This window comes from Achromobacter sp. Marseille-Q4954, assembly GCF_943737025.1.
GTDB lineage: Bacteria > Pseudomonadota > Gammaproteobacteria > Burkholderiales > Burkholderiaceae_B > Achromobacter > Achromobacter bronchisepticus_A.
Map to the genome: position 1 here is coordinate 3780530 of NZ_CALSFQ010000001.1, position 54937 is coordinate 3835466.

A 54937-nucleotide genomic window follows, 5' to 3' on the forward strand; every position below is an offset into this window, starting at 1 on the left:
CCTGCCGCGCCTGCGCCATGTCCAGCCGGCTGCGGGCCTGTTCATAGGCCTGCTGGGTGCCCGCGCCCTCGCTGGCCAGCCTGCGGTGGCGCTGGGCCTCGCTTTCGGCATAGCGGATATCCGCCAGGTCGGCGCGCGTGACGGCGACGGCCTGCTCGATCACGGCTTGCTGGCGTTCCAGGGTTGCGGCCGCGTCCGACAGGCGCGCGCTGGCGACTGCGAGTTCGGCGCTTGCGGCCGCCAGCGCGGCCTGATGGTCGCGGTCATCGATGCGGGCGAGCAGCTGGCCTTGCTTGACGGCCTGGTTGTCTTCGACCAGCACGGCGTCGATGAAGCCGGACACTTGCGGGGCGACGATGGTGTGGTCGGCGACGACAGTGGCGTCATCGGTGGATTCGGCGGCGCCGGTGGCGGACCATGACCAGCCTGCATAGGCCAGCAGGACCAGGGCGCCCAAGGCGCCGGCGCGGGGAAGGGGAGAGGTCAAGAGAGAGAAAGGCATGTTATGGACTCGATTTCAGGTCGCGGCGCGCGGTGGATAGATGCGGGTCGCGACGAAGGGGATGAGCAGGATGAGGAGCACGGCCACGCCGGCCATGCACAGATAGAGGTCGGCTGAGGTCAGCACGGCGGCCTGTTCCTGGATGCGGCGGGACAGCGCGGCCGCGTTCTCGCCGGCCGTGCTCAGCGGAAAGTTGCCCAGCTGGTCGGCCAGCATGCTGGAGTGGTAATTGCGGCGCGAGGTGGTCAGCGCGTCCAGCAGGCCGGTGGCGGCTACCGCGGCAAAGCCCTTGATGGTGTTGAACCACGATGACGCCCAGGGGCCGTCCTGCGGCGCCAGGCCGCCGGTGGCCAGCATCAGCAGCGGGATCACAGCCATGGGCTGGGCGAAGATCTGTACGGCTTCGAGCAGGTAGAACTGCTCGCGCGACCAGACGGACGTCAGTTGCGACCCCAGCAGGCAGGACAGGGCCAGCAGGCCGAGGCCCGAGGCCAGCACCCAGCGGCAATCCACCTGGCGCAGGTTGCACAGCGCCGCGACCAGAGGCAGCGCGATCAGTTGCGGCAGGCCCATGGTGAGCAGCACCGGCGCTGTTTCCAGCGGCCGGTAGCCGCGCAATTGCGCCAGGAATGACGAGGGAATCAGGATCACGCCCAACAGCACGATCAGCACGCCGCCCAGTGTCAGCAAGGCATGGCTGAGGTTGCGGTTGCGCAAGAGCTGGATCTTGAAGAACGGCAGGGGATGCGACCATTCGTTGATCATGAACAGCACCATCAGCACGCCGCCTCCGCCCAGCAGGACGGAGATCAGCGGCGAGTTAAGCCAGTCCAGCCGGTCGCCCTGCAACAGGCCGATGACCAGCATGGACAGCGCCGGGGCGCCCAGCAACAGGCCGCGCCAGTCGAACAGGCGCAGCCGTTCGAGCTTGAGCGGATCCTGGGGCAGCCCGCGCCAGACGGCCCAGGCCGCGAGCGCCGCGGGAGCGACGATCAGCCAGAAGGTCCAGCGCCAGCCCAGCACCTCGGTGCAGAAGGCCGCCAGCGGTATGCCCAGGCTGGGCGCGAAGGTGGCGGTGAGGGCGTAGCCGCCCAGGCCATAGAGCTTGATGCCCGGCGGCAGGAAGCGCAGCGCCACCGTCATGAGCATGGGCGGCAGCGCGCCGCCCGCGAGGCCTTGCAGCGTGCGCAGGAACAGCAGCACGGGCAGGTTGGGCGCAAATGGGCAGAGCGCGCCGAACAGCGCAAAGGCGGCCAGCGCCGTGACCGTGAAGCGGCGCAATGAAAACGTGACCGAGCACCAGGGCGCGAACGCCATGGCGCATACCGACGCCGCGGCGTAGACGGCCACGAACCAGGTGCCCTGGTCGTAGCTGATGCCCAGCGCGCCGCGGATGTCGGGCAGCGCCATCTTGGTCACGTTTTCGTTGAGCCCGGCGAGGATCACCGCCAGCAGCACGCCGAGCAATCCGGTCAGGATGCGCCAGCCGAAGGCCGCCGCGGCGGGCGGGGCGGGGGGAGCGGCGGCCGTCATGATCGTGGGCCGCCCCTGCCCGGGGATGAGGAAGACAACATGGAATAGCGTCCTTGGATAACAGGAGCTATTCAGTCTAGGTAGATGCGGGGGCCGGAAAAACCATTCCTGGATCAACCCACCCTTGCGCCCGGCGCAAGGGTGCGCGGGCCGCAGCGGGGGCGTGCAGCGAGGCTTGCACGGCGGGCAACCTTCGATTGCGCCACGCGGGATTTATCCCGGCGGGCATGCGAACGAATAATGCGGCACTCGTTAACCGCAGAGGATTTCATGAATACATACCGACTCTCCATCCTGGCGCTGAGCATGGCGCTGGTTGGCGCCGCAGCGCATGCCGAAGGCAAGACCCGCGAACAGGTGCGCGCGGAACTGATGGAAGCCAAGGCCGCCGGCCTGGTGACCTACGGCGAACAGCAATATCCCGTGGATCTGCCTCATGTCAGCACCAAGACCCGCCAGCAGGTGCGCGAAGAACTCGACGCCGCGCGCGCGGCCGGCCTGGTCACGTACGGCGAACAGGACTATCCGCCTGCGCTACCGTCGCAATCGCGCCAGACCCGGGACCAGACGGTCGCGGAACTGCGCGAGGCGCGCCTGCGCGGCCAGATGAAATCGGGCGAACTGGACTACCCGCCCGCCGTCAATTGATACCGTCGGCCTTGTTCGCGAAGTAGCGGGCAGGCGTCTTGCCCAGCGCCTTGCGGAACATGGTGATGAAGGCGCTGACGGATTCGTAGCCCAGGTCTTCGGCAGTGCGCTGCACCGAGACGCCGGCGGCCAGGCGCTGCAGGGCCTGGATGATGTGCATCTGCTGGCGCCAGCGGCCAAAGCTCATGCCGAGCTCTTGCTGCACCAGCCGCGCCAGCGTGCGTTCGCTCATGGCGACGCGCCTGCCCCATTGCGCCACCGTGCTGCGGTCGGCGGGGTCGGCGTGCAGGGCATCGGCGATTTCGCGCAGGCGCGGGTGGTCCGAAATGGGCAGGTGCAGTTGTTCGGTCGGCATGCGCGCCAACTGCTCGACCAGCACTTCGGCCAGCTTCCGGTTGGCAGGCGTGGCCGTGTCCTGCGGAGCCAGGTCCGCCAGATAGGCGACCAATTCGCGCACCAGCGGCGAGATCGCCAGCGTGCAGCACTGTCCAGGCAGGCCCGTGGCGTGGGGCGGCACGAACAGGAAACACACCCGGCCGTTCTGCGTGACGCGATTGCTGTGCGGCACGCCGCCAGGAATCCAGACGCCATATTGCGGCGGCACCATCCACAGGCCCTGCGGCACGGAGCAGGTCACGCCGCCCTGCAAGGACAGCACCAGCTGGCCCATTGCGTGCCGGTGTGGCGGAGACTCCTGGTCGTTCTCGTCCGCATGCACGCGCATGGCATAGGCCTGTTGCGTGTCGATATCGGGATTGAAGAACGGGGCCGGGTCGTCCAGACGGTGCATTGAATTTCACCTTGACCGAATTTAGGGATAATTTGTCATTATGGCGAAATTCGGCGAAGGCGGCGATGCTTAAGCTGGCGGCATGAATTCGCATATCCCTACTTCCAAACGTCCCGCCGGCCATCCCGTGTTGCTGATCGCCGGCATTCTTTGCATGTCCATGGTGCTGCGCGCGCCGATTACCGGCGTGCCGCCGCTGACCGGCATGATCCGCGAGCAGTTGGGGCTGAGCGCCACCGCCGCGGGCATGCTGATCACCTTGCCCTTGCTGGCCTTTGCCGTGGTGTCGCTGTTTGCCGCGGGCCTGGCTCGCCGCCACGGACTGGAGCGCAGCTTGTTTGCCGCCATGCTGCTGATCGCGGCTGGCATCGTCGTGCGCACGCTGGGGCCGGCCTGGAGCCTGTTCCTGGGCACGGTTGTCATCGGCGCCGGCATCGCCATCGGCAATGTGTTGTTGCCCAGCCTTCTGAAGCGCGATTTTCCGCAGCAGCTCGCGGGCCTGACTTCGGCCTATGTGCTGACCATGAGCCTGGCCGCGGGGCTGGCGTCCGCCATTGCCATCCCGCTGGCGGGTCTGTCCGACGCGGCCTGGCGCTTTTCCTCGGGCTGCCTGTTGGTGCTACCCGTGCTCAGCGCTTTGCTATGGCTGCCGCAGCTGGCCAATCACACCGCGCCCGCGGCATCCACGGCGCATGCGCCGCACGGTCCCAGGCTGTGGCGCTCCGCGCTGGCGTGGCAGGTGACGCTGTTCCTGGGCATCAATTCCTTCGTGTTCTATGTGGGCGTGAGCTGGCTGCCGGCCATCCTGCGCGATGCTGGCTATACGGCCGAACGCGCCGGCACGTTGCATGGCTTGCTGCAGCTCATGTCGGCCGTCCCGGCCCTGTTCCTGGCTCCCCTGGTGCGGCGCCTGAAGGACCAGCGCGGCGCGGCGTTCTGCGCGGCCGTGGCTTCGTTCGTCGCGTTTGCCGGCTTGATCGTCGCGCCTGGCTGGGCGACGCTGTGGATCGTCCTGATGGGCCTGGGCACGGGCGGCGGCATCATTCTGGGCCTTGCATTCGTGGGCTTGCGCGCCAGTCATGCGCAGCAGGCGGCGGCGCTGTCGGGCATGGCGCAGTGCGTGGGCTATCTGTTCGCGGCCAGCGGCCCTGCGCTAGCGGGCACGCTGCACGACACGCAGGGAGACTGGACCCTGGCGCTGGCCCTGTGCGCGGTCTTGTGCCTGGCGATGGCGGCCACCGGTCTTTACGCGGGCCGCGCCATCCAGATCGGGCAATACCGGGATGCCGCGCTCAAGTCTGTCCGGCCCGGCTTTTCCACAAGCGCACCAGTGGCTCGGGCGCGTCGGTCTCCGGCACGTCGAAGCTGATGTCCGCGACGTCGTCGCCCTTGTACACGACTTCGACGTGGAAATAGCGCTGATCGCCGCCTGCCGGCGCGCAGCGCGGAACGGCCACCGGCGCGGCGCGTTGCAGGGCGTCGCAAACCTCCTGCCGCAGGTCCGGCGGGCAGGTGGCGAGGTCGATGCTGCGCGGCTGCGCCAATGCCGGCATATAGGCCAGCCCGCCTTCGCGGGTCAGGCGCACCAGCATGGCAAGGTCCAGGGATGGCAGCTCGATCATGTCTGGACTCCCACGCCGGCCCAGGCGCGGGCGACGGCATCGCGCACGGCGGCGCCATGGCGTTCCGCCGCGACGGCCAGCGTCAGTTTCGCGAACTGCACGAAGTCGGCATCGTGGCGCAGGCGCTTGTCGCACAACGCGTCGTACCAGACGCGGCCCGCGCTGGCCCATGCGGGGCCTTCCATCGAAGTGGCCGCCAGATAAAAGGCGCGGTTGGGGATGCCGGAGTTGATGTGCACGCCGCCATTGTCGTTCGGCGTGTCCACGTAGTCGCGCATGTGCGCGGGCTGCGGATCCTTGCCCAGCAGAGGGTCGTCATAGGCGCTGCCGGGTTCCGCCATGGAGCGCAGCGCGCGGGCGCGGATCTTGGGCTTGAACAGCCCGGCGCCCACCAGCCAATCGGCCTGGCGCGCGTCCTGGCCCAGCGTGTGCTGCTTGACCAGCGCGCCGAACACATCGCACAGGGATTCGTTCAGGGCGCCGGACTGGCCCTGGTAGAGCAAGGCGGCCTCGGCGTCGATCACGCCGTGCGTGAGTTCGTGGCCGATGATGTCGACGGCCACCGTGAAACGGTTGAACACTTCGCCGTCGCCATCGCCGAACACCATCTGTGCGCCGTTCCAGAAGGCGTTGTCGTAGTCTTCGCCGTAATGCACGGTGCCGACCAGTGGCAGGCCCTGGCCGTCGATGGAGTGGCGCTGGTAGACGTCCCAGAACAGCTTGTAGGTCGAGCCCAGATGCTCATAGGCTTCGTCCACCGCCACGTCGCCGCTGGCGGAGGCGCCTTCGGCGCGCACCAGCTTGCCGGGCAGGGTGGTGGTGTTGGCGGCGTCGTGCACGGCGCGCTGCGGCGTGCCGGCGGGCGCTGCCTTCTTGGGCCGGGCGGGCTTGGCGCGCGGCGGCTGCGCCGCCATTTCGCGCAGGCTGCGCTGCTGCTGGTCGATGATCAGCGTCTTGACCGCGGGCATGCTGACCCGCGCATCGGCGTGCTGCGCCAGCCGATCCAGCATGTAGGGGGGGATCACGCCGATCAGCGGCGCGGACTCGGAAGGACGTGGCATGCGCGGTCTCCGTCGTGGGCGCCGGGCCAGGGCCGCGGCGCGAGGCGATTCAACGGTAGCAGATAGATCCGCGGCAGGGACGTAACAGTGTGCGGCCTGATGCTAGGAACTATGGACGCCGCGTGGCGGCGTCCATGGCGCGCGGCGCCTAGTTGAACACGCCCGTGAGGACGTCCGCGACGACGGCGGTGGCGATGGCGACGAGGATCAGGTCGCTGCCCGCGACGCGCCATTCGTAGCCCGGATGCACGGGCAGGCGCGCCAGCATGGGGCCGGGCACCATCTTCTTGGCGATGCCCGGAGGCAGGGGCTTGCCGCGCGCCAGGTTCTTGCGTATGCCCGGCGGCAGCGAGCCGTAGCCCGTCGCCCCGGCCTGCACGGCATAGCTGCGCGCGGTGGACACGGTGATGCCCGCGGTGCTGAGCGTGACGCTGACGCCGCTGTCCTGGCTCTGCTGGCCCTTGTTCTTGCCATTGCCGTTACCGCCGCCATTGCCATTGCCTTGGCCCGCGTGGTCTGGCTTGCCTTTGCCCTCGGGCGGCGCGGCCTGTGCCGGTGCGCCAAGCACGGCGGCACAGGCAAGGGTGGCGACGATCATTGACGGTGTGCGGCGCATGGTTGTGGCTCCTGCAGTGTAGAGAGTTGCCTAGCGTAGCGCTGTCGTTGGGTTCGTGCCACTGTCCTTCGCCGATGCCGTCGCAACAATCGCCACAATTCGCCTGACGTTCCAGTCGCGATAGAATCCCCTGCTTATTTTCCGGGGGGGAACGCACGATGAGGTATTTCCTGATCTTGGTTGGGGCGGCCGTGGTCGCCTATTTGCTGGCGCGCGGCATCGCCGCCGTGCTCTCGGACCGTAAACGTTCAAAATCAGAAAGGGATTCGAAGTGAAGCCGACAGATATCCAGATGGTCAAGACGATTGGTGCCGTAAAGCCGCGTAGTTTCAAGATCGCGGTGATCACGGCGGTGTTGTTTTTGCTGATTCTGTTCCTGGCCTTCGATTCCTGGTTCCAGGTCGACCAGGGCGAGCGCGGCGTGGTGCTGCGCAACGGCAAGCTGGTGCGCGTGTCGGAACCGGGCCTGGACTTCAAGACCCCGTTCATCGACAACGTGATGACGGTGTCGGTGCGCGACCACACGTTCGTGTTTGAAAAGCTGGAAGCCTACAGCTATGACCAGCAACCGGCCACGCTGCGCGTGTCGGTGACCTACCGCGTGCCGTCCGAGCACGTGGCCGAGCTGTACTCGGAATACGGCACCATCAGCAATCTGCAGATGCGCGTGCTGGAGCGCAAGACCCCGGATTCGGTGAAGAACGTGTTCGGCCAATACACGGCGGTGCGCGCCATCCAGGAACGCCAGAAGCTGGGCCAGGACGTGAATGCTGCCGTGCTCAAGACGATGGAAGGCGCACCGGTGCAGGTGGTGGGCGTGCAGATCGAGGAAGTCGGTTTTTCGCAGGCCTATGAGCACTCGATCGAACAGCGCATGTTGGCGCAGGTGCAGATCGAGACGACCCGCCAACAGAAGGAAACGGCGATGATCACGGCCGAGATCCAGGTGGTCAAGGCCAAGGCGGAAGCCGACGCGCGCCGCCAGCAGTTCACGGCCGAGGCCGACGGCATCCGCATGCGCGGCGACGCCGAAGCGGCTGCGATCCGCGCCAAGGCTGAGGCCTTGGCCGCCAACACCAATCTGGTGAGCCTGAACGCGGTGGAGAAGTGGGACGGCGTGCTGCCGACCACGCAGGTGCCGAACGCGGCCCTGCCGTTCATCGGCATCAAGTAGGCGCCGCGGGCGCAGGCTGTGCCCGCAGCGGCGGCGCAGCCTGACGCCGGCGCGCGTAGTCCATGAGGCTGTCGCCCGACAAGGCCTTGCTGTAGTACCACCCCTGCACGATGATCTCGGCGGGGGATTCCAGCGCCATCAGCTGCTGGTCCGTTTCCACGCCTTCCACCACGATCTGCAGGTTCAGCGCTTCGCAAAAGCGCAGCAAGCCGTTCAGGACCAGCGCGCCTCGGGGACTGTCTTGCGCCACGACGAAGCTGCGGTCGATCTTGACCGCATCGATTTCGAACTGGTGCAGATAGCTGAGGGCGGAATAGCCGGTGCCGAAATCATCGATGTAGATGCGGGCGCCTATCGCATGCAGACGGTCGAAGGCGGTGTGCAGCGCCTGGGTGTCCTCCACCAGCGCGTCTTCGGTCAACTCGACCGAGATCTGTCCGCCGGCCTGCGCCAGCACCTTGATCAGTTTTTCGAGGTAGTCGCCGGACGTCAGCGTGCCGGCCGTGACGTTGATGGTCATCGGCAAGCGGAAGTCGCGCTTGCGCCATTGCAGACATTGCTGCACGGCCTGTCTGGCCACCCACAGGTCCACCTCCCGCATCAGGTCGGCCTGCGCCAGCCAGCGCAGGAATTCCACCGGCGTTTGCCGCGCGCCGTCGGGTCCGGTGGCGCGCAGCAGCGCTTCGCAGCCGGTGCACAGGCCGCTGCGCAATGACACCTGCGGCTGGAATTCCAGATGGAAGTCGTACTGGCTGATGGCGCGGATGCGCGTGTTTTCGGCGTTGCGGCGTGCACGGTCGGCATAGGTCTGCACCACCGGATCGTGCGCGTACAGCAGCGATTCCTCTTGCAGCCGCGTGAAGGTCGTGTCCAGCGATTTGAAGTAGACGGTGGCGCTTTCCTGGCGCTGCCGCTCCAGTGCGACGACAAAGGGCGCGTACAGACACGCGCCCAGCGCCACCAGCACGAGCTGCAGCGCCACGCCGCCCAGGCTGCCGCCGGCGGCAATGTAGGCGTTGAACAGTACCGGCGAGGTCAGCGGCAAGGTCGTCGCCGCGGAAGGCAGCCAGCCCAGTTGCACGACGGCCAGCGCGAGGATGGCGTTGGTCACCGGCGCCAGGATGAACGGCGCCAGCAGGCGCGGATTCAGGATCAGCGGCAGCCCGAACAGCAGGATTTCATTCACGTTCAGGAGCGCCACCGGCAGGCTGGCCAGCGCCAGCAGCCGCAGCGATTCGGTGCGCGCAAACACCAGCATGGCCACGGCCAACGACAGCGTCGCGCCCGATCCGCCGATGAAGACGAAAGCGCCCAGGAGGGTGCTGTTCAAGGCATACATGCCTTCGTAGCCGGCGGACTGGGTGGCGGAATTCAGCATGGCCGCCTGGTCCATGACGCTCATCAGGGGGGCCAGGGCGTGGTAGCCGTGTATGCCGAAGAACCACAGCAGCGAATTCAGGCCGGCGATCAGCGCGCCCGAGGTGAAGGGGCTGTCCAGCGAGGCCAGACTCAAGGGTATGTTGAACTGTGCCACGGCGGGGATCTGGAGCGCGGCGGAGAGCGTCAGCACGACCAGGCCGGCCGTCAGCAGGCCGGGCACGACCATGTTCAGCGTGTCGCGGACGTTATCGCTGATAACGCCGTCGGGCGCCAACTGGGTCCAGCGGCGACGGTGCAGCCACGCCATCAACGGCACGGTCAGCAAGGGCGAAACGATGGCGATGAACAGTACCAGGGTGGCGGCGGCCTGGGGGTAGGGCGCCATCAGGCCGTCGGCGATCATCACGTAGGACAGGCACAGGAACGCGGTGGGCAGATGCGGCACCCGATGGCGGAACGACAGCATGTAGCCGATGGACGTGCCGGCCAGGATAGGCATTAGGTTCGTCAGCTTGTCGTGGACGGCGGTCAACAGTTCCACGACGGTGGCTGGCAGGCCCAGTTGCCGGGCGATGACGGTCAGCACCAGGAACAACGCCGTGACCAGCAGGCACGGCAAGGTCCAGAGCAGGCCCTCGCGTATGGCGCGCAGGGCGCTTGCGCCCGCCAGCGCGGCCAGCCGATCCTTTGGATAACGCATCAACGCCAGTTTCGACATGGCGGTTCGCTCAAGAGTCCGTGCAAGCGAAGATCCCCGCTCCCGTGTTTGTAAGAATATTTTGCTACATCCTAGCCCCGCTTTTCCAGGTTAAGCAATCGACGCCTATCAGAATGTCAGGGATTCCCCTCTATCAAGAATTGCAAAGCGGGCGCAAGGTGGCAGCACAGGCGCACGGGGCCGCTATACGATCAAGCGTCGTTCGCCCGGTGGCGGGACTACAAGCTTCAGAAAGAGGAGACGTGGATGTCTCAGTTGGATTGGACGTCCGGCGATACCAAGCCGGACCGGCAGGGATACTACGAAACGCGGTACGACACAGGATGCACGGCCATCACGCTTTACAGCGTGCTGGGTTGGATGCCGGTGAAAACGCCCGGCAACATGGTGAGCTGGCGCCCGTTGCCGCCCGCCGTCGAAAGACAGGAAGCCGAGCGCCACATCCAGGAACTGCGAGAAGCGCAAAGCCACGTTCCCATGGATTACTGAGGCGGCGCGCGGGAGGGGCCGCAAGGACAGTGGCAGGCAGTTGCGATAATGAGAATTATTTGTAAAATTCGCGGCGTCGCCATCTCCGTTGTCCGATCGGTCCATGTCCCGTTCCCCTCCGCCCCGTTCCGGCTGGCTCGCCTACTACGACGAGCTGGTAGGGGTATGGAGCCGTAGAGTCGGCAACCGGCATGATGCTGAGGACGCGGCGCACGATGCCATCGAACGCCTGCTGAAGGCCGACGCCAGCGTCGCGTTGAAGGCGCGCAGCTACCTGTTCCAGGCCGCCGGACATCGCTTGATCGACCGCTGGCGCCGGCAGGAACGGACCGAGCATGTGCCGCTGGACCTGCTGGACGAGGCTGACCAGCCCGCCTGGACCGATCCCGAGTCGCCGGTGCGCGCGTCGCGTCTGGCGGACGATCTTGCGCAAGTCCTGGCAGAATTGCCGCCCAAGTGCCGCGAGGCCTTTGTCCTGAATCGCATCGAAGGCTGGACGCAGGCCGAGGTGGCGCAGCATATGGGCCTGTCCAAGAACATGATCGAACGCTACGTCATGCGGGCAATCGAATTCGTCCGCGACCGCATGCGTGAACACAATCCATGACGATGCCTTCCACCAACGACCGCGATGAGCAGGGCGCGCCCGATACGGCGGCGCAGTGGTTCGCGCGTTGGCATTCGGGCGACCTGACGCGCCGCCAGCGACGCGAGTTTGCCCGCTGGCGGCGCGATCATCCCGAGGCCGCGCGCGAGTTCGACCGCATGCAGCAACTGGGCAAGGCCGCCGCCGGAATGTCCCGCGATCAAGTCCGGACCTTGCTGGGCGGAGAGATTCCGGCCCGGCCCCGGCCGCAACGGCAGCGCCGCCTGGCGCTGCGCATGGCCGCGGGCTGTGCGGCATTGGCTGCGGCGGCCATGGTGGCGTGGTGGAACCTGCCGGCGGAGATTCCGGGATACTCCGCGACGCTGGTCGCGGAGCGCGGCGAACGCCGGCAAGTGACCTTGCCCGATGGTTCCGTGCTGGCACTCAATGGCGCGACGCGCGCCGACGTGCGTTTGTACGCCGGGCGCCGGGAAGTGGCGCTGGACGGCGGCGAGATCCTGTTCACCGTCAGCGCCGATGCGGCGCGGCCATTCATCGTGCGCGCAGGCAGCGGCGTGGTGCGCGTGACCGGCACCGTCTTCGATGTGCGGCGCGACGAGGATCAGGTCGCGGTGCTGGTGGCGTCCGGCACCGTGGAGGTGTCGGGCGGCCGCTGGTGGAACATGGGTCATGCCGTGCTGCGCGGGGGGGACGGCATCCGCGTGCCAGCCAGCGGCGCGATCGGCGTGCCAGCGCCCGCCGACGTCCAGAGCGCGATCGCGTGGCGCGAAGGGCGGGTGGTGTTCAAGAACGCGCCGCTGGCCGAGGTGGTGCGGGATATGAACCGCTATTTGCCCACGCCGTTGCGGCTGGCGGACGACAGGGCGGGGCGCTTGCGGGTATCGGCGTCATTCAGCCTGGATCGGCCCGAAGCCCTGGTCGACGCCTTGCCGGCGGTGGCGCCGGTGCGCCTGACGCCGCGCCCGGACGGCGCCATCGACATCAGCGCAAAGTAGCTTCATCGAGGCGCGGTTACAAAATAAATGAGAATGGGATTCAGGTTTATCTTGGGCTGATTCGTTCTACGAAGGAAGGCGGCAGCCGCCGCGTTTCCATCTCGGGAAACGTTCCCCGTATCGTCGAACAGAACAGCAGGTACTTGTGACTATTCCAGCAGCCCGGCATTTCCCCGCCGTTGCGCGCCTTGCGTGCGCGTCTCCCCGGTTCATGTTTTCTTCCCTGCTGTTGGCAGTGGCCTTGGCGACGGCGGGCACGCCGGCGATTGCTCAGCCGCAAGCGTCCGCCGTGCCTATCGACATCGCGGCGCAGCCCTTGGGCGATGCCGTGATGCAATGGGCGGCGCAGGTCAAGGTGCGCGTGTTCTACGCGCCTGAAGTGGTGGCCGGTGTAAGCAGCAACGGCCTGCGCGGCCGGCTATCGCCCGAGGAGGCCTTGCGCAGCCTGTTGCAAGGCACGGGCGTGACGTACCGTTGGCAGGGCGACAGCATCATCTTGTCGCGCGATGGCGGCGTGGCCAGCCTTGCGCCAGTGACGGTGCTGGGCAGTATGAATCCGGCGGTGACCGAAGGCACCGGCTCCTACACGACTCCGGCATCGGCCGCCGCCACGGGCCTGACCTTGTCGCTGCGCGAAACGCCGCAGTCCGTCAGCGTGGTGACACGCCAGCGCATCGACGACCAGAACCTGCGGTCGCTGGACGAAGTGATGGGCAGCGTGGTGGGCGTGCAGGTGGTCAGCGAGGATACCGATCGCACGGACTTCTGGTCGCGCGGCTTCTACATCGACAGCCTGCAGTACGACGGCGTTCCCACCACCATCGGCCTGTCGATGTATGGCGAATCCGACAACGATTCATTCATCTACGACCGCATCGAAGTCGTGCGCGGCGCGACCGGCCTGATGACGGGCGCGGGCAATCCGGGCGCTTCGATCAACCTGGTGCGCAAGCATGCCAATAGCCGAGAATTCACCGGAACGGTGAGCGCCGGCGCGGGGTCGTGGAATCAATATCGCGGCGCGGTGGACATGTCCACGCCATTGAACCAGGAAGGCACCGTGCGTGCGCGCATGGTGGCGATGTACCAGGGGCGCGATTCCTACATCGATCTGTACCATGCCAACAAGCAGGTGTTCTATGGCGTCATCGATGCGGACCTGACGCCATCGACCCGGTTGAGCCTGGGCGCGGACTACCAGGACAAGCGTCCGCGCGGATCCACCTGGGGCAGCCTGCCGGTGGTGTTCAGCGACGGCACGCCGACCGACTGGCGGCGTTCCAAGACCACCGCGGCGGACTGGACCTACTGGCATACGACCAACCAGACCGTATTCGCCACGCTGGAACATCGCTTCGCCAACGATTGGGCGGTCAAGGCCGATTGGTCGCAACGCAAGAGCAAGTACGACGCCAAGCTTTTGTACCTGTACGGCGACCTGGACCGTGCAACCGGAACCGGCTTGGCGGCGCTGCCGGGATACTGGAATTCCTACGCGCAGCAGACCTCGCTGGACTTGCAGGCCACGGGGCCGTTCAACCTGCTCGGCCGCAAGCACGAGCTGGTGGTGGGCGCCATGCGCAGCCGCTACGGCGAGGACTTCTACCGCTACGGCTTCGACCGCGCCACGTTGGCGGATACCGGCAACTTCTACCAGTGGGACGGCTCGTACGCGCAGCCGACCTGGACCGAGGCCAGCTTGCGGGACACGGTGACGCACCAACGCGGCGTCTATGCCGCGGCGCGGTGGTCGCTGGCCGACAATCTGACCGTCATCACGGGCGGCCGTTACGCGAGTTGGGAATCGAAATCGCCCACGCGCGACCAGAAGGATTCCCAGTTCATTCCGTACGCCGGCGTGGTGGTCGACCTGAACGACACCTACTCCGCCTACGTCAGCTATACCGACATCTTCCAGCCCCAGGACAATCGGGACAGCAGCGGCAATTACCTGGATCCGGTGCAGGGCCAGAACTATGAAGTGGGCCTGAAGGGCGAGTACCTGGACGGCAGGTTGAATACTTCCGTCGCGCTGTTCAAGGTCAGGCAAAGCAAGGTCGCGGTGCTGGACGGAGACAAACTGGTGCCCGGCACGCCCGACCAGGCCTACAAGACCGCCGACGGCGTCACCACCAAGGGCATCGAGCTGGAAGTGAGCGGGCTGTTGTCGGAGGGCTGGAACGCCTATGCCGGAGGCACGTACTACACCAGCCGCGATGCGCAGGGCGTGTCGGTCAATCCCGAGCGTCCGCGCGCGGTGGCCAAGCTGTTCACCACCTATCGGCTGCCGGGTTCATGGAACCGCCTGACGGTGGGCGGCGGCGTCAATTGGCAGCTGTCGAGCTACTCCGAAGTCAGCGCCGGCGACGCCACGGTCACGGTCAAGCAGAAGGCCTACGCGATCTACAACCTGATGGCGCGCTACGACTTCAATTCGCGCCTGTCGGCGCAGATGAACCTGAACAACCTGTTCGACAAGAAGTACTACCTGGGCGGCGTGGGCAACCAGGTCTACTACGGCGAGCCCAGAAGCGTGTTCGTCAATCTGACCGCCAAGTTCTGATTGGCGGCACGCCGCTGCGGTAGCCAGGGGCGCGTCCAGAGCAGGGCAAGGATACGATAGAATATAAATGGTTCCTATTTAGATTCTATCGCCAGGTGCGCCTTGCCTCCGCCCGACTCCCCTCCCGCCGACAACGTCGCGCAACTCTATCGTGACCACCACGGCTGGCTGTCGGTCTGGTTGCGCAGGAAGCTGGGCAATTCCTTCGACGCGGCGGACCTGGCCCATGACACCTTCGTGCGCCTGATGGCCGGGCGGCGCAGGGCGGACGCGGGCGCCGAGCCGCGCGCGTTGCTGACGCACATCGCGAAGGGCCTGGTGGTGGACCACTGGCGCCGGAGAACGCTGGAAGAGGCCTATCTGGCCACGGTGGCGCAATTGCCCGAGCAGCAGGCGCCGTCGCCGGAGGCGCGCGCGCTGATCCTGGAAACCTTGCACGCCATCGATACGGCGTTGCGGACGCTGTCCGCCAAAACGCGCGAGATCTTCCTGCTGTCGCAGTTCGACGGCATGGGCTATGACGCCATCGCGCAACGCCTGGACGTGTCGCTGTCCACGGTCAAGCGCCATATGCAGGCGGCGCTGACCGCATGCCTGATCGCAAGCCAGGCCGACGCGTGATCGACCCCGCGATCCTGAGGGAAGCAGCCGGCTGGCTGGTGCGTTTCCAATCCGAGAGCTTGTCGCCGTCCGAGCGTGAGGCGTTCGACCGCTGGCGCGCCCGCAGCCCGGCGCACGCCGCCGCATGGCAACGCGCCGAAGAAATGCTGCGCGGATTCGGCCAGGTGCCTCCGCGCATCGCTGGCGATACCTTGCGCCGGCTGGATCGCCCGGGTCGGCGCCAGGCCGCGCGCGCGCTGGCCGGCCTGTTGATCGCGGGACCCGTGGCATGGCTGGGCTGGCGCGAGCTGCCCTGGCGCGAGTGGAGCGCGGATGCGCGCACCGCGACCGGCGAGCAGCGCCGCCTGGAATTGGCCGATGGCACGCAACTGGTGCTCAATACCGCCAGCGCGGTGGACATCGACTACACCGCACAGCAGCGCACGGTCTGGTTGCGGGCGGGCGAAATCCTGCTGACCACGGGTAGCGATACGCCGCAGTTGCGCCGTCCCTTCATCGTCCAGACCGCCCAAGGCGCGATCCGCGCGCTGGGCACCCGCTTCCTGGTGCGTGACGAAGGCGATGCCGTGCGCGTGGCGGTGTTCGAGGGCGCGGTGGAGATCTGGCCCGTGGCGGCGGCTGGCAGCGCCACGGTGCTGCCGGCCGGACGGCAGACCGTCTTCAACGGGCGCGAGGTGCAACCCCAGATCCCGGTGGAGACGTCGGCGGCGTCGTGGGAGCAGGGCATGCTTGCCGCGCGCAACTGGCGGCTGGCCGACCTGATGGATGAACTGGCCCGGTATCGCCGCGGCATGCTGCGCTGCGATCCAGCAGTGGCGGGGCTGCGCGTGTCCGGGGCGTTTCCGTTGAACGATATCGATGCCAGCTTGCGCTTGCTGGAAAAGACCCTGCCCGTGAGGGTGAGCAAGGTTACGCCGTACTGGACCACGGTGGTACCGCGCGCCGGCGTTACAAATTAATCGCGAACTGGCTGAACCTTTTTTTCGCTTCGTCCGGTGTACCGGGTGAATCGCCGCGAATCGCGCGCCGCCCAGACCCTTACGAAGGATGGTTTCATGGTTTCCCGAATCTCCCGTTCGCCGCGCCCCGTGCGCGGCAAAGCCGTGCTGACGCCGCTGGCGGCGATGCTACGGGCAGCCGGCATGGGCTTGGCGCTGTTGGCCGCCACGGGGGCGTCGCAACAGGCGGTGGCGGCCGATACGGTGAGCGCCGCTGCGCGCAAGCCCTACGCGATCGCCGCCGGTCCGTTAGGCGACGCGCTGGCTCAGTTTGCCGCCGCTGCCGGCGTGCCGCTGTCGTTCGATCCGGCCATGGTGTCGGGGTTGCGCACGAACGGGTTGGATGGCGCCTACACGGTGCAGGAAGGCTTTGTCCGTTTGCTGTCCGGATCGGGCTACGTCCTGTCGGAGCAGGGCGGAGGAGCCTATTCCCTGCGCAAGCTGCCGTCGGGATCGGATGCGTCGGCGACCGTATTGCCGGCAGTGACCGTAGCGGCTAGCGCAGCGGCGCCCTACGCGTTGCCGGCGGAGTACGACGGTGGCCAGGTGGCCCGGGGTGGACGGCTGGGATTGCTGGGCAACCGCGACGTGATGGACGTGCCATTCAATGTCACGAACTACACATCGGACCTGCTGGCGAACCGTCAGTCGGTGACGCTGGCGGATGCGTTGAACGTCGAGCCATCGGTGCGCTTTACCGGGCAGATCGGCGGCGTGACCGATTCTTTCTACATCCGGGGCTTTCCTATCGGCGAAGGCAACCTGGGTGAGATCGCCTTTGACGGGGTCTATGGCGTGGCGCCCAACTATCACGTCTACACCGACTACATCGAGCGGGTCGAAGTGCTAAAAGGACCGGCCGCGCTGCTGTACGGCATGTCGCCCAATAGCGGCGTGGGCGGCGTGATCAACATGGTGCCCAAGCGGGCGCTGCCGCAGGACCTGAGCCGCGTGTCCGCCGATTACGTGGGCGACTCGCAATTCGGCGCGCGCGCGGACCTGAGCCGCCGCTTCGGCAATGACGGCGAATGGGGCGTGCGCATCAACGGCATGCACCGGCAGGGCGATACGCCGCTGGACAATCTGTATTCGCGCACCGACATCGGCGCGCTGTCGCTGGACTACCAGGGCGAGCGGCTGCGCGCCTCGCTGGACCTGCTGACGCAGAATGAAAAGATCGACGCGCCCACGCGGCCTTTCCTGGTGGCGGCGGGCATCGATGTGCCGCATGCGGCGGACGGGCGGCGCAACGCCACGCAGCCCTGGGGCTGGTGGAAGTCAGACGGGCAATCGGCGCTGCTGCGGGTCGAGTACGACATCAGCGACCGCCTGACGGTGTTTGCCGACGCGGGCGGCTCGGACACGAACGTGTCGCGTCTGTCGGACCAGACGCCTACCATCGTCAACGAGGCCGGCGACACGGTGGTCACGCCGAACAACTTCAGGTTCGAGGTCAACCGCAGCACCTACAACGCAGGCCTGCGCGCCAAGCTGGATACAGGCCCGGTGCGCCATGCCATCAACTTCATGGGCAGCCTGTACAGCGACCGGAACTCGCAGGCCAGCGTAATGGGCACGCCGCTCACGTCGAACATCTACCATCCGATCACGCGGCCGGAGCAGTACATCCCGGCGCCGGCCAACGTGCCCAAGATTTCCTCGTCCGATCTTTCCGGCCTGGCGTTGGCCGATACGCTGAGCATCCTGGACGAGCGCGCGCAGCTGACCCTGGGCGTGCGCCAGCAGCGCATCCAGTCCCGCAATTTCAACGCCACGACCGGCGTGCGCACCGTCAGCTACGACGAAAGCGCGACCACGCCGCTGGCGGGCATTGTCATCAAGCCCTGGAGCCATGTGTCGCTGTACGCCAATTACATCGAAGGCCTGAGCAAGGGCGACGTGGCGCCTGCCACCGCGTCCAACGCCGGCCAGGTGTTCAAGCCCTATAAGGCCAGGCAGAAGGAAGTGGGCGTGAAGGTGGACCTGGACAGCGCCATGCTGACCCTGAGCGCCTTCGAGATCACCAAGCCCAGCGGCCAGCTGACCAACGGCGTGTACGGCGCGGACAGCGAGCAGCGCAACCGCGGCCTGGAATTGAACCTGGCCGGTGAACCGTGGCGCGGCTTGCGCCTGCTGGGCGGTGTGACCTTGCTGGACGCGGAGCTGACGCGCGCCGGGAGCAAGGCGGTGGTCGGCAACCGGCCCGTGGGCGTGCCCAAGGTGTCGGTGAACCTGGGCGCGGAATGGGATACGCCTTGGGTCGCGGGCCTGACCCTGACCGGCAGCGTGATGCACACCGGCAGCGAATACATCAATCAGGCCAACACCCAGTCGGTGCCGTCGTGGACCACGTTCGACCTGGGCGCGCGCTATGCCACCAAGGTCTATGGTAAAGACCTCACGCTGCGCGCCAATGTCGTCAACGTGTTCAACCGGGCCTACTGGTCGGGCGTGGCCTCGTATGGCACGATTTCCCAAGGGGTGCCGCGCACGCTGATGCTGTCCGCGTCTATGGACTTCTGACCGGCGCTAGGAGGCCAGCAGCCCGCTGATGCGGGCCAGGTTGTCCAGCGTGCTGCGCAGGTGCTCCGCCAGTTCGGCTGCGGCCTCTTCGTTGCGTTCGTGTTCCAGCAGTTCCAGGATGGCCAGGTGCTGGTCGCAATGCTGGCGGTAGCGGCTGCGGTCCTGCATGGAGCGGTACGAGAGCAGCCGGCGCACGCGGTTCACGCGCTTGATGGCGTCGATGAAGAAGGGATTGCCCGAGGCCTCCACCAGCGATTCATGGAAGCGCACGCCGCGTTCGTGCAGCTGGTCGGCGGTGTCGGTGGCGATGCCGCCGTCCAGCAGGTGCTTTTCGGCGGCGCGGCAACGCGCCAGCACTTGCTTGTCGATGTGAAAGCCCGGCTCCAGCAGCGCGGCCGGCTCCAGCGCCAGCCGCAGACGGTAGGACTGCAGCAGGCTGTCGGGCGTGGTCATCATGGATGAGAATTCCCAGCCATAGCCGGGCCGCCGCTCTGCCCAGCCTTCCTGCGCGATGCGGCCCAACAGGGCTTGGGTCTGCGCGGCCGTCAGGCCATAGCGCGCGCGCAGCAGCGCTTCGCTGCATTGCATGGGCAGTTCGCCGCGCAGCAGTTCGTCGGCCAGCTTGAAGTAGCTGTGCGTGACGATGTCGTCAACGGAGGGCGGCGCCAGGTCCCCTTGCATGTGTGCCAGCGCGGTGTGATCCCGTTCCAGGAAATAGCCGCGGTTGGGTTTGCGCGAGACGACGCCGCGTTGCTCCAGGATGCCCAGCGCGTCGTTGACCGGCGAGCGCGACAGGCGCAGCCGGTCGGCGATCTTCTGCGCCGTCAGGTGCGCGCCCGCGGGCAGGCGGTCTGCCTGGATCAGCGCCAGGATTTTCGCGGCGGTATTGGATTGGGCGCTCATGCGTTGCGGACGGCGGAATGGATGGTGTCCGAGAGAATAGCGGGAATGACGCCGCCCATGCGCAGCAGCCTGACTTCCAGCCGGGTCTCGACCGCCGCCGTGGCCTGCAGCGTCTCTTCGGCGCCGCCGGCGCGCAGGATGCGGACCGCCACGGGCATGCGCGGCGTCAGCGCCGCGGCCGGGGCATCGATCTCGATCCTGTCGCCAGGCCGGATCCGCAGCGTTGCCGGCGTGAGGCCGGCGGGCAGGCGCAAGGGCAGGATGCCCATGCCGATCAGGTTGGAGCGATGGATGCGTTCGAAGCTGACCGCCAGCACGCAGCGGATGCCCAGCAGGCGTTGCCCCTTGGCGGCCCAGTCACGCGAGGAGCCGGTGCCATAGCGCTCGCCCGCCACCAGGACCACGGGCTGGCCGGCCCGGGCGTAGCGGCCGGCGGCCTCCCAGATCGGCTCCACCCGGCCGCTGGGCGCATGCAGCGTGTGGCCTACCGGCGCTTCGGGTATGAGCAGATTGACGAGGCTCTTGCTGTAGAAGGCGGCGCGCAGCATCACCTGCCAGTTGCCGCGGCGCGATGCGAAGACGTTCAGGTCGTTGCGGTCGTCGCCGCGTTCGACCAGGAAGTCGGCGATCAGGCTGTCCGGCGGAATGGCGCTGGCGGGCGACAGGTGATCGGTGGTCACGTCGTCGCCCAGCACCAGCAGGGGATGCGCGGTGTAGCGGCCCAGCTGGCCGGCCGCTTCGGTGCTGGCGAAAGGCGGGCGGCGCAGCGCGGTGGAGGCGGGATCCCAGGGAAAGCGCGCCGAGTCCGGCGCTTGCAGCGCATGCCATGCCGGGTTGGCGCTGGCCATCCGGAAGGCCTGGCGGTAATCGGCGGGCTGCTGGCCGGCGGCAAGCGCGGCGTCTATCTCCGCGTCGTCAGGCCAGAGCTCGCGCAGATGGACGGCGCGGCCGTCGGGCGCGGCCTGCACGGGTTCGCAGCTCAGATCGCGTTCGGCGTCGCCCGCCAGCGCGTAGGCGATGACCAGCGCCGGCGACATGAGAAAGCCCAGATCCAGGTCTGGATGGATGCGGCCGGCGAAATTGCGGTTGCCGGACAGCACCGCCACGGGATGGACCGCGCCCGCCGCCATGGCCGCGCGCACGGACTCGGGCAGGGGGCCGGAATTGCCGATGCAGGTGGTGCAGCCGTAGCCCACGATGTCGAAGCCCACGGCGGACAGATCTTCCAATAGCCCGGCGCGCGCGAGATACGCCGCCGCCGCAGGCGAGCCGGGAGCCAACGAGGTCTTCACCCAGGCGGGCACGCGCAGGCCGGCCCGGCGCGCCTTGCGGGCCAGCAGGCCGGCCGCGGTAAGCAGCCGTGGATCCGAGGTATTGGTGCAACTGGTGATGGCGGCGATCGCCACGGCGTAGCGGGGCAGGCCGTGCGCAGGGACCGCAGGGGCACCCGCCAACCCGGCCAGGATGGCCTTGGCGTGTCCGTAGGGATGCAGGTCCTGCGGCCGCCGCGGACCGGCCACATGCTCCTGCACGCGGTCCAGCGCGATGTCGACCACGCGGGTGTAACGCGGCTCGGCAGCGGGGTCGTAGGCGATGCCGGTGCGCTCGGCATAGGCCTGTACCTGCGCGATCAGCGTTTCGGGCCGGCCCGTCTGGCGCAGATAGGCCAGCGTCTGCCCGTCGATGGGGAAGTAGCCCGTGGTGGCGCCGTACTCGGGCGCCATGTTGGCCACCACGCAGCGGCTGCCCGCCGGCAGCGTGGCCACGCCCGGTCCGAAGAATTCCACGAACTCTCCGGACACCTGGATCTCGCGCAGGCGCTGCGTCACGGTCAAGGCCAGGTCGGTCGCGCTGACTCCCGCGCCCAGCGCGCCGGTCAGGCGCACGCCGATCACGTCGGGAATGCGCAGCAGCGTGGGCATGCCGAACATCACTGTCTGCGCCTCCAGGCCGCCCACGCCCCAGCCCAGCACGCCGATGCCGTTGACCATGGGCGTGTGGCTGTCGGTGCCTATCATCATGTCCGGATGCAGGGCGATGCCGTCGGCGTTTTCCTGCTCGCAGACCACTGTCGCGAGTTGCTCCAGATTGATGGTGTGCATGATGCCGGTGCCCGGCGGATGGATGCGCACATTGGACAGGGCCTTGGAGGCCCAGCGCAGGAAGCGGTAGCGCTCGGCGTTGCGGCGCAGCTCCAGGTCCAGGTTCAAGGCCGCGGCATCGGCGCGCGCATAGGACTGCACCGCCAGCGAATGGTCCACCGACACGTCCACGGGCAATACGGGATTCAGCGCGGAAGGATCCACGCCGGCCTCGGCCAGCGCGTCGCGCATTGCGGCGATGTCGACCAGGGCCGGGGTGCTGGTGGTGTCGTGCATCAGCACGCGCCCGGGCTGGAAGGCGATCTCGGCTTCGCTGGTGCCGTGCTCCAGCCAGCGGAACAGGGCCGCGGCGGCCGCATCGCGCTCCGCGTCCTGCATATTGCGCAGCGCGTTTTCCAGCAGCAGCCGCAAGACCACGGGCAGGCGGAAATATTGGGCGCCGTACATGCCGGGCAGGTCCAGGCAGGTATGGCGGACGCCATTGAGGGTGAAGACGGCGTGGCGAGGCGTGACGGCATGGATGTGCATGGCCGTAATTTTGCATATTGCATTGTAAAAATGCAATTTAAGAAAATTGGGGGCGGATAGCCTGTAATTCGTCCCGACGTAGCCCTGATACCGCGGCCACGGGCTTAGCGCATGACGGAGTCCAGCGCGCTCAGGGCCGGCGGAATCATGGCCAGCAGGCGGGCCTTGCCCACGCCGTCCCTGGCTTGCACCGACAGGCCGTGCAGCACGACGGCGTAGTAGTCGCCCAAGGCCTGCACATCGGTGCCGGGCTTGAGTTCGCCCGCCTTCAGCGCGGCTTCGAGCCGGTCGATGATGGACTGCGTGCGCGCCTTGCGATGGGTGGTGAGCCACGCCATGACCGCTTCGTTTTCGGCGGCGTAATTGGTGGCGGCCGACACCACCATGCAGCCTTGCGGACGGCCGCGCCGGGTATAGGTGGCCACTGCGTCAGCCAGCAGCTTGGTGATGGCCTCGCGCACGCTTTCCGTGCCTTCCAACGCCTTTTCGGCGAAGGCGCCGTCGCCGGCTTCGTAACGCGCTACCGCTTCGCGGAACAGATCCTGCTTGGAGCCGAAAGCGGCATAGAGCCGTGCGGAAGCCAGTCCCGTCGCGGCCACCAGGTCCGCCATCGAAGTGCCTTCGTAACCCTGCTTCCAGAACGCAAGCATTGCTTGCTGAAGCGCCAGGTCGCGGTCGAATTCTCTGGGTCTGCCTGCCATGACGGTCTCGTTGAAATGAACTGAGGCGCAGTGTAACGCCGCATGTGCGCTGCCCGGCGTGCGTAGCCTGCGCTTGCGCCGATTCTTCGCATCGTCTATTCTTTGTCGTTCGGCAAACAATTAGGTTTAAGAATCATGCAAACGATCAAAGGACCCAGCCTGCACCTGGCCCAGTTCAGCGACGCCGTCGCGCCCTTCAACAGCCTGCCCGCCATCGCGGAATGGGCGGCGGGCGTAGGCTTCAAGGCCTTGCAGATTCCCGCCTGGGACCAGCGCTTTTTCGACAGCGCGACGGCGGCCGTCAGCCAGGACTATTGCGACGAGATCAAGGGAACGCTGGCCGCCCATGGCCTGGTGATCAGCGAACTGACCAGCCATATCTACGGCCAGTCGCTGGCGGTGCATCCGGCCTACGACGCCATGGTCGACAGCTTTGCGCCGCTTAAGGCGCGGGGCAATCCGCAAGCCAGGACGGCGTGGGCGCGGCAAGGCCTGCTGGATACGGCGCGCGCATCGCGCAGGCTGGGCCTGACCGATATGGGCACGTTCTCGGGTTCACTGGCCTGGCCCTATCTGTTCCCGTTTCCGCAGCGTCCGGAAGGCCTGATCGAAGCGGCGTTCGATGAACTCGCCAAGCGCTGGCTGCCGGTGCTGGACGAGTGCGAAGAGCAGGGCGTGAACCTGTGCTTCGAGATTCATCCCAGCGAAGACCTGCACGATGGCATTTCTTTCGAGATGTTCCGCGAGCGCGTGGGCGGCCATGCGCGTTGCGCCATTCTGTTCGACCCCAGCCACTTCGTGCTGCAACAGCTGAATTACCTGGAATACCTGGACATCTACAAGGACCACATCCGCATGTTCCATGTGAAGGACGCGGAGTTCAATCCGACCGGCCGGCAGGGCATCTATGGCGGATACCAGTCCTGGATCAACCGGGCCGGGCGCTTCCGCTCGCTGGGAGACGGGCAGGTGGACTTCAAGGCGATCTTCTCGAAGCTGGCGCATTACGACTACCAGGGCTGGGCCACGCTGGAATGGGAATGCTGCCTGAAGGACCAGGAGACCGGCGCGCGCGAGGGCGTGGAGTTCATCAACCGCCACATCATTCCGGTTACCTCCAAGGTCTTTGACGACTTCGCTGGCGCGGCCATCGACAAGCAACAGATCAACGCCCTGCTGGGCATCGCATGAACGGCCGCGCCGCATCGGAAATCATCCATGACACACCAGAACTTTTCCTTCGACGCCTTTTCGCACCAGTACGTCCATGTCGGCGGACACCGCATCCATTGCGCGACGGCGGGCTCCGGCACGCCCGTGCTGCTGATTCCGGGCTGGCCCCAGACCTGGTACACGTGGCGCCACGTCATGGCGGCGCTGGCGCAGGCCGGTTACCAGGCGATCGCGGTGGATCCGCCCGGCACCGGCGATTCCGACCGTCCGGCATCGGGCTATGACACCGGTGCCATCGCCGCCACGCTGCACCAGTTGATGGCGCAGCTGGGCCACGCGCGCTACCAGGTGGTGGGCCACGATATCGGCATGTGGGTGGCCTACGCGCTGGCCAGCGATTTTCCGGCGGCGGTGAGCCGGCTGGCGCTGACGGAAGCCGTCATACCCGGCCTGGCGCCCGCGCCCACGATCTTCGCGCCGCCGCAGGAGAACATCTTCCTGTGGCATTTCATGTTCAATCAGTTGCACGATCTGCCCGAGACGCTGATCGCGGGCAGGGAAAAGGCCTACCTGACCTTCATCTTCGACAAGTGGTCGCATCGCCGCGACCGGGTCGCGGCCGAGGTCTACATCGACGCCTATGCGGCGCCCGGCGGACTGCGCGGCGGATTCGCATACTACCGCGCCATTCCGGAGACCATCAGGCAGAACGCGCTGCGCGCCAAGCGCATGCTGGAAATGCCCACGCTGGCCATCGGCGCCGAGCATGCGACCCGCGACGCGCCGCTCGTCACCATGCGCGAGAATGCCCGGAATCTGCAGGGGGCGATCATTGCCGACTGCGGGCATTTCGTCACCGAGGAATGCCCCGAAGCCTTCCTGGAGCATCTGCTCCCGTTCCTGTCGCGGGAGGGCTGAAGGTGGCGCTCGACCCTCGCATCAATGCCTATCTGAGCCGTCTGTCCGCGGTGTCGGGGCCCATGGTGCTCGAAGAGATCCGGGCAGAGACTGAAATCAGTCTGCGCAAGCTGCAGGGCCCGGACGAAGAAGTAGGGGCAACGGAGTTGCACCAGGCCGTTTGCGGGCAAGGCCAGCCGTTGCGGATCAGGTCCTATACGCCGGCCGGCAGGGAACACGAAACCGGTCTGCCTGCCCTGGTGTACGCGCATGGCGGCGGCTGGTTCCAGTGTTCGCTGGAACTCTATGACAATCCTTGCCGGGCGCTGGCCAACGCCACGCAATGCAAGGTGTTTTCGGTGGATTACCGCCTGGCGCCGGAGCACAAGTTCCCCGTGCCGGTCGAGGATTTCTACCGCGGCGTGCAATGGGTGTGCGACAACGCCGAAAGCCTGCGCATCGATGCCGCCCGCATCGCGGTGGGGGGCGACAGCGCGGGCGGAAACCTTGCGGCCACGGTGGCGCTGATGGCGCGGGACCGGGGCGGTCCGGCCATCGCCCATCAGTTGCTGCTGTACCCGGTGCTCGACTATTCGTTCTCGACCGAGTCGTACAGGACCTATGGGCAGAACTTCTTCCTGACCGAGGAGGTCATGCGGTATTGCTGGTTCACCTATCTGCTCAACGAGAGCGACGGCGCCTCGCCCTACGCCTCGCCGGCGCGGGCGGAATCGCTGGCCGGCCTGCCGCCCGCGACGCTGCTGGCCTGCGAATACGACCCCGTGCGCGACGAGGCCGAGGCTTATGTGCGGCGCCTGCGCGAAGCCGGCGTTCCGGTCAGCGCCCACAGGCTGGAAGGCATGGTGCATGCCTGCATCCACATGCTGGGCCTGACCCCCGCGGCCCGGCGGCTATTCGACCTGGCCGGACAGGCTTTGCGGTCGGCCTTCGGGGCCTGATGCCGCGCAAGCCTCCTGCGTTGTGCAGGAGGCTTGCAGTATGCTTACCGGCTTCCAGAACATTCCCGACCTTGCTGCAATGACTGATTTCCCCTTCGATGCCGTGCTGTTCGACTGCGACGGCGTCCTGGTCGATTCCGAACCCATCACCAGCCGCGTGCTGACCGAAATGCTCAATGAACTGGGCTGGGGCATCACGCATGCGGAAACCATGCAGATCTTCACGGGCAAGGCCGTCAGGGATGAGCTGCCGCTGATCGAGTCGCGCACGGGCGCCACGATCACGCCGGACTGGTTCGATCAATTCCGCCAGCGCCGCAACGCCGCGCTGGATCGGGATCTGGTCGAGATCCCCGGCGCGCCGGACGCGGTGCGGGCGCTGCATGTGGCCTTGGACGGCCGCATTGCCGTGGCTTCGGGCGCGGACCGGCGCAAGGTGGAGCTGCAGCTCGCCAAGGTTGGCATTGCGGAGTGCTTTCGCGAGCGCGTCTTCAGCGGCCATGAAATGCCGCGCAGCAAGCCTTATCCGGACGTGTACCTGGCGGCCGCGCAGGCGCTGGGCGTGGACCCCCGGCGTTGCGCCATCGTGGAAGACACGGTGACCGGCGCCACGGCCGGGGTGGCCGCCGGCGCCACGGTGTTCGGCTATAGCCCGGACGCCAACGGCCATAGCGGCGCAGAGGCCTTGCGCGGCGTGGGCGTGGCCCACGTGTTTACCGACATGGGCGCCCTGCCAGGGTTGTTGGCGGGGTGGCGCCAGACCGCCTAGGGGGCTGGCGCGCCGAACGGTCTTTAACCCGCGTATTGCTCACCGCCGTCCAGGTCTATCACCGTGCCGCTCAGGTAGCCCGCGCGCGGCGAAGCGCCGAACACGATCATGTCGGCGACTTCGCCGGGTTCCATCAGGCGTCCGAAAGGCAGGTCCGACAACGTTTCCTGCCAGCGGCTTTCGTCGCCCCAGCGCGCCTGGGCGCGCTGTTTGGCCAGCGTCAGCACGCGGTCGGTGCGGGTACGCGAGGGATTCACGCCGAAGACGCGCACGCCATGGCGCGGCGCATCCCCGCCCAGGGCGCGGGTGAAGCCGATCAGCGAGGCATTGGCCGCCGCGCCGCAGATGTAGTCGGCGCGCGGCGCCGCCCCGCCCATGCCGATGATGTTGGCGATGACGCCGGCGCCGGCTTCGCGCATGCGCGGATAGTAGTGCCGGGCCAGATCGATGTAGCCGTAGACCTTCAGTTCCCACCCCGCGCGCCAGCGTTCGTCCTGCACCTGGTCCAGCGCCCCGCCGGGCACCGCGCCGGCATTGTTCACCAGGATGTCGATATCGCCCGCTTCCTGGCTCAGGCGTTGCACCGCGCCGGGTTGGGCGAGGTCTAGCGCAATGGTCCGGGGCTGCTTGCTGGTTTGTTCGCGTATGGCCTCGGCCGCCGCGCGCAGCGCCTCCCCGTCGCGCGACACCAGTATCGGATCGGCGCCCTCGCGGGCGAAGGCGAGCGCGCAGGCCAAGCCTATGCCCTTGGATGCGCCCGTGATGAGCACGCGTTTACCGTCCAGCTGCAAATCCATATAACCCTCCGGTTGGTTTCGTGCGCAGTCGTGCGCGACGCCTCGAAGTTTGTACCCCAGTCGTACCCGCTAGTGCCAGCGGGGCTCGGCGCCTGCTATGCTGGCCGGACCATTTCCCATCAAAAAAGGGGGGGACGGCGATGACGGAAATCTGGCTGGAAATCTGGTCCACCGCGCGCAGCGAGTTCGCCGACATCCCCGATGTGGGCGAGGCGACCCGCATCGTGCTGCGCCTGAGCATGGCGATGCTGCTGGGCGGCCTGCTGGGCTACGAGCGCGAGCGCAGCGGCAAGGACGCGGGCTTGCGCACCCACATGCTGGTGGCGCTGGGCGCGGCGATCTTCGTGCTGGTGCCGCTGCAGGGCGGCATGGAAGTCGGCGACCTGAGCCGCGTGCTGCAGGGCGTGATCGCCGGCATTGGTTTCCTGGGCGCGGGCGCCATCATTAAACTGAGCGGCGAGCGCGAGATCCGCGGGTTGACCACCGCGGCCGGCATCTGGATGACGGCGGCCATCGGCGCCGCGGCGGGCATGGGGCGCGAGGCCACCGCCGTGGTCAGCACGCTGATGGCCCTTTTCGTGCTGGCGGTGCTGCGGCGGGTCGAGGCGCGCATCGCCGCCCGCAAGGAAAGCGGCCTCATCTCTACGGACGCCAAGTAGATCCGGCGCAGGCGTTTCAGTTGCCGCCGGACACGTCGATGAACGAGCCGCTGGTGTAGCCGGCCTCGTCCGAGAACAGCCACATCACGGCGCCCGCCACTTCTTCGACGGTGCCGCCGCGGCGCAGCGGAATCACGCCCTTCAGGCGGTCCACGCGGCCGGGTTCGCCGCCGCTGGCGTGCATGTCGGTGTAGATGGTGCCGGGACGCACGCCGTTGACGCGGATGCCTTCCGGCGCGACTTCCTTGGACAGGCCGATGGTCATCGTGTCCATGGCGCCCTTGGAGGCGGCGTAGTCCACGTATTCGTTGGGCGAGCCCAGCCGGGCGGCCGCGGACGAGACGTTGACAATGGCGCCGCCCTGGCCGCCATGGCGCGTCGACATGCGGCGCACCGCCTCGCGGGCGCACAGGAAGGCGCCGATCACATTGGTGGACAGCACGCGCAGCAGGCGTTCGGCGCTCATCTGGTCCACGCGCATCTGCTGTTCGAGGATGCCGGCGTTGTTGACCAGCGCGTCGATGCGGCCCAGTTGTCGATCCAGTTCGCCGTACATGCGCAGCACCTGGTCCTCTTGCGAGACATCGGCCTGCAGGGCAACGGCGCGGCCGCCGCCCTGCACGATTTCCGCGACCACCGCGTGCGCGGTGTCGGCGTTGGCATGGTAGTTGACGCCTACCGCGTAGCCGCGGCGGGCGGCCAGCTTGGCGACGGCGGCGCCGATGCCGCGGCCACCGCCCGTGACGAGCATGATTTTGGACATGGCTTGCTCCTGGTGGGCTTACACCTTAGCAGATGGCGGCGGGCTCAGATCCAGACGTCGTTGGGGGCGCTGCGCTCGCCGCCCTGGTCGCCGGTGTTGCGCACGCCGCGCGGTTCGATCAGCAGCATTTGGACTTCTTCGAGCGCACAGGGCTTGTGCTCCACGCCCTTGGGGACCACGGCCATTTCGCCTGGGCCGAGGTCGATGTGGCCGTCGCGCAGTTCGATGCGCAAGCGGCCCTCGATGACGATGAAGGTCTCGTCGGTGTCGGCGTGGCTGTGCCACACGAATTCGCCCTGTATTTTCACCAGCTTGAACTGGTAGTCGTTCATCTCGGCGACGACCTTGGGCATCCAGTGTTCGGAAAACAGCGCCAGTTTTTCGGCGAAATTGATGGGAAGGATATCGGGCATGGGACGGCCTGCGGGCGGGGTTGAGCAGACCCAAGGATAGAAGGCCGGGCGGGCGCCGTCTTGTACGATCGTGCAGCCTTGCGCGCAGGCCAGTGGCTCAGCGGCGCAGCATGCGGCGCCAGCGGTCGGGCGCCATGCCGTAGGTCTGGGCGTGGCGGCGCGTCAGGTGGCTCTGGTCGGTGAAGCCCGCCGCGGCGGCCGCTTGCGCCAGCGGCATGCCCGCGGCGATCAGGCGCCGGGCCTGGTCCAGGCGGCGCAGCATTACGTAGCGGTAGGGACTGGTGCCGAACAGCGCGCGGAAGTCGCGCGACAGGCTCCAGCGGTCCGTGCCTGCGGCCGCTGACAGCTGTTCCAGGGTGATGGACTGTTCGAGCGAGGCGTGGATGTACTGGCGCGCGCGCTCGGCGGCGGCGTAGTCGACGCTGCGGCGCGCGGGCTTGCCGCCGGCCGCGGCGCACAGGGCATGGCTCAGCTCGTACAGCGCGTCGTCTTCCTGCAGCGGGTCGATGGACTCATGCGTGTCCTGCAGCAGGCTGGCGCTGGCGGCATACAGCCGCGGATCGGCCGAGATGCCGCCGGGGATGAACGGCAGCGGCCGTCCGCCCAGGATCTGCTGGATAAGCGCAGGCTCGACGTAGATCATGCGGTAATGGAAACCGGCCTCGGTGCCGGCCTGTCCGTCGTGGACTTCGTCGGGATGCAGCACGATGGTGCCGCCGGGCAGGCTGTGCCGCAGCCCGCGGCGGTAGTGGAAGCTCTGTACGCCCGACAGCGTGCGGCCGATGGCGTAGGTGTCGTGGCGGTGCATGCCGTAGCCGGGACCGCCGAAGTAGGCCTCGATGCGCTCCAGCTGGCCCGAGGGCGCTGCGCGCAGTATCCAGTCTTGCTTCAATCCGCCTCCCGCAGCAGCCTCAGTCCCACCAGAGGATAGCGCGTTTCCTGCGTGTTCCAGTTGCGGTAGGAGGCGCGCGTGTACAGCGCCCAGGTATGCCAGGAGCCGCCGCGGCGCACGCGCACGTTGCCGCTGGCGGGGCCTTGCGGGTCGTCCACCGGCGAATGCGCGTAGTAGTCCTCGCCGTACCAGTCCGAGACCCATTCCCAGGCGTTGCCGTGCATGTCGTACAGGCCGAAGGCATTGGGCGCGTAGCTGGCGACCGGGGCGGTGAAAGCGTGGCCGTCGGCGCGGGCGGAAGCGTGCGCCTGCCATTTGGGCCAGAGCGGCGCGGCGTCGGCGTCGAAGCCGTTGCCGACGTCGGGCATGGCGGCGGGATCGTCGCCGTTCTGGTAGCGGGTGCGCGTGCCGGCGCGGCAGGCGTATTCCCATTCGGCCTCGGTGGGCAGGCGGTAGACCTTGCCCTCGGTCTGGGTCAGCCAGCGGGCCAGCGCCGTGGCGTCGTTCCAGCTGATGTTGACGACGGGATGGTCGTCGCCTTGGGCAAAGCCCGGATTGCGCCAGGAGTAGCGGCGGTCGCGGCCTTCGAAGGCGTCGCCGCGCTCGGACTTGTCGGGGTCGTACTGCGGGTTGTAGCCATAGCCGCCGGTGCCGTCGGCCTCCGACTCCGGCACGTACCCGGACGCTTCGATGAAGCGGCGGAACTGGCCCACGGTGACTTCCGTGCGTTCCAGGTAGAACGGGCGGGTGATGCGCACCGTATGCACCGGCGCTTCATCGGACAGCTGGGCGTAGCGGTCCGGCGGATACAGCGGATAGTCGCGCGCCAGCGCCTCGGGCGCTTCGTCGCTGCCCATCTGGAAGCTGCCGGCTGGCACGCGGACAAAGGTCATGCCCAGTGAATTTTCGATCAGGGCGGGCGGTTCGCCCGACCAGCAAGGCGCCGATACGAGGGTGCAGAGCAAAGCCAGGGCGGTGCGTGTGCGCATGGGAATCCGGTAGGCGGAGCATGAGGGGTGCGCAATAGTAGAGCCGCCGCTCGCGGCCGGCCAGACGCGGGGAACCCTCATGTCGCGGCGGGGGCTCAGCCGGCGCGGCGGATGGTGAAGTTGATGCGCTGGCTGCCCAGCCGCGGATGCGGCAGGTCCTTGATGGGCATGATGCCGTGGTAGCGCAGCCGGTCGACGCCGCCCCATACGGCCACGTCGCCATGGAACAGCGGCGTGCGGCTGGCCTTGTCGGCGCGCTGGTCGCCGCCGAAGAGGAACATCGCGGGCATGCCCAGCGACACGGAGACGATGGGCGCGCCGTAGTCGCGTTCGTTCCTGTCCTGGTGCAGCGACAGGCGCGAGCCGGGCTCATAGCGGTTGACCAGGCAGGCGTCGGGCTCGAAGCCGGGAAAGCCGGCCTCGGCCGCGGCGGCTTGCGCCAGCTGCAGAAAGGCCAGCGGCATGGCGGGCCAGGGCTGGCCGGAAAGCGGATCGATGCGCGCATAGCGATAGCCGCGCGCGTCGCTGGTCCAGCCCAGCTGTCCGCAATTGGTCAGCGCCACCGACATGGTGTAGCCGCCGGGCGTTTCCATGTGCCGGAAGGGCGCCTGCGCGGTCACGGCATCGACCCCGGCGAGCAGGGCGTCCATCACGGGCAGGGCAAAACCGCGCAGCACCACGGATTGCGGGCCGAGCACGACGCGCCCGCCGTGCGCGGCGCCATCGTCGCCGTTCTCGCCAAACAGGTCCAGGTTGGCAGCCATGTCAGCCTACAGCAGCGGTTCCAGCGGCAGCAGCGACACGAACCAGACCGACAGGCGCTGCCACACCGTGGTGCCGGGTTCGGTGTCGTGCCGTATGGTGTCGCCGTTGCGCTGCTCCAGCCAATAGAGCTGGCCCTTGTCGTCCAGGCAGACGCGGTAGGCGGACTTGGGCAGGTCATTGTCGAACGCGTCGGCGATGCGGCGCGCCAGCGTGGGGCTGTCTATGACGAAGCCCAGTTCGGTGTTGAGCTTGGCCGAGCGCGGGTCGAAGTTGAAGGAGCCGACGAAGATGCGCTGGCCGTCGACGGCGAAGGTCTTGGCATGCAGGCTGGAGCCCGAGCTGCCGAAGGGGCCCATGCTCTTGTTGCGTTCGACTTCGGCGCCCATGCGCTTCATTTCGTAGAGTTCCACGCCGCTGGCCAGCAGGTCCTTGCGGCGCTTGGCGTAGCCGGAATGCACCACGGCGACGTCCGTGGCTTCGAGCGCATTGGTGAGGACCTTGACCTTGATGCCGCTGCGCGCCATTTGTCCGAAGGACTCGGTGCCGACGGCGGTAGGCACGAAATAGGGCGACACCAGTTCGAGATCGGTGGTGGGGGTGCCGATGATTTCATGCAGCTGATGCGGCAGCATCGCCTCGGGTGGCGCGGTGCCCAGCGTCTTGCGCGGATCGTCGCTGACCATGCGCGTGTCGGCCCACTCCAGTGTCAGCTGGCCTTGCAGCAGTTGCTGGATGAAGGGCAGCTTGCGCATGGCGTCGGCATAGGCGGCGGCTTCGGGAGAGCGCTCGACCCGGGTGGCGGCCTGTTCCAGTTCGTCGAGTTCGCCGGGGCTGGTCTTCTTCAGCAGCCGGTCTACCGGGTAGGCAGAGTCGCTGGCCCAGTAGCGGTCGAAATCCGTCGACACGTCATTGACCGCGGCGCCGATGGCCAGCACGTCCAGGTCGGTGAAGAGCACGCCGCTGGCCGCGCCGAAGTACTCATCGCCGATGTTGCGCCCGCCGATGATGGTGGCCTGGTTGTCCGCGGTGAAGGACTTGTTGTGCATGCGGCGGTTCAGGCGGCTGAAGTCCGTCACGTAGCCCAGGGACTTGGGCCAGCGCAGCACGAAGGGGTTGTACAGCCGCACCTCGATGTTGGGATGCGCGTCCAGGGCGGCCAGTTCCTCGTCCAGCCCGGAGGTGCCGTTGTCGTCCAGCAGCAGCCGCACGCGCACGCCGCGGTCGGCCGCGACGTGCAGGGCTTCCAGCAGCATGGTGCCGGTCATGTCCTTGTGCCAGATGTAGTACTGCACGTCCAGGCTGCGCTCGGCGGCGCGCGCCAGCAGCATGCGGGCGGCGAAGGCGTCGTAGGCGTCGGGCAGGGGGTGGATGCCCGATTTGCCGGGATGTTCGGCGGCCAGCGGCGCGATGGCCCGGCCCAGGGCGGTGTCCTGCGACGCCTCGGGCGTCAGGGCGTGGGATACGCTGCGGTTGTCCAGCGGCGGCAAGCCGCAGCCGCTCAGGAGGCTCAGGCAAAGGGCGGTCATCGTCAGGGGTTTGGCCAGGTGCATGACCCGTATTGTGCCGAAATCGCGGCGCGGGTTGGTTGCGGCGGCGGTTCGTCCACGGCGCTTGACGTATTTCCGTATTTGAGAGAAATTCTCTAATATGGAAAATTCAAACGAACCCGACGCCGATCTGGACCGGCGCATCGCCGGCCGGCTCAAGGCGTTGCGCCAGGAGCGCAACTGGTCGCTGGACGAGCTGGCCGCCCGCGCCGGTCTCAGCCGCGCCACCCTGTCGCGCCTGGAGAACGCCGAGGTCAGCCCGACCGCCAGCGCGCTGGGCAAGCTGTGCGCGGCCTATGGCATGACCATGTCGCGCCTGATGCTCATGGTCGAGGACGATTTCGTGCCGCTGGTGCCGCAGCAGGCGCAGGCCGTGTGGGTGGATGCCAGTGCGGGATTCCGCCGCCGCTCGGTGTCACCGCCCGCGCAGCAATTGGCGGGCGAGGTGCTGGCGTGCGAACTGGAGCCCGGCACGCGCATCGCCTACGAGCGGTCGCCCCGGCCGGGGCTTGAACATCATCTGCTGATGCTGGAAGGCGAACTGGCCATCACCGTCGACGGGCAGGCGCATGGCTTGTCGCAGGGCGACTGCCTGCGCTACCAGCTGTTTGGCGCCAGCGAATTCTCAACCCCGCCGCATTGCGGCGCCCGTTATCTGCTCTTCATCGTCTGAGTCCATCATGTCCCATCCGAATCCTGAATTGACCCTGCTGTCGGCGGATGCCGCCGACGTTCTCGTGCCCGAGCTGGCCGAGCTGCTGCGCGCCTGCGTGCAGGGCGGCGCCAGCGTGAGCTTCGTACTGCCGTATTCGTCGGACGAGGCGCAGGCCTTCTGGCGCGCCAAGGTGTTGCCGGCGATCGCCGGCGGCAAGTCCGCGCTGTGGGTGGCGCGCCAGGACGGACGCGTCGCGGGGTCGGTGCAGCTGGATTGGGACACGCCGCCCAATCAGCCCCACCGCGCCGAGGTGCGCAAGCTGCTGGTGCATCCGGATTTCCGCCGCCGCGGCATCGCCCGCGCCCTGCTGGTCGAGGCGGAAGCCATGGCGGTGCGTCAGGGCCGCAGCCTGATCACGCTGGACACGCGCACGGGCGATAGCGCCGAGCCGCTGTATGCGTCGCAGGGCTACCAGACGGTGGGAGTGATACCGGGTTTCAGCCGCGATCCGCATGATGCCGCCAAGTTGGACGGCACCACCATCATGTACAAGCAGCTGTAATGGACGCTGCCGCCGCGGGCGGCAGCGGCAGGCCTCAGGCCAGGGGCTTGATGCCCACGCTGTACGGCGGGGCGTTGCCGCGCGCCGGGGCCTTGATCTTCAGCATCGAGCCGCCAGGGGTGAATTCGAACTCCTGGTAGGGCACTTCGAACCATTGATGAAAGCTGGTGCGCGAGAATTCCGGCACCCAGACCTTGGCGCGCTTGGCATCGCAGTGGAATTCGACCGGCGTGCGGTCTATGCCCAGCGGACGGGTATTGCCGATGCGGTAGCTGACTTTGAGTTCGGCGCGCGCGGTCGAGCCGGGGCGCCAGGCCAGGCCGACAGATTCCATGAATTTTTCGATCGCCTCGATACCGCGATGCATGACTGACTCCGAATGCGGGCGGGCGCTAGGCCCAAGAAAAGTGCTGTTTCCCGCAGCGCTGCGGCAAACACCCCGAATTATCCGTCATTCCAGGCCCGGGCGTCTCCCGGCTTGCATCCCGTCAATCGGCGCCATTGAGTAAAGCAAATGGACGGCGCGCGGCCAGGCCCGCACCATGGCATCCATGTCCTCTATAAGACCTGCGCGGCCCGCGCCGGTCCGGACGCAAAATCCTAGGAGTCATCATGGCAAATTTCATACTGGCATTGGTCAACGCGGAACTCTCTCTCTTCGGCGTCGAGACGCCCGGCGCGGCGCAGGAACCGTCAGCCGCGCCGCAAGCGGCAAGCGCGCCGGCATTCGATAGCGAGCACTACCGCAGCGCGTTGGGCTGAGCGCGAGCGGAACACAGCATTGCAGGAATAGGCAGGTTTCACGCAAGAACGAGCCTGTACGCGCAGGCTGGCGATTCTTACCATCTCTTCCAGGGTCGGGGCGGCGAGTCCATTGCGGATGCGCTGGCTCCGCCACGCTGCCGGGCGCGTTGCCGGCAGCACACGCAAGGGAAGGGAATCGCATGAATACCGAAAAAATCTGGTTGGTGACGGACGCATCCGCGGGGCTGGGCCTGGTCCTGGTGAAGATGTTGCTGGACTTGGGCCACAAGGTCGCGGCGACCTCGCAGGACGGCGATGCGCTGCTGGACGCGGTGGGCGCCAAGCTGGAGGGGCGGTTCCTGCCCCTGACGGTGGACCTGGCCGATGAGCGCAAGGTGCAACGCGCGGTGGATGCCGCGGTGACAGCCTTCGGCGGGCTGGACGTGGTGGTGAACAACGCGGGCCATGGCCTGCGCGGCGCGCTGGACAGCCTGCCGGACGAGGACTTGCGCGACACCTTCGACATCAATGTGTTCGCCACGCTGAACGTGATCCGCGCGGCCCTGCCGCGTATGCGCGCGCAGCGCAGCGGCCACGTGTTCAATATCTCGTCGATCCTGGGCTTTGATGGCGGCCGGGCCGATTGGGGCGCCTATAGCGCCGCCAAGTTCGCCGTCAGCGGCCTGACCGAAGCCCTGGCCGCCGAGGCCGCGCCGTTCGGCATCCGGGTGTCGCTGGTCTATCCAGGCGCGCTGCGCATCGCGGACGGCGAGCAGGCGCCCGAGCGGGCGGCGCGCAATGCGCAGGCGCGCGACGCGGACGGAGATCCGGCCAAGATGGCGCGCACGCTGATCAACGCGGCCCAGGCGCAATATGCGCCCCTGCACCTGTTCCTGGGGCGCGACGCCTTCGACCAGGCGCGCGCCAAGATCCAGACCGTGCAGCAGGAGTTGGCGCGCTGGCGCGAGATGTCCGTGTCGATTGGCTTCGTGGACGAAAGGCGGATGGCCGCCTGACTTTCCGTCCGACGGCCGGCCTCAGGCCGTCCAGCCTTGCACCGCCTGGTAGGCGCCCAGGAGCGCCAGGCTCACCATGAAGCAGCGCTTGAATGCCTGCGCCGACATCCTGCCGCGCAGCCATGTGCCCAGCGCCATCCCGGCCAGCGCGGGCAGCAGCATCAGCAAGGACGCGCCGGCGGCTTCGGGCGCGTAGCCGCCGTTGACGCCCAGGCCGATCGCCAGCGCCACCGTGGACACCGTGAACGAGATGCCCATGGCCTGGATCAGGCCGTCCTTGCCCAGGTTCAGGGCTTGCAGATAAGGCACCGCGGGGATGACGAACACGCCGGTCGCCGCGGTGATGACCCCGGTAATGGCGCCGACCGACACGCCCACCAGCCCTTGATGGCGCCGCGGCGCCCTGGGCGGCGAGCCGAACAGGCCCCAGGCGGCATAAGCCACCAGCGCCAGCCCCAGGCATACGCTGGCCCAATGCCCCGAAGGCGGACCGAGCCACAGCGCACCGCCTATCGTGCCGGCGCAGACGCCAGCCTGCATGGCGCCGATGCGGCGCAGCACCTGGGGCAGCGTGGCCCAAGGCCGGGCCTGCCAGAGGTTGGTGATGAGGGACGGCACGATCAGCAATGCCGCGGCCTGGGCCGGGGCCATGACCAGCGCCAGCATGGCCATGGAGATGGTGGGCAGTCCCAGCCCCACGACGCCCTTGACCACGCCGGCCAGGATGAATACCGATACGGTGACGGCAAGCAGCGTCGGCGTGCCGCCGGGAAACAGGTCCAAGAGGTTCATGCGGGCTCGCAGCGGACGGTGAGGCCGTCGCGCGGACGGCCGAACAGGGCGTAGGCAACATCGTCCGCGCCCTTGCCGTCCTGGCGGGCCGCGCGCAGCAGCCACCGCCGTCCCTCGCACAGGTCGGCGCGCAGGGACTCTCCGTAGAGCGCCGGACCGCCCAGCAGCGCGATGCCCAGCATGCGCTGCGCTGGCGCGTGACCGTCGCTGGCGGCCGCGCGCAGCCACTGTGTCATGGCGGCGTAATCGCCCTGGGTCTGGGCTTCCAGCGCCAGCGCGTATTTCTGCGCGGGCGTGGTGTGCGGGTCCAGGCTGCCGGCTACGGCCAGGCCTGAGCCGTGCAGGCTCAGGGCCAGCAGGACAAGAGCGGGCCAATGGACCCGGTGGCGCTGCGGCGTGATGGTTTTCATGGAATTTCCCTGGATTGGAAGGGGCGAGACTTGATTGTCATCCGCGGCGCCCTGGAACCGGTATCGGGATCTTGCGTAGTTGGCCTATGGCACAGCCTGAGGGTTGCCGTGCTACGCTTTTCGCATGCGATTCGATCTCACCGATCTGCGGCTGTTCCTCAACGTACAGGAAACCGGCTCCATCACTGCGGGAGCCAAGCGCTCCCACATGACGCTGGCATCGGCCAGCGAGCGTATCCGCGGCATGGAGGACACGCTGGGCGTGCCGCTGCTGCTGCGCGAGCCGCGCGGGGTCGAGCCCACGCCGGCGGGCCGCACGCTGGCGCACCATGCGCGCGTGGTGCTGGCGCAGATGGACCGCATGCGCGGCGAGCTGGACCATTACGGCCTGGGATTGAAGGGGCTGGTGCGCGTGCTGTGCAACACCACGGCCTTGAGCGAATACCTGCCGCCGGTGCTGGGCGCGTTTCTCAAGGACCATCCCCGCGTCTCGGTGGACCTGGAGGAACGCTTGAGCCACGAGATCGCCGACGCGTTGCGGGCAGGCACCTGCGATATCGGCGTGCTGGCGGATTCCGCTGACCTGCAGGGCTTGCGCACGCAGACCTTCCGGCATGATCCCCTGACGCTGATCGTGCCGCCGGAGCACGCGCTGGCCGGCCGTCAGTCGGTGCTGCTGGCCGACGTGGCCGACCAGGAGTTCGTCGGGCTGGTCGAGGGCAGCGCCTTGCAGGAACACATCGCGCATCAGGCGCGCCGCGGCGGCAAGGCCTTGTCGTACCGCGTGCGGTTGCGCAGTTTCGATGCCGTGTGCCGGATGGTGGGGCAGGGCGTGGGTATTGCCATCGTGCCGCGCGTGGCGGCGGCGCGCTATGGCCGGGCCGCGGGCGTGCGGCGCGTGGCGCTGGCCGACGATTGGGCCGCGCGCGACCTGGTGCTGTGCGTGCGCGACACGCTGCCGGCCTACGCGGCAGCGCTGGTGGAATACGCGCTGCGCGACGCGCCTGCGCGCCCGGACCGCTAGGAGCGCGCGAACAGCCGGCGCCAGCCCTGGGCCGGGCGGTCGAACCAGGAGCCCGACGCGACGGCGCCCAGGATGACCAGGCCATAGACGCACATCGCCAGCGCCGCGATGGCGAAGAACAGGCCCATCGATCCCGTCAGGCGCAAGGCAATGGCGCCGGCGCCGATGCCGAGCAGCAGGCGCAGGAACCCCGCGATCAGCGGCCATTTCAGGCGGCCGGCGCCCTGCGAGGCGAAGTACATCGAGAATCCCAGGGCGAAGAAGCCGTAGACCGGGCCGACCGTGCGCAGGTAGCTGGCGCCGGCTTCCAGCATGTGATCCTGCGCGCCGAACAGGCGCAGCCAGGCCTCGGGGAAGAACGCCGCCGCCAGTCCGATGGTCTCGGCCAGCACAAAGGCCATCGCGCCGCCGGTCAGGGCGATGCGCAGCGCGCGTTCGGGCTGGCCCGCGCCGATGTTGGACCCGACCATCGCCACCATGGGCGCGCCCAAGCCGAAGGCGATGGGCATCAGCAGGTATTCCAGGCGCACCGCGATGCCGTAGCCGGCGACCGCCGCGGTGCCGGCATAGGCGCCGACCAGGGCCGCCGTCAGCGCCACCAGGGCGTTGGTCAGGAGCGGGTTGATGGTGGCCAGCGCGCCCACGCTGAGGATGTTGCGCATCAGGCCCGGATACAGGCGGCTGGGCACCAGCCGCGCGGCATTGCGTCCGCTGGCGCAGTACAGGCCCAGGATCAGCGCGCCCAGGGCGTAGTAGATCACCAGCGCCCAGCCGCCGCCGGCCACGCCCAGCGCGGGAAAAGGCCCCCAGCCGAAGATCAGGCACGGCGACAGCGGGATCAGCAGCAGGGCGCCGCCGCAGATCACGGCGCCGGGCACCAGCATGTTGCCGGTGCCGCGGATGGCGCTGGCGAACGCGTTCATCAGCCACATCAGGACGATGCCGCCGAAGATGACGTCGGAGTAGGCCAGGGCGGCCTCGAGCGCCTCTCCCTCGGCGCCCAGTGCGCGGTACAGCCACGGACCGCCAAGCAGCAGCAGTGCGCAGAACGCCAGGCCCAGCAGGCCGTTGAGCACCACGGCATGCAGTACCAGCTGGTCCGCCTCGCGCTGCCGGCCGCCGCCCAGCGATCTTGCCACCGCGGCCGAGATGCCGCCGCCCATCGCGCCTTGCGACATGTTCTGCATCAGCATCAACACCGGCACCACCAAGGCCACGCCCGCCAGTACCGGCGTGCCCAGGCGCGCCAGGAACCAGGTCTCGATCAATCCCGTGGAAGACTGCGCCAGCATCATCAGGATGTTCGGCCACGCCAGGCGCGCCAGCGTGGGGCCGATGGGCGCGTGCAGCATGGCCTGCAGGCGCGCGTTGGCGGGACGGGGCGGCGGGGGCGCGGACATCGGAAGGAACCCTTGGGTGGCGTTCGAATATTTACGTGCATATGCCAATAAAAGTCAAGATTGAGCTAGACTCGAGTCCATGCCGGCGGTAGCGTTGAGTCCTCGCCGTCCTCCTCTTCCTGCGCCTGTCATGTCCGACGAACAGCCCTCCGTTTCCGCCGCTTCCGTTGCACCCGATCCGTTAGTCTGCAACGGCGCCGCGCTGCGCAAGGCGACCCGGCGCGTGTCGCAGCTGTACGACACGGTGCTGGCTCCCTGCGGCCTGAAGGTGTCGCAGCATTCCATCCTGGTGCACATCGCGCGCGCGGGCACGCCGTCGATGACGGACCTGGCGCGCATCATGGTGCTGGACCGGTCGGCGCTGGCGCACAACCTCAAGCCGCTGGAGCGCGACGGCTACGTGCAGATGTCGCGCGACCCGCTGGACGGCCGCAGCCGCCGCGTGGCGCTGACGGATGCGGGACGCGCCAAGCTGGCGGAATCCAAGCGGCTGTGGAAGGATGCGCAGCGCCGCTTCGAGGCGGCCTACGGCCCCGAGCGCGCGGCCGCGTTGCGGCGCTCGCTGGCCGATATTTTTTCCGACGAGTTTGCGCTGGCCTTCAGCCGCGGCTAGGGCCGCTGGGGGCTTCGTCGCCAGCGGCTGCGGGCTCGGCGCGTAGCCGCCGGCCGCGCGAGCGCAGCCCGGACCCGCCCAACATCAGCACCGCGCCCAGCACGCAAGCCATGCCGGCCAACTGCGCGGGAGCCAGGGACTCGCCCAGCAGTCCGGCGGCAAGCGCTACCGCCGACACCGGCGCCAGCGCGGTGAACAAGGCGGCTTCGGCGCCGTTGACGCGGGCCGCGCCCGCATACCAGAGCAGGAAGCCGCCCACGGTGGGCACCAGCGCGTAGTAGGCCACCGCGGCCACCGCCGGCGCGGGCAAGTCCAGGTTCCAGGGCGCTTCCGCCACGCTCGCCACGGCCGAGAACGCCAGGCCGAAGCCCGTCATGAGCGTGGATAGCGCCAGCGGCGCTACCGGCTGGCGCAGCCGCTTGTTCAACAGGATGAATAGTCCTTCGCACAGCACCGCGCCCAGGATCAGCGCGTTGCCCGCCAGCGAGCGCGCGCCGCCTTGGCCGGCCGAATGGCGCATCATCAGCCAGACGCCAAAGGCCGCGGCGACGATGGCGGCCAGCGTGGCCTTGCCCGGGCGTTCGCCCAGCAGCAGGATGGCAATGGCGGCCGAGACCAGCGGCAAGGTGCCGAGGATGATGCCGCCGTCCACCGCCGACGCGCGCTGCAGCCCAGCGATCAGCAGCGCGGTGTAGCCGACGCTGCCGGCGATGGCCTGGACGGCCAGCAGCAGCCAGTCGCGCCGCTCCAGCCGCGGCAGGCGCGCGCCGGTCAACGCCATCAGCAGCGCGAAGCAGGGCAAGGCGATGGCGAAGCGCAAGGCCGTCGCGGTGAAGGGCGGCAAGCCCGTGCCGATGATCTTGCTGGCGGCTACCGTGCTGCCCACCAGCGCCATGGCGGCCGCCAGATAGCAATAGCCCCGCATTCGATTGTTCATGATCCGATCCACGCCTGTTCAGAGAGCAGCGCACAGGCTAAGCGGCCGGGCGCGGCTGGGTCTTGAACGAAATTGCAGGGATCAGGCCGCGGCCAGCGCGTAGCGCCGCGGCGATACGCCGTAGGCGCGCACGAACAGCCGGGTCATGTGGCTCTGATCGGCAAAGCCGACCGCGGCGGCGGCATCGGCCAGCGCCGAGCCTTGCCGGATCAGGCTGCGCGCAAGCAGCAGGCGCCGCTGCACCTGGTAGGCGTGGGGCGTGAGGCCGGTGTCGCGGGCAAAGGCCCGCAGCACCTGGTAGCGGCTCAGGCCGCTGGCCGTGGCCAGGTCGGTCAGCGACAGCGAGGCCGCCGGGTCGTCGTCGATCAGCGCGCGGGCATGGCGGATGGCGTCGGGGGTGGCGCGCGCAGGCCGGGCCAGGCGCTCGGCATCGCGGTCGCGCGCCTGCGCCAGGATGCGCAGCAGCAGCGCATCGCAGGCCAGCGGCGCTGCGCCGGCGGTGGCCTGGGCATACAGTGCCAGCACGTCGCGCGCCAGCGCGGGGCGGTCCTGCGCGGGGTGCTCGAATTCGTAGCCGAGCCTGCTTGCGCCCAGTTCGGCCGCGGCCTGCGCCACCACCTCGGGATCCAGATACAGCATCTGCCAGGCGCGTTCGCCATCGCCGATGGGGGCGCCGTCATGCACTTCGCCCGGGTTCACCGTGATCACGTGCCCGGGGCCGGCCTCGACCTGGCCGCGGCCGCTGTGCGAGACCTGGGCGCCCTGGCGCATGACGCCGATGCCGAACTGCTCGTGCGTGTGGCGCGCGAACGCATGCCGGCTGTGCGCGGCCACGGCCTGCACGCCGGCGAGGGCGCTGCGCTGCATGACGAACTGGCCTGCGTTCATGGGGGGTCTGGGATAAGGGGCTTGCAGGCAGTATCACCCGCCCGCCCGGGCGCGATCAAGGGGCCGGCGCCCCGCGTTCAGGCTATTGCAGGCCGTTCCAGCGCGCTACCGCGGGTTCGGCCGCGGCCCACTTCCACTGGCCGCCCGGCTGCTGGCAGATCATGCTGGAGTAGGCGGGCGCGGGCGCGTCCTTTTGCTCCACCGTGAACAGCACTTCGCGGCAGTGGGTCAAGGGCGTGGCGATGTCGCGCACCACCTGGATGCCGCCGCGCTCGCTGCCCACCGGCAGCGCGTGGCGGATTTCCCACTGGCGCACCTGGCCGATGGGCAGGGCGCCCGCCGCATTGGCCATGACGTTCTGCTGGTCGTTCTTCCACTCGCGCAGCACGTATTTCACAGTGGCATCCACCGCCGCCTGCACCGTGACGCCGATGGCGTAGCCCGCGACCGGATTGGCGGTGGCGGCGCCGCTGACGGTGCCGACCACGGCGCCCGCCGCGCCGCCGATGGAGGAACTCTGGCAACCGGCCAGGCCCAGGCAGGCGGCCAGCGCCAGCAGGCTTGCGGCGCGCCTCACTGCAGCGAGCCCCAGCGGGCCGTGGCGGGTTCGGCGCTGGCCCAGCGCCAGTGCTTGCCGTCGCGGCACACGGTGGTGACGTAGAACTCGCGTTGCGGATCGGCGCCGGCCTTGTCGGCCGGCGTGTCGATGGAGAAGACCACTTCCTTGCATTCCAGGTCCACGCCGCCGATCAGGCGGCTGACCGTGACCTGGCCTTGCGCGTCGCTTTCGATGGGCAGCTCGTGCTTGACCTGCCAGTTGGCCACTTTGCCGACCGCCAGCGGGCCGGCGGCCATGGCGATGGCGTCCTGTTCTTCGCCGCGGGTCTTGCGCTGGGCGTAGGCCAGCGCGGCCTTGGCGCCGGCCTGCACGCCCAGGCCGATGCCGGTGGCGACGGTGGCGTTGTCAGTGACCTTGTTGGCGATGGCGGTGCCGGCGATACCGGCTGCGGCGCCCGTGCCTTCGTTCAGCAGCGAATTGCAGCCGGACAATCCGGCAAGCGCGGCGAGGGTGAGGAGGGCGATTGCGCCGCGGCCCGGGTTGATAGGCGGAAGTGTGAACAAACTGCGTGCCCTCCTGCTTGTTGCTTGGCGCGGGAAGTATAGGAGGGCGCGCCGCCGCGGCGCGAGCGTATTTGCATTTGTTGGCAATTTTCCCGCTGGACGCGGATCAGGCGGGCGGCCGCGCACCCTTGGTATAGGCCTCGCGCAGCGCGGCGGCGAACAGCGCGTCGACGTTGCGGCGCAGACCGTCGGCGCGCGTGAACAGCGCGATTGGCGGCAGGGTCCAGTCGAAGGAATACGGCACGATGGCCGCGCCCGCGATGCGCACCAGCTCGTCGGCGATGTCGGCGGGCAGGATGGCGACGGCGCGGTCGCTGGCCACGATCATTTCGCCGATCAGCTTGGACGAGTCGCTTTGCACCGACGGCGTCGGGGGCGCCAGCCCGGCGCGCAGGAAGATCTCGGACACCTGTTCGCGGATCGGGCTGTCCGGCGTGCCCAGGATCCAGTCCAGGTCGGCCAGCCGGTTCCATTCCAGCCGCGAGCGGCCCAGGCGGGCGGCCAGCCGGCGGCTGGCGATCAGGCGCGGCTGCTGGTGGTACAGCACCTCGAAGCCCAGGTTGTCCATGTCCACCGAAGGCGTGGCCCAGCCCACCACCAGGTCCAGCGTGTGGTCGCGCAGCTGCCGCAGCAGCGCCGGCCCCTGGCCTTCGTGGATGGTGGCGGTGATGCGGCGGCCCTGGGGCAGGGTGCGGCTGATGGCGGACGACAGCATCTGGCCGGACACGAAGGGGATGACGCCGATGTGCAGATGGGCGGCATGGCCGGCCGCCACGGCCTCCATTTCCTGGACCAGATGGCCCAGGTCGTGGACCAGGGCGCGGGCCCGCGCCAGCACCACCGCGCCCAGGGGCGTGGGCGTCATGCCGCGCACCGAGCGTTCGAACAGAGGCACGTCGAACATGCTTTCCAGTTCGGCCAGGGCATTGGTCACGGCCGGCTGGCTGGTGGCCATGTGTTCGGCCACCCGGGTCAGCGAGCCGTGCTGCTCGATCTGCAGCAGCAGCACCAGGTGGCGCATCTTCAGCCGCGAGGTCAGTTTCCGGATAACCAGGTCCGGATCAAAGGCTGTCATAGGCGATGCATAAGGTAAAGATTATGGGACGATATTAAAGTTGAATGATCTGCTTATGTATTGGAGCCTAGAATTTTTCCTATATCAAGACTAGGAGGCTCAGCCCCATGAATACGCAATCGGATCGCCAGGCAGCACTGGACTATCACGAGTTCCCCACCCCGGGGAAGATCTCCGTCGTGGCGTCCAAGCCGCTGGTCAACCAGCGCGACCTGGCCCTGGCGTACTCGCCCGGCGTGGCGGCGGCCTGCGAAGAAATCGTGGCCGATCCGGCCAATGTGTACCGGTACACCGGCCGCGGCAACCTGGTGGGCGTGATCACCAACGGCACCGCGGTGCTGGGCCTGGGCAACATCGGCGCGCTGGCCTCCAAGCCGGTGATGGAAGGCAAGGCGGTGCTGTTCAAGAAGTTCGCCGGCCTGGACGTGTACGACATCGAAATCAACGAGACCGACCCGGACAAGCTGGTCGAGATCATCGCGGGCCTGGAAGCCACCTTCGGCGGCATCAACCTCGAAGACATCAAGGCTCCGGAGTGCTTCACGGTCGAACGCAAGCTGCGCGAGCGCATGAAGATTCCCGTTTTCCATGACGACCAGCACGGCACGGCCATCACCGTTTCGGCCGCCTTCATCAACGGCCTGAAGGTCGTGGGCAAGGACATCAAGCAGGTCAAGGTGGTGACTTCGGGCGCAGGCGCCGCCGCGCTGGCCTGCCTGGACCTGATGGTGGACCTGGGCCTACCGCTGGAAAACGTCTGGGTCACCGACATCGAAGGCGTGGTCTACGAAGGCCGCACCGTGCTGATGGACCCGGACAAGGCGCGCTTCGCGCAGAAGACCGACGCCCGCAAGCTGGCCGAAGTGATCCACGACGCCGACGTGTTCCTGGGCCTGTCGGCCGGCGGCGTGCTCAAGCCGGAAATGGTTGCGGCCATGGGTCCGCGCCCGCTGATCCTGGCGCTGGCCAACCCCACGCCCGAAATCCTGCCGGAAGTGGCGCAGTCGGTGCGCGATGACGTGGTCATGGCGACCGGCCGTTCGGACTATCCGAACCAGGTCAACAACGTACTGTGCTTCCCCTACATCTTCCGCGGCGCGTTGGACGTGGGCGCCACCACCATCACCCGCGAAATGGAAAAGGCGGCGGTGTACGCCATTGCCGAGCTGGCCGAGGAAGAGCAGAACGAAGTGGTGGCCGCGGCCTATGGCACCTACGATATTTCGTTCGGTCCCGAATACCTGATTCCCAAGCCCTTCGATCCGCGCCTGATCGTGCGCATCGCCCCGGCGGTGGCCAAGGCCGCAATGGAAGGCGGCGTGGCGACGCGTCCGCTGGCCGATCTGGAAGCCTACGAAGAGCAGCTGCAGCAGTTCGTGTACCACTCGGGCGCCTTCATGAAGCCGTTGTTCTCGGCGGCCAAGCGCATCGTGCGCGAAGGCGGCAAGTCTCGCATCGTGTTCACGGAAGGCGAAGACGAGCGCGTGCTGCGCGCGGTGCAGGTGATCGTGGACGAAGGCCTGGCCCGTCCCATCCTGGTGGGCCGTCCCGCCGTCCTGCTGTCGCGCATCGAGAAGTTCGGCCTGCGCCTGCGTCTGGGCGAGGACGTCGAAGTCACCAACCCGGAATACGACGAACGCTTCCACCAGTACTGGACCACGTACTGGGAACTGATGTGCCGCCGCGGCATCACCAAGGAAATGGCGCGCGTGGAAATGCGCCGCCGCCTGACCCTGATCGGCGCGATGATGGTGCACCTGGGCGACGCCGACGGCATGGTTTGCGGCACGGTGGGCGCGTACCACGATCACCTGCGCTTCGTGGACGAGGTCATCGGCCGCCGTCCTGGCCACAACGTGTACGCCGCCATGAACATCCTGCTGCTCAACGAGCGCACGGTGGTGCTGGTGGACACGCACGTCAACGATGAACCCTCGGCCGAGCAGATCGCCGAGTTCACGGTGATGGCGGCGCAGGAAATGGCGCGCATGAACCTGGCGCCCAAGGTCGCGCTGCTGTCGCGTTCGAACTTCGGTTCGGGCAGTTCGGCCTCGGGCGCGAAGATGCGCCGCGCGCTGGAACTGGTGCGCCAGGCCGCGCCGGAACTTGAGATCGACGGTGAAATGCACGGCGATTGCGCGCTGGACGAAGCGCTGCGCATGCGCATCCTGCCCTCGTCTTCGCTCAAGGGCGAGGCCAATCTGCTGGTGTGCCCGAACGTGGACTCGGGCAACATCGCCTACAACCTGTTGAAGACGGCCGCAGGCGGCAACGTGGCAGTGGGTCCGTTCCTGCTGGGCGCCAACGCCCCGGTGCACATCCTGACCTCCAGCTCCACCGTGCGTCGCATCATCAATATGACCGCGATGACGGTGCTGGACGCCAACCGCGTCGAAGCCTCGGCCTGATCCTGCTTGCGCGCCCTTGCGGCGCGCGGACCAGGCGAAAAAAACGCGCCGCCCCATCCCTGGATGGAGCGGCGCGTTTTTTATGCGCTCGGGCGCTGGAGTCCGGCGCGCTTAGTTGCTGCTGGCCTTCCAGGTGCCGTCCGGCTGCTTGCAGAACCAGAACTGCCACTTTTCGGTGGTGGCGCCGCGGGCGAAATCGCCAACCAGGAAGCGGCAGACGCGGTCGTCCTTGAGTTTGCTGGTCTGCGTGGGGGTCAGCTGCACCGTGATGGGCGGCGCCTTGCGCGGCTGGTGCGTGCTGCTCCACTGGGTGCGCTGGCCGTCGGCCGAGTTGTTCAGCGCCTGCACCACGGCGTCACGGTAGGAGGGCTGATCGGCCTTGGGGATCTGCGTGATGATGGCATTGTTCAGCATCACTGGAGGCGCGGCAAAGGCCGGCGCGGCGATGCCGCAAGCCACCAGCAAAGAGGCGAGAACGCGAGTGTGTTTCAAGATGGGCTCCCTGTTGAGTCGTAGTGTTATGCCTGATCTTGGGGCGATAGTACGCGAACGGATGGAACAATGCCTTGCGCAGGCGAAAAAAGGCCGCCAGAAGCTGGCGGCCAAGGTACAACAAGGGGAGGGGTAAATCCGCGTGCGCTCAGTTGGCGTGGTAGACGCCTTGGAAGGGCACGTTGTTCGGTTCCACATCGGCCATCTGGCCGGCAGCGCGGGCGGCGGCCAGTTCGGCGCGCACTTCAGCGCGGGTCTTGCCGGTGTGGGGCGTGCCGTAGACGCCTTGGAAAGGCACGTTGTTCGGTTCCACTTCAGCCATCTGGCCGGCAGCCTTGGCAGCGGCCAGTTCGGCCTGCACCTGGGCGCGGGTCGGGCCTTCATAAGGGGTGCCGTAGACGCCCTGGAACGGGACGTTGTTGGGTTCGATGTTGGGCGAGGCGGCGTAGGCGCCGGCGCTTAGCGCGGCCAGGGACATCATCAAGGCGGTAGCGAGGGTCTTCATGGTAAATCTCCGATTTCAAGAGCTTTGGGAGCGAATCGGCGGCCTATCCGTCTGGTTCGTTGCTGTTTCCCGATGGCTCAATAGTGCGCTGAATCGGGCTAGGGATAAACCCGTATATCGGTAAAAGATATTCCCACCAGTGGAAAGATAGCTAATTTATTAGGATATATTTTCCATTGATGGAATCGGGGACGGATTTTCAGGCGTGAGCAAACCTGGAATACGGCGATTCCATGCGGTTTGGGCGTGATAGGGGGAAGGCAGCGCGGACGCGCTGCCCGTACCGCAGGCGCAGCGTCAGTAGTGCGGCGGTATTTCGTCGCGCAGGCTGCGGAAGGGGGCGCCGCCCTCGGGCGCCTGCTGGCGCAGGTCGGCCACTTCGCGCATCAGCCGGTCTATCTGCTGTTGCTGGCGCACGATGATCTGGTTGAGCTGTTCCAGCATATCGTCCGAGAAGCTGGCCTTGACCTCCAGCTCCAGCAGGCGGCGTTCGATGTCTTGCAAGTTATCCATGGCGGGTATTAGAACCGATTCCCGCCGCGGCCCCTACAGGAGGCGTGTTTGGCGCAGCGGCAGTGGTGGCGTACGGGCGTGGGGCATTGGGCCGTGCATGGCCTGCTGGCGTCGTTGCCGGCCGGAATCGCCTGGGCGCAGGAAGCCGAACCGCTCCTGCCCGCGGTGGTGGTGACGGGCACGCGCCTGGGTACCGCGGTGCTGGATACCCCCGCTTCGGTCAACGTGGTGGAGGGTGCGGCCATGCGCCTGCAGCAGCCGGGCATCAACCTGTCCGAGGGTCTGGCCGGCGTACCCGGCCTGCAGATCCAGAACCGCCAGAACTACGCGCAGGACCTGCAGATCTCCAGCCGCGGCTTTGGCGCGCGCTCCACCTTCGGCGTGCGCGGCGTGCGGCTGTACGTGGACGGCATCCCGGCCACCATGCCGGACGGCCAAGGGCAGACCTCGAACATCGACATAGGCTCCATCGGCAGCGTCGAAGTGCTGCGGGGGCCGTTTTCGGCGCTGTACGGCAATTCCTCGGGCGGCGTGATCCAGGTGTCGACCGAGGATGGCGTGGCGCCGCCGTCGCTCACGGCCAGCGGCTGGGGCGCCAGCTACGGCACCTGGCGCTACGGCGCCCGCGCCAACGGCGCCAGCGGCGGACTGGACTACGTGCTGGACCTGACCCGTTTCACCACCGACGGCTACCGCGACCACAGCGCCGCCCGCAAGAACCTGGGCAACGCCAAGCTGGGCCTGCAGCTGGACGACGCCAGCCGCCTGACCCTCGTGGCCAACAGCGTGGATCTCAAGGCCCAGGATCCGCTGGGCCTGACCTATCAACAGTTCCAGGACGATCCGCGCGCGGCGCCGCTGGCCGAGCAGTACGACACCCGCAAGACGGTCAGGCAGACCCAGGGCGGGGCGATCTACGAGCGCCAGGTCGACAGCCGCAATACCTTGCGGGTGATGGTCTATTACGGCCAGCGCGACACCACGCAGTACCAAGCCATTCCTCCTGCCGCGCAGACGGCGCCCACCCAGGCCGGCGGCGTCATCGACCTGAAGCGGCAATACGGCGGGGCGGACCTGCGCTGGACCTCCGAGCTGACGATGGCGGGCCGGCCGCTGACCGTGATCGGCGGCTTTTCCTACGATTCCATGCGCGAAGACCGCAAGGGCTACCAGAACTACACCGGCGCAGGCGCCAGCCGCCAACTGGGCGTGCAGGGGGCGCTGCGGCGCGACGAGACCAATACCGTCTCTACAACGCCGATCCTTATCTGCAGGCTTCCTGGCAGGTGTCGCCGCGCTGGACGCTGGACGCGGGCTTGCGCTTCAGCACCGTCAGTTTCGATTCCAACGACCACTACCTCGCGCCGGGCAACGTCGACGACAGCGGCGACGCGCGCTATCGCAAGGCCTTGCCGGTGGCGGCCATCCGCTATGCGCCGGACACCGATCTGAGCTTCTATGCGTCATATGGCCGGGGCTTCGAGACGCCGACGCTCAACGAGATTTCGTATCGGCCCGGGGGCCAGCCCGGCTTGAATTTCGGGCTGGCCCCCGCGCTCAGCACCAACCTGGAGGCCGGCGTGAAGGCGAACCTGGCAGGCGGCCTGCTGACGGCCGCCGTGTTCCATACGGGCACCGAAGATGAGATCGTCTCCGCGGGCAGCTCGGGCGGACGGACCACGTACCAGAACGCCGGCCGCACGCGGCGCGACGGCGTGGAACTGGGCTGGTCCGGCGAATTCGCCCGCCACGGCCGCGCGCAGCTCGCCTATACCTGGCTGAATGCGCGTTATGCCGATGACGGACCCGGCGACATCCGCGCCGGCAACAAGATCCCCGGCATCGCGCGCCAGGCCGCCTTCGCCTCGCTGGCCTGGGCGCCGCCCGAAGGTTGGCAGGCCACGGTGGAAGGGCGTTTCCTCAGCAAGATCTACGTGAACGACGCCAACGACGGCGATGCGCCCGCCTATTTCGTGGCGGCCTTGAGCGCGGGCTATGTGTTCAAGGCGGGGGCCTGGGAACTGAACGCTTATGGTCGCGTGGACAATCTGTTCGACCGCCGCTACGCCGGGTCCGTGATCGTCAACGAGACCAATGGGCGCTACTACGAACCGGCAGCCGGGCGCAGTCTGGGAGCGGGCCTGGGGGCAACGTACCGGTTCTGAAGCCGGGCCTCAGTCCGGCATGTCCGGATAGCAGAAGCCATAGTCCTCGCAGGCCGGACAGCCCGGCGCCGCGGCCGGCGGCAGGCCCGCCTGTTCACAGGCGGAATAGGCCAGGAACTGCTTCCAGCGCAGGTTGCGCACATTGCGCACCACCAGTCCCGGATAGTGGCGCGCCAGCAGGAAAGTCACGTCCTCGCGGCCCGACAGGCCCAGGTCCCGCCACAGATGGTCGGGCCGCAGACAGGCCTGGGTCAGCACGCTGCTGACCCAGGGCGTGGTCCCCGCGCCGGGGGCGGCCCAGGTGTCCAGCAGCGCGCGCAACAGACGCGTGAATTCGGTTTGAGCGGCATCCATGCCGCGGGCCGGGTAGATGGCGGCTTGCTCGCGCAAGTCCGCCAGCGCGGGATCATGGCCCGTCAGCGCGCCGGGGAAGAGGCGCGCGATCAGGCCTTCCAGTTCCCGGGACGACAGGCCGCAGCGTCCCAGGTCGCCGCAGGCCAGGCTCTTGCCGATGACCGTGGCGAAGAATCCCGCGTCGGGATGGCCGGGCGGCGCATGGCGCAGCAGCGCGCCGGCGAACCGCAATGTGGGACCGGCGCTGTCGGCCGGGGCTGGTGCGGGGGCGATGGAAACGGCGTGCATGGTCGGGGTTGCGTCGTCCGCGGGATTATTAAACTGTTAATGAAGTCGTTATGTTGTTCAATATATAACGAAAGCTGTCCGCAGTCTTTGCGGTATCGCAGGGGGGGCGTGGCGGGACCGGGAAGGCGCGTATCATCGGCCTCTTTCCATCCGTCCCCAGAAGCTTCCGCATGCCGCGTCCGTTCCGTCCCGCAGTCTCCCGCCTGTTCGGCGCCGTCGCGTTGGCGCTGGCCGGCCTGGCCGCCGCGCCGCAGTGGGCGATGGCTTCCGATATCGGCGCCGTCATCGAGTCTGCCCGCCTGTCGCGCTATCCGCTGCGGGAACCCGAGAAGCGCGTGTGGGGTACCGAGAACCTCAAGGACGCGGTGCTGGTCGGAGAGTTGCAGAGCCGGCTGTACCTGTACCGCTATGTGCGGGAACCGGGTGGGAAATTCAGGCCGGATTTTCGTTCCGGACCGTTGGTGATGTACTCGCCCACCGGAATCAAGACCGACAAGGAGAGCGTAAGGGTCAGGATGCCTCGCGACGGGGAAAGCCATTATTGGGTGGGCTATTCCTACGATGGCGATCTGTGGGTGACCGGCTTTCTGGTGGACGAGGAGGGCAGTGCCTACGAGGTGACCGCGGATAATTCCGCCGCGATCGTGAGCAGCGACCAGCCCTGGGATGATGTGCGCAAAGCCCGGATCCTGGCGGCGTTGCGGCCGCCGCTGGCGGACTACCCGGACTTGTTGAAGACGTTTCCCGAATCCATCAGCTTCGAGCATCGGCCGCGGCCGGACCTGAAGGCCGGGCTGCTGGACGTACACCGGCATGTCCGCGGCATTCCGCGTGCGCAGACCGCCGAGTTCCGGCGCGCGCTGGGAGAGCTGCGCAGCTTTTTCTGGCGCAACGATTATCGGGATGTCGATCCCACCGGCAAGGATCCCGAGGTGTTGACGGCCTTCAACGACTACGGCTTCTGGCTGGCCGAATCGGGCGAGGCGCAGGAAGCCGACCTCTTTCTCGGCGAGGTGCTGCGGCGCGATCCGGCGCGCACGGCGGCGTACCTGAACCGCGCCGATGCACGCTGGCAGCAGGCAGGAAAGGCGGGCGACAAGCGCGGCCATTTCGAGGCCTTGGCGCGCGAGGATTACCGGCAGTATTGCTCGCGCCGGCTGGCCGCGCAGGAACCCATTCCCGGCAACATCGCCGGCCGCATCGGCGCGGCGCTCGGCGTGCCGGCCCTGGACGCGGCGGCCTGCCGGCCGCGCCTGGCCATCTTCCAGGCGATCCAGGCCGGCGATGTCGCCGCGGTGCAGGCTGAATTGGCGCGCGGGCAAGACCCCAACGGCGTCAACGAAAACGGCACGCCGGCGCTGGCCGCCGCGGTAGCGCGCAAGCAGCTGGAGATCGTGCGTATATTGCTTGCGGCAGGCGCCCGGGCCGACGGCTCCAACAACGGCTACCCGCTATTGGCCAGCGCGCTGCCGGACGGTCAGGACTCGCGGCCGGACGCCGAGCGCTATGCGTTGGCCGACACGCTGATCGCCGCAGGCGCGCCCGTGGATGCCGTGGACAGCGGCGGCACGCCGCTGCTGATGCGGCGCATTTCCTACTACAGCGGCGACAAGGACAATCTGCTCTATCTTCTGGACAAGGGGGCCAATCCGAACGCCCGCGAGAAGAACGGGCGCTCGCTGCTGCATGCCGCCATGCAGAGCACGAAGAACTTCTGGTACGCCGAAAAGCTGTTGAACAAGGGCGCGGACATCAACGCCGCCTACGTGCGCATGTACTACGGCAACCGAGCGATGTGGGAAACGCCGCTGCTGGAAGCCCTGCGTGAATCCCTCGGCGGCGAGCTGGCGCCTGGGGTGGCCTATCCGATTCCCGAGCGGGTGAGCTTCGCGCTGGCCCATGGCGCGGATCCGGCCGTGGGCGGCTACGGCGAGGGCAAGGCGCTGGAGCGCAACGGCCTGAACGAAGCGCTGAGCCTGGCGGCGCGCTATATGCAGCCGGCGCTGGTGGACCAGTTGGTCCAGGCCGCAGGCAAGCCGCAAGCGCCGCTGACGCCGGAATCGCTGTCCAGCCTGTTGAGCGTGTGGAACCAGGTCGAGGTCCGTGCGGCGATCAAACAGAACGGCCCGGATTGGGACGAACTGCGCGCCCGGCTGCGCGCCACGGCGGCGCGTTTGCTGGCGGCCGGCGTGCCGCTGACGCAGGCCTCCGATGCGACCGGCGTGCTGGTCAACCGGATCGCGCCGCTGAGCCTGCCGTGGCTGCCGGACGACTTGTACCTGCAATGGCTGCAGGCGGGCGCCGATGTGTCGGATCGCACCGATCAAGGCATCCGCATCCAGGGCGTGGCCGACCCCGACGCGCTGCCGCTGGTCATCATGCTGAGGCTGGGCCAGGAGGCCAAGGCAAAAATGCTGCTGGAACACGACGCCGGCCTGTACCGCACGCCCTGGCGCTGCGGCGCGGCGGTGGCCGACATGCTGGCCTGGCAAGCGAGCCAGGACGGCAGCCCGCAGGGACCGGCAGGCGCGCGCGCGGTGAAGCAGGTGCTGGATAGCGCCGAGGCCGCGCCCGCCTGCGACCTGAACCAGCGCGCTCGGGTGCAGCCTTTCGTGGGGGTCAGCGCAAGCGAACTGGCGCGCCGCGCCAATATCACGCTGAGTTTGCGGCCGGCCGGCTGAGGCCGACGCGATCGCAGGATCACCGCGCAAAAAAACAGGCGCCCGCAGGCGCCTGTTTTTTTGCTTCAACGGCGAGACGTCATTACATGGCGTGGCCCATGTTGACGTTCATGTTGTACAGCACCCATGCCGAACCGCCGACGATGATGGCGATGATCATGACGGTGAAGACAAACGTGGCCAGGTTGTCGCGGGCCGACTTCGATGCGCCCATGTGCAGGAAGTACACCAGTTGCACCAGCAACTGGAGCACGCACAGCGCAACCACGCCGGCAATGGTGATGGCGTGGGACAGTCCGCCGTTCATCACCAGGCCGAAGGAGCCGAAGGTGAGAAGCAGCGAAAGCACGAAACCGATGATGTAGGACTTCAGGCTGCCGTGGTCGGCGGCGTGATCGTCGTGGCCGTGTGCGGCCGCAGCGGAGTGCGACATCAGATGGCTCCCATGAGATAGACGAAGGTGAAGACGCAGATCCAGACGATGTCCAGGAAGTGCCAGAACAGGCTCAGGCACGCCAGACGACGCTTGTTGATCGAGTCCAGGCCATGGCGGCGGATCATGTCCAGCAGGACGATGATCCAGATCAGGCCAAAGG

General features: G+C 67.7%; 55 protein-coding genes and 1 pseudogene (2 of these 56 cut by a window edge). 24 read left to right on the plus strand and 32 right to left on the minus strand.

Going from position 1 to position 54937, the window contains the following annotated elements:
- A protein-coding gene (locus NGK62_RS17725; RefSeq protein WP_251879426.1) for an HlyD family secretion protein crosses the window boundary here: on the minus strand, positions 1–502 show its 5' end (the start). It extends 554 nt beyond the left edge of the window; only the first 502 of its 1056 coding nucleotides appear in the window; it begins with the start codon at positions 500–502; the stop codon falls past the left edge of the window.
- Positions 503–517: 15 nt separating this feature from the next.
- Positions 518–2035, minus strand: coding sequence for an MFS transporter (locus NGK62_RS17730; protein WP_251879428.1), 1518 nt, complete (start codon positions 2033–2035; stop codon positions 518–520).
- 270 nt (positions 2036–2305) lie between these two features.
- Here NGK62_RS17730 and NGK62_RS17735 point away from each other — a divergent pair, with 270 nt between their 5' ends.
- On the plus strand, positions 2306–2683 hold the full coding sequence (locus NGK62_RS17735; RefSeq protein WP_118932952.1) for a DUF4148 domain-containing protein: 378 nt from the start codon (positions 2306–2308) through the stop codon (positions 2681–2683).
- Here NGK62_RS17735 and NGK62_RS17740 read toward each other — a convergent pair.
- On the minus strand, positions 2676–3473 hold the full coding sequence (locus NGK62_RS17740; RefSeq protein WP_251879430.1) for an AraC family transcriptional regulator: 798 nt from the start codon (positions 3471–3473) through the stop codon (positions 2676–2678). The genes NGK62_RS17735 and NGK62_RS17740 overlap by 8 nt on opposite strands.
- 82 nt (positions 3474–3555) lie before the next feature.
- On the opposite strand from NGK62_RS17740, the gene NGK62_RS17745 reads away from it, so the two are divergent.
- The gene (locus tag NGK62_RS17745) at positions 3556–4842 is read left to right on the plus strand and encodes an MFS transporter (RefSeq protein WP_251879432.1); all 1287 of its coding nucleotides are present in this window, start codon (positions 3556–3558) and stop codon (positions 4840–4842) included.
- Here NGK62_RS17745 and NGK62_RS17750 read toward each other — a convergent pair.
- The 3 genes from NGK62_RS17750 to NGK62_RS17760 form a co-directional block, all read right to left on the minus strand.
- Positions 4766–5095, minus strand: coding sequence for a protealysin inhibitor emfourin (locus tag NGK62_RS17750; protein ID WP_059378788.1), 330 nt, complete (start codon positions 5093–5095; stop codon positions 4766–4768). The two genes, NGK62_RS17745 and NGK62_RS17750, sit on opposite strands and share 77 nt — an antisense overlap.
- The gene (locus NGK62_RS17755; RefSeq protein WP_251879434.1) at positions 5092–6156 is read right to left on the minus strand and encodes a M4 family metallopeptidase; all 1065 of its coding nucleotides are present in this window, start codon (positions 6154–6156) and stop codon (positions 5092–5094) included. Before NGK62_RS17755 ends, NGK62_RS17750 begins: the two co-directional genes overlap by 4 nt.
- Positions 6157–6304: 148 nt before the next feature.
- Positions 6305–6772 carry an anti-virulence regulator CigR family protein gene (locus NGK62_RS17760; protein WP_251879436.1) on the minus strand — a complete coding sequence of 156 codons (468 nt, stop codon included), beginning with the start codon at positions 6770–6772 and terminating at the stop codon, positions 6305–6307.
- 292 nt (positions 6773–7064) lie between these two features.
- Here NGK62_RS17760 and NGK62_RS17765 point away from each other — a divergent pair, with 292 nt between their 5' ends.
- Complete coding sequence (locus NGK62_RS17765) at positions 7065–7946, plus strand: prohibitin family protein (protein WP_118932958.1); 882 nt, start codon at positions 7065–7067, stop codon at positions 7944–7946.
- On the opposite strand, the gene NGK62_RS17770 is transcribed toward NGK62_RS17765, so the two are convergent.
- On the minus strand, positions 7939–10044 hold the full coding sequence (locus tag NGK62_RS17770) for a PTS sugar transporter subunit IIC/EAL domain-containing protein (protein WP_059378793.1): 2106 nt from the start codon (positions 10042–10044) through the stop codon (positions 7939–7941). The two genes, NGK62_RS17765 and NGK62_RS17770, sit on opposite strands and share 8 nt — an antisense overlap.
- A gap of 246 nt (positions 10045–10290) precedes the next feature.
- On the opposite strand from NGK62_RS17770, the gene NGK62_RS17775 reads away from it, so the two are divergent.
- The 7 genes from NGK62_RS17775 (at position 10291) to NGK62_RS17805 (ending at position 18840) form a co-directional block, all read left to right on the plus strand.
- The gene (locus tag NGK62_RS17775) at positions 10291–10533 is read left to right on the plus strand and encodes a hypothetical protein (RefSeq protein WP_054451693.1); all 243 of its coding nucleotides are present in this window, start codon (positions 10291–10293) and stop codon (positions 10531–10533) included.
- A 103-nt stretch (positions 10534–10636) separates the two neighbouring features.
- Complete coding sequence (locus tag NGK62_RS17780) at positions 10637–11140, plus strand: RNA polymerase sigma factor (RefSeq protein WP_059378861.1); 504 nt, start codon at positions 10637–10639, stop codon at positions 11138–11140.
- Positions 11137–12135: a FecR family protein gene (locus NGK62_RS17785; RefSeq protein WP_251879438.1), complete on the plus strand. Its 999-nt coding sequence runs from the start codon at positions 11137–11139 to the stop codon at positions 12133–12135. Before NGK62_RS17780 ends, NGK62_RS17785 begins: the two co-directional genes overlap by 4 nt.
- A gap of 211 nt (positions 12136–12346) precedes the next feature.
- Entirely contained in the window at positions 12347–14698 is a 2352-nt protein-coding gene (gene fhuE, locus NGK62_RS17790) for a ferric-rhodotorulic acid/ferric-coprogen receptor FhuE (RefSeq protein ID WP_251879441.1), read from the plus strand.
- 102 nt (positions 14699–14800) lie between these two features.
- Positions 14801–15319 carry a sigma-70 family RNA polymerase sigma factor gene (locus NGK62_RS17795; protein WP_118932960.1) on the plus strand — a complete coding sequence of 173 codons (519 nt, stop codon included), beginning with the start codon at positions 14801–14803 and terminating at the stop codon, positions 15317–15319.
- Complete coding sequence (locus tag NGK62_RS17800) at positions 15289–16278, plus strand: FecR domain-containing protein (protein WP_251879443.1); 990 nt, start codon at positions 15289–15291, stop codon at positions 16276–16278. Before NGK62_RS17795 ends, NGK62_RS17800 begins: the two co-directional genes overlap by 31 nt.
- Positions 16279–16374: 96 nt before the next feature.
- A complete protein-coding gene (locus tag NGK62_RS17805; RefSeq protein ID WP_251879445.1) occupies positions 16375–18840 on the plus strand; it encodes a TonB-dependent receptor in 2466 nt (821 codons plus the stop codon).
- Between the two features lie 6 nt (positions 18841–18846).
- On the opposite strand, the gene NGK62_RS17810 is transcribed toward NGK62_RS17805, so the two are convergent.
- The 3 genes from NGK62_RS17810 to NGK62_RS17820 form a co-directional block, all read right to left on the minus strand.
- On the minus strand, positions 18847–19743 hold the full coding sequence (locus NGK62_RS17810) for a GntR family transcriptional regulator (RefSeq protein ID WP_251879447.1): 897 nt from the start codon (positions 19741–19743) through the stop codon (positions 18847–18849).
- On the minus strand, positions 19740–22373 hold the full coding sequence (gene acnA / locus NGK62_RS17815; RefSeq protein ID WP_251879449.1) for an aconitate hydratase AcnA: 2634 nt from the start codon (positions 22371–22373) through the stop codon (positions 19740–19742). Before acnA ends, NGK62_RS17810 begins: the two co-directional genes overlap by 4 nt.
- Positions 22374–22477: 104 nt before the next feature.
- Positions 22478–23074: a TetR/AcrR family transcriptional regulator gene (locus NGK62_RS17820; protein WP_251879451.1), complete on the minus strand. Its 597-nt coding sequence runs from the start codon at positions 23072–23074 to the stop codon at positions 22478–22480.
- Positions 23075–23209: 135 nt separating this feature from the next.
- Between NGK62_RS17820 and NGK62_RS17825 the strand changes: the two genes are divergently transcribed.
- The 4 genes from NGK62_RS17825 to NGK62_RS17840 all read left to right on the plus strand — a co-directional run bounded on the left by NGK62_RS17825 (position 23210) and on the right by NGK62_RS17840 (position 26872).
- On the plus strand, positions 23210–24265 hold the full coding sequence (locus NGK62_RS17825; RefSeq protein ID WP_251879453.1) for a sugar phosphate isomerase/epimerase family protein: 1056 nt from the start codon (positions 23210–23212) through the stop codon (positions 24263–24265).
- Between the two features lie 27 nt (positions 24266–24292).
- Positions 24293–25165, plus strand: coding sequence for an alpha/beta fold hydrolase (locus NGK62_RS17830; RefSeq protein ID WP_059378805.1), 873 nt, complete (start codon positions 24293–24295; stop codon positions 25163–25165).
- Positions 25166–25167: 2 nt separating this feature from the next.
- The gene (locus NGK62_RS17835; RefSeq protein ID WP_059378807.1) at positions 25168–26103 is read left to right on the plus strand and encodes an alpha/beta hydrolase; all 936 of its coding nucleotides are present in this window, start codon (positions 25168–25170) and stop codon (positions 26101–26103) included.
- Positions 26104–26182: 79 nt separating this feature from the next.
- Positions 26183–26872 carry an HAD family hydrolase gene (locus NGK62_RS17840; protein WP_251879455.1) on the plus strand — a complete coding sequence of 230 codons (690 nt, stop codon included), beginning with the start codon at positions 26183–26185 and terminating at the stop codon, positions 26870–26872.
- 23 nt (positions 26873–26895) lie between these two features.
- Here the strand turns inward: NGK62_RS17840 and NGK62_RS17845 are convergent, their stop codons facing one another.
- Positions 26896–27669: an SDR family oxidoreductase gene (locus NGK62_RS17845; protein WP_118932966.1), complete on the minus strand. Its 774-nt coding sequence runs from the start codon at positions 27667–27669 to the stop codon at positions 26896–26898.
- 140 nt (positions 27670–27809) lie between these two features.
- Between NGK62_RS17845 and NGK62_RS17850 the strand changes: the two genes are divergently transcribed.
- Positions 27810–28328 (plus strand): MgtC/SapB family protein, encoded by a 519-nt coding sequence (locus tag NGK62_RS17850; protein WP_251879457.1) that lies wholly within the window; start codon positions 27810–27812, stop codon positions 28326–28328.
- Positions 28329–28344: 16 nt separating this feature from the next.
- Here the strand turns inward: NGK62_RS17850 and NGK62_RS17855 are convergent, their stop codons facing one another.
- The 6 genes from NGK62_RS17855 to NGK62_RS17880 all read right to left on the minus strand — a co-directional run bounded on the left by NGK62_RS17855 (position 28345) and on the right by NGK62_RS17880 (position 33700).
- A complete protein-coding gene (locus NGK62_RS17855) occupies positions 28345–29091 on the minus strand; it encodes an SDR family oxidoreductase (RefSeq protein WP_059378814.1) in 747 nt (248 codons plus the stop codon).
- A 44-nt stretch (positions 29092–29135) separates the two neighbouring features.
- Positions 29136–29504, minus strand: coding sequence for a cupin domain-containing protein (locus NGK62_RS17860; RefSeq protein WP_251879459.1), 369 nt, complete (start codon positions 29502–29504; stop codon positions 29136–29138).
- 97 nt (positions 29505–29601) lie between these two features.
- Positions 29602–30396, minus strand: coding sequence for an AraC family transcriptional regulator (locus NGK62_RS17865; RefSeq protein ID WP_118932970.1), 795 nt, complete (start codon positions 30394–30396; stop codon positions 29602–29604).
- A complete protein-coding gene (locus NGK62_RS17870; protein WP_251879461.1) occupies positions 30393–31385 on the minus strand; it encodes a formylglycine-generating enzyme family protein in 993 nt (330 codons plus the stop codon). The genes NGK62_RS17865 and NGK62_RS17870 overlap by 4 nt, the downstream gene beginning before the upstream one ends.
- Before the next feature lie 95 nt (positions 31386–31480).
- Positions 31481–32149: a DNA oxidative demethylase AlkB gene (gene alkB / locus NGK62_RS17875; protein ID WP_251879464.1), complete on the minus strand. Its 669-nt coding sequence runs from the start codon at positions 32147–32149 to the stop codon at positions 31481–31483.
- 6 nt (positions 32150–32155) lie between these two features.
- The gene (locus tag NGK62_RS17880) at positions 32156–33700 is read right to left on the minus strand and encodes a phospholipase D family protein (RefSeq protein ID WP_251879466.1); all 1545 of its coding nucleotides are present in this window, start codon (positions 33698–33700) and stop codon (positions 32156–32158) included.
- Between the two features lie 97 nt (positions 33701–33797).
- Here NGK62_RS17880 and NGK62_RS17885 point away from each other — a divergent pair, with 97 nt between their 5' ends.
- Together NGK62_RS17885 and NGK62_RS17890 are read left to right on the plus strand one after the other, a co-directional pair.
- Positions 33798–34370: a helix-turn-helix domain-containing protein gene (locus NGK62_RS17885; protein ID WP_059378827.1), complete on the plus strand. Its 573-nt coding sequence runs from the start codon at positions 33798–33800 to the stop codon at positions 34368–34370.
- 7 nt (positions 34371–34377) lie between these two features.
- Complete coding sequence (locus NGK62_RS17890) at positions 34378–34914, plus strand: GNAT family N-acetyltransferase (protein WP_251879468.1); 537 nt, start codon at positions 34378–34380, stop codon at positions 34912–34914.
- A gap of 34 nt (positions 34915–34948) precedes the next feature.
- Here NGK62_RS17890 and NGK62_RS17895 read toward each other — a convergent pair whose 3' ends face one another.
- The gene (locus tag NGK62_RS17895; RefSeq protein WP_251879470.1) at positions 34949–35281 is read right to left on the minus strand and encodes a hypothetical protein; all 333 of its coding nucleotides are present in this window, start codon (positions 35279–35281) and stop codon (positions 34949–34951) included.
- A gap of 245 nt (positions 35282–35526) precedes the next feature.
- On the opposite strand from NGK62_RS17895, the gene NGK62_RS17900 reads away from it, so the two are divergent.
- Positions 35527–35676 carry a hypothetical protein gene (locus NGK62_RS17900; RefSeq protein WP_165867857.1) on the plus strand — a complete coding sequence of 50 codons (150 nt, stop codon included), beginning with the start codon at positions 35527–35529 and terminating at the stop codon, positions 35674–35676.
- A 182-nt stretch (positions 35677–35858) separates the two neighbouring features.
- On the plus strand, positions 35859–36674 hold the full coding sequence (locus tag NGK62_RS17905) for an SDR family NAD(P)-dependent oxidoreductase (RefSeq protein ID WP_251879472.1): 816 nt from the start codon (positions 35859–35861) through the stop codon (positions 36672–36674).
- A gap of 21 nt (positions 36675–36695) precedes the next feature.
- Here the strand turns inward: NGK62_RS17905 and NGK62_RS17910 are convergent, their stop codons facing one another.
- Together NGK62_RS17910 and NGK62_RS17915 are read right to left on the minus strand one after the other, a co-directional pair.
- The gene (locus tag NGK62_RS17910) at positions 36696–37466 is read right to left on the minus strand and encodes a sulfite exporter TauE/SafE family protein (RefSeq protein WP_251879473.1); all 771 of its coding nucleotides are present in this window, start codon (positions 37464–37466) and stop codon (positions 36696–36698) included.
- Complete coding sequence (locus NGK62_RS17915) at positions 37463–37876, minus strand: SEL1-like repeat protein (protein WP_251879475.1); 414 nt, start codon at positions 37874–37876, stop codon at positions 37463–37465. The genes NGK62_RS17910 and NGK62_RS17915 overlap by 4 nt, the downstream gene beginning before the upstream one ends.
- 124 nt (positions 37877–38000) lie before the next feature.
- On the opposite strand from NGK62_RS17915, the gene NGK62_RS17920 reads away from it, so the two are divergent.
- Positions 38001–38900: a LysR family transcriptional regulator gene (locus NGK62_RS17920; RefSeq protein WP_118932976.1), complete on the plus strand. Its 900-nt coding sequence runs from the start codon at positions 38001–38003 to the stop codon at positions 38898–38900.
- Here the strand turns inward: NGK62_RS17920 and NGK62_RS17925 are convergent.
- The gene (locus NGK62_RS17925) at positions 38897–40300 is read right to left on the minus strand and encodes an MATE family efflux transporter (RefSeq protein WP_118932977.1); all 1404 of its coding nucleotides are present in this window, start codon (positions 40298–40300) and stop codon (positions 38897–38899) included. The genes NGK62_RS17920 and NGK62_RS17925 overlap by 4 nt on opposite strands.
- Before the next feature lie 130 nt (positions 40301–40430).
- On the opposite strand from NGK62_RS17925, the gene NGK62_RS17930 reads away from it, so the two are divergent.
- A complete protein-coding gene (locus tag NGK62_RS17930) occupies positions 40431–40913 on the plus strand; it encodes a MarR family winged helix-turn-helix transcriptional regulator (RefSeq protein WP_251879477.1) in 483 nt (160 codons plus the stop codon).
- On the opposite strand, the gene NGK62_RS17935 is transcribed toward NGK62_RS17930, so the two are convergent.
- The 5 genes from NGK62_RS17935 to NGK62_RS17955 form a co-directional block, all read right to left on the minus strand.
- Entirely contained in the window at positions 40900–41850 is a 951-nt protein-coding gene (locus NGK62_RS17935; RefSeq protein ID WP_251879479.1) for a DMT family transporter, read from the minus strand. The two genes, NGK62_RS17930 and NGK62_RS17935, sit on opposite strands and share 14 nt — an antisense overlap.
- An 81-nt stretch (positions 41851–41931) precedes the next feature.
- Positions 41932–42738 carry an AraC family transcriptional regulator gene (locus tag NGK62_RS17940; protein ID WP_251879481.1) on the minus strand — a complete coding sequence of 269 codons (807 nt, stop codon included), beginning with the start codon at positions 42736–42738 and terminating at the stop codon, positions 41932–41934.
- Between the two features lie 82 nt (positions 42739–42820).
- Positions 42821–43315: a hypothetical protein gene (locus NGK62_RS17945; RefSeq protein WP_118932980.1), complete on the minus strand. Its 495-nt coding sequence runs from the start codon at positions 43313–43315 to the stop codon at positions 42821–42823.
- Complete coding sequence (locus NGK62_RS17950) at positions 43312–43860, minus strand: hypothetical protein (protein ID WP_118932981.1); 549 nt, start codon at positions 43858–43860, stop codon at positions 43312–43314. Before NGK62_RS17950 ends, NGK62_RS17945 begins: the two co-directional genes overlap by 4 nt.
- 106 nt (positions 43861–43966) lie before the next feature.
- Positions 43967–44935 carry a LysR substrate-binding domain-containing protein gene (locus NGK62_RS17955; protein ID WP_059378848.1) on the minus strand — a complete coding sequence of 323 codons (969 nt, stop codon included), beginning with the start codon at positions 44933–44935 and terminating at the stop codon, positions 43967–43969.
- 107 nt (positions 44936–45042) lie between these two features.
- Between NGK62_RS17955 and NGK62_RS17960 the strand changes: the two genes are divergently transcribed.
- A complete protein-coding gene (locus tag NGK62_RS17960; RefSeq protein ID WP_251879483.1) occupies positions 45043–47343 on the plus strand; it encodes an NADP-dependent malic enzyme in 2301 nt (766 codons plus the stop codon).
- Between the two features lie 111 nt (positions 47344–47454).
- Here NGK62_RS17960 and NGK62_RS17965 read toward each other — a convergent pair whose 3' ends face one another.
- From NGK62_RS17965 to NGK62_RS17975, 3 genes are all read right to left on the minus strand, one after another.
- Positions 47455–47835 carry a hypothetical protein gene (locus NGK62_RS17965; RefSeq protein WP_118934919.1) on the minus strand — a complete coding sequence of 127 codons (381 nt, stop codon included), beginning with the start codon at positions 47833–47835 and terminating at the stop codon, positions 47455–47457.
- A gap of 148 nt (positions 47836–47983) precedes the next feature.
- The gene (locus NGK62_RS17970; protein ID WP_042794901.1) at positions 47984–48340 is read right to left on the minus strand and encodes a DUF4148 domain-containing protein; all 357 of its coding nucleotides are present in this window, start codon (positions 48338–48340) and stop codon (positions 47984–47986) included.
- Between the two features lie 297 nt (positions 48341–48637).
- Positions 48638–48853 carry a SlyX family protein gene (locus NGK62_RS17975; protein WP_059377677.1) on the minus strand — a complete coding sequence of 72 codons (216 nt, stop codon included), beginning with the start codon at positions 48851–48853 and terminating at the stop codon, positions 48638–48640.
- A gap of 78 nt (positions 48854–48931) precedes the next feature.
- Here NGK62_RS17975 and NGK62_RS17980 point away from each other — a divergent pair.
- Positions 48932–51018, plus strand: a pseudogene (locus NGK62_RS17980) (TonB-dependent receptor domain-containing protein).
- 9 nt (positions 51019–51027) lie between these two features.
- Here NGK62_RS17980 and NGK62_RS17985 read toward each other — a convergent pair.
- Positions 51028–51660: a nitrogen fixation protein NifQ gene (locus NGK62_RS17985; RefSeq protein WP_251879485.1), complete on the minus strand. Its 633-nt coding sequence runs from the start codon at positions 51658–51660 to the stop codon at positions 51028–51030.
- 170 nt (positions 51661–51830) lie between these two features.
- Between NGK62_RS17985 and NGK62_RS17990 the strand changes: the two genes are divergently transcribed.
- Positions 51831–54341 carry an ankyrin repeat domain-containing protein gene (locus NGK62_RS17990; RefSeq protein WP_251879487.1) on the plus strand — a complete coding sequence of 837 codons (2511 nt, stop codon included), beginning with the start codon at positions 51831–51833 and terminating at the stop codon, positions 54339–54341.
- 82 nt (positions 54342–54423) lie between these two features.
- Here NGK62_RS17990 and cyoD read toward each other — a convergent pair whose 3' ends face one another.
- Positions 54424–54774, minus strand: coding sequence for a cytochrome o ubiquinol oxidase subunit IV (cyoD, locus tag NGK62_RS17995; protein WP_054451659.1), 351 nt, complete (start codon positions 54772–54774; stop codon positions 54424–54426).
- A protein-coding gene (gene cyoC, locus NGK62_RS18000; RefSeq protein ID WP_042794897.1) for a cytochrome o ubiquinol oxidase subunit III crosses the window boundary here: on the minus strand, positions 54774–54937 show its end. The gene runs 451 nt beyond the window's last position; 164 of the gene's 615 nt are visible here — the last part of the coding sequence; its start codon lies beyond the right edge, outside the window; its stop codon occupies positions 54774–54776. Before cyoC ends, cyoD begins: the two co-directional genes overlap by 1 nt.

Bases quoted from the DNA above. Each gene is read 5' to 3' on its own strand.
- NGK62_RS17730 (WP_251879428.1), bottom strand. From the start codon at position 2,035: ATGACGGCCGCCGCTCCCCCCGCCCCGCCCGCCGCGGCGGCCTTCGGC.
- NGK62_RS17735 (WP_118932952.1), top strand. From the start codon at position 2,306: ATGAATACATACCGACTCTCCATCCTGGCGCTGAGCATGGCGCTGGTT.
- NGK62_RS17740 (WP_251879430.1), bottom strand. From the start codon at position 3,473: ATGCACCGTCTGGACGACCCGGCCCCGTTCTTCAATCCCGATATCGAC.
- NGK62_RS17745 (WP_251879432.1), top strand. From the start codon at position 3,556: ATGAATTCGCATATCCCTACTTCCAAACGTCCCGCCGGCCATCCCGTG.
- NGK62_RS17750 (WP_059378788.1), bottom strand. From the start codon at position 5,095: ATGATCGAGCTGCCATCCCTGGACCTTGCCATGCTGGTGCGCCTGACC.
- NGK62_RS17755 (WP_251879434.1), bottom strand. From the start codon at position 6,156: ATGCCACGTCCTTCCGAGTCCGCGCCGCTGATCGGCGTGATCCCCCCC.
- NGK62_RS17760 (WP_251879436.1), bottom strand. From the start codon at position 6,772: ATGCGCCGCACACCGTCAATGATCGTCGCCACCCTTGCCTGTGCCGCC.
- NGK62_RS17765 (WP_118932958.1), top strand. From the start codon at position 7,065: ATGGTCAAGACGATTGGTGCCGTAAAGCCGCGTAGTTTCAAGATCGCG.
- NGK62_RS17770 (WP_059378793.1), bottom strand. From the start codon at position 10,044: ATGTCGAAACTGGCGTTGATGCGTTATCCAAAGGATCGGCTGGCCGCG.
- NGK62_RS17775 (WP_054451693.1), top strand. From the start codon at position 10,291: ATGTCTCAGTTGGATTGGACGTCCGGCGATACCAAGCCGGACCGGCAG.
- NGK62_RS17780 (WP_059378861.1), top strand. From the start codon at position 10,637: ATGTCCCGTTCCCCTCCGCCCCGTTCCGGCTGGCTCGCCTACTACGAC.
- NGK62_RS17785 (WP_251879438.1), top strand. From the start codon at position 11,137: ATGACGATGCCTTCCACCAACGACCGCGATGAGCAGGGCGCGCCCGAT.
- fhuE (WP_251879441.1), top strand. From the start codon at position 12,347: ATGTTTTCTTCCCTGCTGTTGGCAGTGGCCTTGGCGACGGCGGGCACG.
- NGK62_RS17800 (WP_251879443.1), top strand. From the start codon at position 15,289: ATGCCTGATCGCAAGCCAGGCCGACGCGTGATCGACCCCGCGATCCTG.
- NGK62_RS17805 (WP_251879445.1), top strand. From the start codon at position 16,375: ATGGTTTCCCGAATCTCCCGTTCGCCGCGCCCCGTGCGCGGCAAAGCC.
- NGK62_RS17810 (WP_251879447.1), bottom strand. From the start codon at position 19,743: ATGAGCGCCCAATCCAATACCGCCGCGAAAATCCTGGCGCTGATCCAG.
- acnA (WP_251879449.1), bottom strand. From the start codon at position 22,373: ATGCACATCCATGCCGTCACGCCTCGCCACGCCGTCTTCACCCTCAAT.
- NGK62_RS17820 (WP_251879451.1), bottom strand. From the start codon at position 23,074: ATGGCAGGCAGACCCAGAGAATTCGACCGCGACCTGGCGCTTCAGCAA.
- NGK62_RS17825 (WP_251879453.1), top strand. From the start codon at position 23,210: ATGCAAACGATCAAAGGACCCAGCCTGCACCTGGCCCAGTTCAGCGAC.
- NGK62_RS17830 (WP_059378805.1), top strand. From the start codon at position 24,293: ATGACACACCAGAACTTTTCCTTCGACGCCTTTTCGCACCAGTACGTC.
- NGK62_RS17840 (WP_251879455.1), top strand. From the start codon at position 26,183: ATGACTGATTTCCCCTTCGATGCCGTGCTGTTCGACTGCGACGGCGTC.
- NGK62_RS17845 (WP_118932966.1), bottom strand. From the start codon at position 27,669: ATGGATTTGCAGCTGGACGGTAAACGCGTGCTCATCACGGGCGCATCC.
- NGK62_RS17850 (WP_251879457.1), top strand. From the start codon at position 27,810: ATGACGGAAATCTGGCTGGAAATCTGGTCCACCGCGCGCAGCGAGTTC.
- NGK62_RS17855 (WP_059378814.1), bottom strand. From the start codon at position 29,091: ATGTCCAAAATCATGCTCGTCACGGGCGGTGGCCGCGGCATCGGCGCC.
- NGK62_RS17860 (WP_251879459.1), bottom strand. From the start codon at position 29,504: ATGCCCGATATCCTTCCCATCAATTTCGCCGAAAAACTGGCGCTGTTT.
- NGK62_RS17870 (WP_251879461.1), bottom strand. From the start codon at position 31,385: ATGCGCACACGCACCGCCCTGGCTTTGCTCTGCACCCTCGTATCGGCG.
- alkB (WP_251879464.1), bottom strand. From the start codon at position 32,149: ATGGCTGCCAACCTGGACCTGTTTGGCGAGAACGGCGACGATGGCGCC.
- NGK62_RS17880 (WP_251879466.1), bottom strand. From the start codon at position 33,700: ATGCACCTGGCCAAACCCCTGACGATGACCGCCCTTTGCCTGAGCCTC.
- NGK62_RS17885 (WP_059378827.1), top strand. From the start codon at position 33,798: ATGGAAAATTCAAACGAACCCGACGCCGATCTGGACCGGCGCATCGCC.
- NGK62_RS17890 (WP_251879468.1), top strand. From the start codon at position 34,378: ATGTCCCATCCGAATCCTGAATTGACCCTGCTGTCGGCGGATGCCGCC.
- NGK62_RS17895 (WP_251879470.1), bottom strand. From the start codon at position 35,281: ATGCATCGCGGTATCGAGGCGATCGAAAAATTCATGGAATCTGTCGGC.
- NGK62_RS17900 (WP_165867857.1), top strand. From the start codon at position 35,527: ATGGCAAATTTCATACTGGCATTGGTCAACGCGGAACTCTCTCTCTTC.
- NGK62_RS17905 (WP_251879472.1), top strand. From the start codon at position 35,859: ATGAATACCGAAAAAATCTGGTTGGTGACGGACGCATCCGCGGGGCTG.
- NGK62_RS17910 (WP_251879473.1), bottom strand. From the start codon at position 37,466: ATGAACCTCTTGGACCTGTTTCCCGGCGGCACGCCGACGCTGCTTGCC.
- NGK62_RS17915 (WP_251879475.1), bottom strand. From the start codon at position 37,876: ATGAAAACCATCACGCCGCAGCGCCACCGGGTCCATTGGCCCGCTCTT.
- NGK62_RS17920 (WP_118932976.1), top strand. From the start codon at position 38,001: ATGCGATTCGATCTCACCGATCTGCGGCTGTTCCTCAACGTACAGGAA.
- NGK62_RS17925 (WP_118932977.1), bottom strand. From the start codon at position 40,300: ATGTCCGCGCCCCCGCCGCCCCGTCCCGCCAACGCGCGCCTGCAGGCC.
- NGK62_RS17930 (WP_251879477.1), top strand. From the start codon at position 40,431: ATGTCCGACGAACAGCCCTCCGTTTCCGCCGCTTCCGTTGCACCCGAT.
- NGK62_RS17935 (WP_251879479.1), bottom strand. From the start codon at position 41,850: ATGAACAATCGAATGCGGGGCTATTGCTATCTGGCGGCCGCCATGGCG.
- NGK62_RS17940 (WP_251879481.1), bottom strand. From the start codon at position 42,738: ATGAACGCAGGCCAGTTCGTCATGCAGCGCAGCGCCCTCGCCGGCGTG.
- NGK62_RS17955 (WP_059378848.1), bottom strand. From the start codon at position 44,935: ATGACAGCCTTTGATCCGGACCTGGTTATCCGGAAACTGACCTCGCGG.
- NGK62_RS17960 (WP_251879483.1), top strand. From the start codon at position 45,043: ATGAATACGCAATCGGATCGCCAGGCAGCACTGGACTATCACGAGTTC.
- NGK62_RS17970 (WP_042794901.1), bottom strand. From the start codon at position 48,340: ATGAAGACCCTCGCTACCGCCTTGATGATGTCCCTGGCCGCGCTAAGC.
- NGK62_RS17975 (WP_059377677.1), bottom strand. From the start codon at position 48,853: ATGGATAACTTGCAAGACATCGAACGCCGCCTGCTGGAGCTGGAGGTC.
- NGK62_RS17985 (WP_251879485.1), bottom strand. From the start codon at position 51,660: ATGCACGCCGTTTCCATCGCCCCCGCACCAGCCCCGGCCGACAGCGCC.
- NGK62_RS17990 (WP_251879487.1), top strand. From the start codon at position 51,831: ATGCCGCGTCCGTTCCGTCCCGCAGTCTCCCGCCTGTTCGGCGCCGTC.
- cyoD (WP_054451659.1), bottom strand. From the start codon at position 54,774: ATGTCGCACTCCGCTGCGGCCGCACACGGCCACGACGATCACGCCGCC.